This window comes from Henriciella sp. (genome assembly GCF_029936995.1).
Classification (GTDB): domain Bacteria; phylum Pseudomonadota; class Alphaproteobacteria; order Caulobacterales; family Hyphomonadaceae; genus Henriciella.
In genome coordinates this window covers 282,205-339,875 of record NZ_JAPYRE010000003.1, presented here as the reverse complement: position 1 = coordinate 339,875, position 57,671 = coordinate 282,205, and the positions used below count along the sequence as shown (strand labels likewise).

Annotated in this window: 54 protein-coding genes (2 of these 54 only partly in view); 12 read left to right on the top strand and 42 right to left on the bottom strand. The window is 57.0% G+C overall.

The window, feature by feature from the left end; translation table 11 throughout:
* The 4 genes from Q1K31_RS08835 to Q1K31_RS08820 form a co-directional block, all read left to right on the top strand.
* A protein-coding gene (locus tag Q1K31_RS08835) for an AMP-binding protein (protein ID WP_300378872.1) crosses the window boundary here: on the top strand, positions 1 to 536 show its 3' portion. 1,036 nt of this gene lie to the left of the window's left edge; 536 of the gene's 1,572 nt are visible here — the last part of the coding sequence; its start codon lies off the left edge, out of view; the stop codon is at positions 534 to 536.
* An 85-nt stretch (positions 537 to 621) separates the two neighbouring features.
* Positions 622 to 1,149: a RimK/LysX family protein gene (locus tag Q1K31_RS08830; protein ID WP_300378870.1), complete on the top strand. Its 528-nt coding sequence runs from the start codon at positions 622 to 624 to the stop codon at positions 1,147 to 1,149.
* Between the two features lie 38 nt (positions 1,150 to 1,187).
* On the top strand, positions 1,188 to 2,756 hold the full coding sequence (locus Q1K31_RS08825) for a UUP1 family membrane protein (protein WP_300378868.1): 1,569 nt from the start codon (positions 1,188 to 1,190) through the stop codon (positions 2,754 to 2,756).
* A 5-nt stretch (positions 2,757 to 2,761) separates the two neighbouring features.
* A complete protein-coding gene (locus Q1K31_RS08820; protein WP_300378866.1) occupies positions 2,762 to 3,748 on the top strand; it encodes an alpha-L-glutamate ligase-like protein in 987 nt (328 codons plus the stop codon).
* On the opposite strand, the gene Q1K31_RS08815 is transcribed toward Q1K31_RS08820, so the two are convergent.
* The 15 genes from Q1K31_RS08815 to tpiA form a co-directional block, all read right to left on the bottom strand.
* Complete coding sequence (locus tag Q1K31_RS08815; protein WP_300378864.1) at positions 3,745 to 4,647, bottom strand: SDR family oxidoreductase; 903 nt, start codon at positions 4,645 to 4,647, stop codon at positions 3,745 to 3,747. The genes Q1K31_RS08820 and Q1K31_RS08815 overlap by 4 nt on opposite strands.
* 58 nt (positions 4,648 to 4,705) lie before the next feature.
* Complete coding sequence (locus Q1K31_RS08810; protein WP_300378862.1) at positions 4,706 to 5,071, bottom strand: hypothetical protein; 366 nt, start codon at positions 5,069 to 5,071, stop codon at positions 4,706 to 4,708.
* A gap of 32 nt (positions 5,072 to 5,103) precedes the next feature.
* Positions 5,104 to 5,940 (bottom strand): mechanosensitive ion channel family protein, encoded by an 837-nt coding sequence (locus tag Q1K31_RS08805; protein ID WP_367187548.1) that lies wholly within the window; start codon positions 5,938 to 5,940, stop codon positions 5,104 to 5,106.
* Positions 5,941 to 5,988: 48 nt separating this feature from the next.
* Positions 5,989 to 6,726 (bottom strand): ligase-associated DNA damage response endonuclease PdeM, encoded by a 738-nt coding sequence (pdeM, locus tag Q1K31_RS08800; RefSeq protein WP_300378858.1) that lies wholly within the window; start codon positions 6,724 to 6,726, stop codon positions 5,989 to 5,991.
* Positions 6,727 to 6,774: 48 nt separating this feature from the next.
* Entirely contained in the window at positions 6,775 to 8,184 is a 1,410-nt protein-coding gene (lpdA, locus tag Q1K31_RS08795; protein WP_300378857.1) for a dihydrolipoyl dehydrogenase, read from the bottom strand.
* A 15-nt stretch (positions 8,185 to 8,199) separates the two neighbouring features.
* Entirely contained in the window at positions 8,200 to 9,624 is a 1,425-nt protein-coding gene (locus Q1K31_RS08790) for a pyruvate dehydrogenase complex dihydrolipoamide acetyltransferase (protein WP_300378855.1), read from the bottom strand.
* Positions 9,624 to 9,947 carry a DUF5076 domain-containing protein gene (locus Q1K31_RS08785; RefSeq protein WP_300378853.1) on the bottom strand — a complete coding sequence of 108 codons (324 nt, stop codon included), beginning with the start codon at positions 9,945 to 9,947 and terminating at the stop codon, positions 9,624 to 9,626. Before Q1K31_RS08785 ends, Q1K31_RS08790 begins: the two co-directional genes overlap by 1 nt.
* Positions 9,940 to 11,364, bottom strand: a complete 1,425-nt coding sequence (locus Q1K31_RS08780; protein WP_300378851.1) for a pyruvate dehydrogenase complex E1 component subunit beta — start codon at positions 11,362 to 11,364, stop codon at positions 9,940 to 9,942. The genes Q1K31_RS08785 and Q1K31_RS08780 overlap by 8 nt, the downstream gene beginning before the upstream one ends.
* The gene (gene pdhA / locus Q1K31_RS08775) at positions 11,364 to 12,383 is read right to left on the bottom strand and encodes a pyruvate dehydrogenase (acetyl-transferring) E1 component subunit alpha (RefSeq protein ID WP_300378849.1); all 1,020 of its coding nucleotides are present in this window, start codon (positions 12,381 to 12,383) and stop codon (positions 11,364 to 11,366) included. The genes Q1K31_RS08780 and pdhA overlap by 1 nt, the downstream gene beginning before the upstream one ends.
* A 69-nt stretch (positions 12,384 to 12,452) precedes the next feature.
* The gene (locus tag Q1K31_RS08770; RefSeq protein ID WP_300378847.1) at positions 12,453 to 12,752 is read right to left on the bottom strand and encodes a septum formation initiator family protein; all 300 of its coding nucleotides are present in this window, start codon (positions 12,750 to 12,752) and stop codon (positions 12,453 to 12,455) included.
* A 65-nt stretch (positions 12,753 to 12,817) separates the two neighbouring features.
* Positions 12,818 to 14,092 carry a phosphopyruvate hydratase gene (gene eno, locus Q1K31_RS08765; protein WP_300378845.1) on the bottom strand — a complete coding sequence of 425 codons (1,275 nt, stop codon included), beginning with the start codon at positions 14,090 to 14,092 and terminating at the stop codon, positions 12,818 to 12,820.
* A gap of 107 nt (positions 14,093 to 14,199) precedes the next feature.
* Complete coding sequence (gene rpmF, locus Q1K31_RS08760; protein WP_300378843.1) at positions 14,200 to 14,385, bottom strand: 50S ribosomal protein L32; 186 nt, start codon at positions 14,383 to 14,385, stop codon at positions 14,200 to 14,202.
* Between the two features lie 87 nt (positions 14,386 to 14,472).
* Positions 14,473 to 16,107: a CTP synthase gene (locus tag Q1K31_RS08755; protein ID WP_300378841.1), complete on the bottom strand. Its 1,635-nt coding sequence runs from the start codon at positions 16,105 to 16,107 to the stop codon at positions 14,473 to 14,475.
* A gap of 61 nt (positions 16,108 to 16,168) precedes the next feature.
* Positions 16,169 to 16,669 carry a preprotein translocase subunit SecG gene (gene secG / locus Q1K31_RS08750; RefSeq protein WP_300378839.1) on the bottom strand — a complete coding sequence of 167 codons (501 nt, stop codon included), beginning with the start codon at positions 16,667 to 16,669 and terminating at the stop codon, positions 16,169 to 16,171.
* 67 nt (positions 16,670 to 16,736) lie between these two features.
* On the bottom strand, positions 16,737 to 17,492 hold the full coding sequence (gene tpiA, locus Q1K31_RS08745; RefSeq protein WP_300378837.1) for a triose-phosphate isomerase: 756 nt from the start codon (positions 17,490 to 17,492) through the stop codon (positions 16,737 to 16,739).
* Between the two features lie 87 nt (positions 17,493 to 17,579).
* Here tpiA and Q1K31_RS08740 point away from each other — a divergent pair, with 87 nt between their 5' ends.
* From Q1K31_RS08740 to lexA, 6 genes are all read left to right on the top strand, one after another.
* A complete protein-coding gene (locus Q1K31_RS08740) occupies positions 17,580 to 19,484 on the top strand; it encodes a SurA N-terminal domain-containing protein (protein WP_300378835.1) in 1,905 nt (634 codons plus the stop codon).
* Positions 19,481 to 20,911, top strand: a complete 1,431-nt coding sequence (gene trpE / locus Q1K31_RS08735; RefSeq protein ID WP_300378833.1) for an anthranilate synthase component I — start codon at positions 19,481 to 19,483, stop codon at positions 20,909 to 20,911. Before Q1K31_RS08740 ends, trpE begins: the two co-directional genes overlap by 4 nt.
* Positions 20,908 to 21,474, top strand: coding sequence for an aminodeoxychorismate/anthranilate synthase component II (locus tag Q1K31_RS08730; RefSeq protein ID WP_300378831.1), 567 nt, complete (start codon positions 20,908 to 20,910; stop codon positions 21,472 to 21,474). The genes trpE and Q1K31_RS08730 overlap by 4 nt, the downstream gene beginning before the upstream one ends.
* A complete protein-coding gene (trpD, locus tag Q1K31_RS08725; protein WP_300378829.1) occupies positions 21,471 to 22,499 on the top strand; it encodes an anthranilate phosphoribosyltransferase in 1,029 nt (342 codons plus the stop codon). The genes Q1K31_RS08730 and trpD overlap by 4 nt, the downstream gene beginning before the upstream one ends.
* A gap of 3 nt (positions 22,500 to 22,502) precedes the next feature.
* A complete protein-coding gene (gene trpC / locus Q1K31_RS08720; protein ID WP_300378827.1) occupies positions 22,503 to 23,303 on the top strand; it encodes an indole-3-glycerol phosphate synthase TrpC in 801 nt (266 codons plus the stop codon).
* Positions 23,304 to 23,367: 64 nt separating this feature from the next.
* On the top strand, positions 23,368 to 24,051 hold the full coding sequence (gene lexA, locus Q1K31_RS08715; protein ID WP_300378825.1) for a transcriptional repressor LexA: 684 nt from the start codon (positions 23,368 to 23,370) through the stop codon (positions 24,049 to 24,051).
* Here lexA and Q1K31_RS08710 read toward each other — a convergent pair whose 3' ends face one another.
* Entirely contained in the window at positions 24,052 to 26,028 is a 1,977-nt protein-coding gene (locus Q1K31_RS08710; protein WP_300379036.1) for a ComEC/Rec2 family competence protein, read from the bottom strand.
* Between the two features lie 165 nt (positions 26,029 to 26,193).
* Between Q1K31_RS08710 and gltX the strand changes: the two genes are divergently transcribed.
* On the top strand, positions 26,194 to 27,678 hold the full coding sequence (gltX, locus tag Q1K31_RS08705) for a glutamate--tRNA ligase (protein ID WP_300378823.1): 1,485 nt from the start codon (positions 26,194 to 26,196) through the stop codon (positions 27,676 to 27,678).
* 24 nt (positions 27,679 to 27,702) lie between these two features.
* The gene (gene gltA, locus Q1K31_RS08700; protein WP_300378821.1) at positions 27,703 to 29,010 is read left to right on the top strand and encodes a citrate synthase; all 1,308 of its coding nucleotides are present in this window, start codon (positions 27,703 to 27,705) and stop codon (positions 29,008 to 29,010) included.
* On the opposite strand, the gene lpxB is transcribed toward gltA, so the two are convergent.
* The 26 genes from lpxB to nuoL form a co-directional block, all read right to left on the bottom strand.
* Complete coding sequence (gene lpxB / locus Q1K31_RS08695; protein ID WP_300378819.1) at positions 29,007 to 30,152, bottom strand: lipid-A-disaccharide synthase; 1,146 nt, start codon at positions 30,150 to 30,152, stop codon at positions 29,007 to 29,009. The two genes, gltA and lpxB, sit on opposite strands and share 4 nt — an antisense overlap.
* A gap of 5 nt (positions 30,153 to 30,157) precedes the next feature.
* Complete coding sequence (locus Q1K31_RS08690) at positions 30,158 to 30,997, bottom strand: LpxI family protein (RefSeq protein ID WP_300378817.1); 840 nt, start codon at positions 30,995 to 30,997, stop codon at positions 30,158 to 30,160.
* 8 nt (positions 30,998 to 31,005) lie between these two features.
* Positions 31,006 to 31,791, bottom strand: a complete 786-nt coding sequence (gene lpxA / locus Q1K31_RS08685) for an acyl-ACP--UDP-N-acetylglucosamine O-acyltransferase (RefSeq protein ID WP_367187560.1) — start codon at positions 31,789 to 31,791, stop codon at positions 31,006 to 31,008.
* A 2-nt stretch (positions 31,792 to 31,793) separates the two neighbouring features.
* Positions 31,794 to 32,810 carry a UDP-3-O-(3-hydroxymyristoyl)glucosamine N-acyltransferase gene (gene lpxD, locus Q1K31_RS08680; protein WP_300378813.1) on the bottom strand — a complete coding sequence of 339 codons (1,017 nt, stop codon included), beginning with the start codon at positions 32,808 to 32,810 and terminating at the stop codon, positions 31,794 to 31,796.
* A 4-nt stretch (positions 32,811 to 32,814) separates the two neighbouring features.
* Entirely contained in the window at positions 32,815 to 33,420 is a 606-nt protein-coding gene (locus Q1K31_RS08675; protein ID WP_300378812.1) for an OmpH family outer membrane protein, read from the bottom strand.
* Positions 33,421 to 33,441: 21 nt separating this feature from the next.
* Positions 33,442 to 35,994 carry an outer membrane protein assembly factor BamA gene (bamA, locus tag Q1K31_RS08670; RefSeq protein ID WP_300378810.1) on the bottom strand — a complete coding sequence of 851 codons (2,553 nt, stop codon included), beginning with the start codon at positions 35,992 to 35,994 and terminating at the stop codon, positions 33,442 to 33,444.
* Positions 35,995 to 36,055: 61 nt separating this feature from the next.
* The gene (locus Q1K31_RS08665) at positions 36,056 to 37,228 is read right to left on the bottom strand and encodes an RIP metalloprotease (protein ID WP_300378808.1); all 1,173 of its coding nucleotides are present in this window, start codon (positions 37,226 to 37,228) and stop codon (positions 36,056 to 36,058) included.
* Positions 37,228 to 38,427, bottom strand: a complete 1,200-nt coding sequence (gene dxr, locus Q1K31_RS08660; RefSeq protein ID WP_300378806.1) for a 1-deoxy-D-xylulose-5-phosphate reductoisomerase — start codon at positions 38,425 to 38,427, stop codon at positions 37,228 to 37,230. The genes Q1K31_RS08665 and dxr overlap by 1 nt, the downstream gene beginning before the upstream one ends.
* Positions 38,428 to 38,429: 2 nt before the next feature.
* Positions 38,430 to 39,260 carry a phosphatidate cytidylyltransferase gene (locus Q1K31_RS08655; protein ID WP_300378804.1) on the bottom strand — a complete coding sequence of 277 codons (831 nt, stop codon included), beginning with the start codon at positions 39,258 to 39,260 and terminating at the stop codon, positions 38,430 to 38,432.
* A gap of 1 nt (position 39,261) precedes the next feature.
* Complete coding sequence (gene uppS / locus Q1K31_RS08650) at positions 39,262 to 39,969, bottom strand: polyprenyl diphosphate synthase (RefSeq protein WP_300378802.1); 708 nt, start codon at positions 39,967 to 39,969, stop codon at positions 39,262 to 39,264.
* Between the two features lie 56 nt (positions 39,970 to 40,025).
* A complete protein-coding gene (gene frr / locus Q1K31_RS08645; protein ID WP_300378800.1) occupies positions 40,026 to 40,580 on the bottom strand; it encodes a ribosome recycling factor in 555 nt (184 codons plus the stop codon).
* A 17-nt stretch (positions 40,581 to 40,597) separates the two neighbouring features.
* Positions 40,598 to 41,335: a UMP kinase gene (gene pyrH, locus Q1K31_RS08640; protein ID WP_300378798.1), complete on the bottom strand. Its 738-nt coding sequence runs from the start codon at positions 41,333 to 41,335 to the stop codon at positions 40,598 to 40,600.
* 88 nt (positions 41,336 to 41,423) lie between these two features.
* A complete protein-coding gene (gene tsf, locus Q1K31_RS08635; RefSeq protein WP_300378796.1) occupies positions 41,424 to 42,338 on the bottom strand; it encodes a translation elongation factor Ts in 915 nt (304 codons plus the stop codon).
* A 31-nt stretch (positions 42,339 to 42,369) separates the two neighbouring features.
* Complete coding sequence (gene rpsB, locus Q1K31_RS08630) at positions 42,370 to 43,191, bottom strand: 30S ribosomal protein S2 (protein ID WP_300378794.1); 822 nt, start codon at positions 43,189 to 43,191, stop codon at positions 42,370 to 42,372.
* Between the two features lie 138 nt (positions 43,192 to 43,329).
* Positions 43,330 to 46,749 (bottom strand): DNA polymerase III subunit alpha, encoded by a 3,420-nt coding sequence (dnaE, locus tag Q1K31_RS08625; protein ID WP_300378792.1) that lies wholly within the window; start codon positions 46,747 to 46,749, stop codon positions 43,330 to 43,332.
* Between the two features lie 62 nt (positions 46,750 to 46,811).
* Positions 46,812 to 47,498 carry an ABC transporter ATP-binding protein gene (locus Q1K31_RS08620; RefSeq protein WP_300378790.1) on the bottom strand — a complete coding sequence of 229 codons (687 nt, stop codon included), beginning with the start codon at positions 47,496 to 47,498 and terminating at the stop codon, positions 46,812 to 46,814.
* On the bottom strand, positions 47,498 to 48,769 hold the full coding sequence (locus tag Q1K31_RS08615) for a lipoprotein-releasing ABC transporter permease subunit (protein WP_300378788.1): 1,272 nt from the start codon (positions 48,767 to 48,769) through the stop codon (positions 47,498 to 47,500). The genes Q1K31_RS08620 and Q1K31_RS08615 overlap by 1 nt, the downstream gene beginning before the upstream one ends.
* On the bottom strand, positions 48,769 to 50,088 hold the full coding sequence (gene proS / locus Q1K31_RS08610; RefSeq protein WP_300378786.1) for a proline--tRNA ligase: 1,320 nt from the start codon (positions 50,086 to 50,088) through the stop codon (positions 48,769 to 48,771). The genes Q1K31_RS08615 and proS overlap by 1 nt, the downstream gene beginning before the upstream one ends.
* Before the next feature lie 97 nt (positions 50,089 to 50,185).
* Positions 50,186 to 50,428, bottom strand: a complete 243-nt coding sequence (locus Q1K31_RS08605; RefSeq protein ID WP_300378784.1) for a DUF1467 family protein — start codon at positions 50,426 to 50,428, stop codon at positions 50,186 to 50,188.
* Positions 50,428 to 50,859: a methylmalonyl-CoA epimerase gene (gene mce, locus Q1K31_RS08600; RefSeq protein ID WP_300378782.1), complete on the bottom strand. Its 432-nt coding sequence runs from the start codon at positions 50,857 to 50,859 to the stop codon at positions 50,428 to 50,430. Before mce ends, Q1K31_RS08605 begins: the two co-directional genes overlap by 1 nt.
* Positions 50,860 to 50,868: 9 nt before the next feature.
* A complete protein-coding gene (locus Q1K31_RS08595; protein WP_300378780.1) occupies positions 50,869 to 52,548 on the bottom strand; it encodes a ribonuclease J in 1,680 nt (559 codons plus the stop codon).
* Position 52,549: 1 nt separating this feature from the next.
* Positions 52,550 to 53,323, bottom strand: coding sequence for a type III pantothenate kinase (locus Q1K31_RS08590; RefSeq protein ID WP_300378778.1), 774 nt, complete (start codon positions 53,321 to 53,323; stop codon positions 52,550 to 52,552).
* Position 53,324: 1 nt separating this feature from the next.
* Positions 53,325 to 54,065 (bottom strand): biotin--[acetyl-CoA-carboxylase] ligase, encoded by a 741-nt coding sequence (locus tag Q1K31_RS08585; RefSeq protein ID WP_300378776.1) that lies wholly within the window; start codon positions 54,063 to 54,065, stop codon positions 53,325 to 53,327.
* Positions 54,062 to 55,486, bottom strand: coding sequence for an NADH-quinone oxidoreductase subunit N (locus Q1K31_RS08580; RefSeq protein WP_300378774.1), 1,425 nt, complete (start codon positions 55,484 to 55,486; stop codon positions 54,062 to 54,064). The genes Q1K31_RS08585 and Q1K31_RS08580 overlap by 4 nt, the downstream gene beginning before the upstream one ends.
* 6 nt (positions 55,487 to 55,492) lie before the next feature.
* Positions 55,493 to 56,983 (bottom strand): NADH-quinone oxidoreductase subunit M, encoded by a 1,491-nt coding sequence (locus Q1K31_RS08575; protein WP_300378772.1) that lies wholly within the window; start codon positions 56,981 to 56,983, stop codon positions 55,493 to 55,495.
* A protein-coding gene (nuoL, locus tag Q1K31_RS08570) for an NADH-quinone oxidoreductase subunit L (RefSeq protein WP_300378770.1) crosses the window boundary here: on the bottom strand, positions 56,983 to 57,671 show its end. It continues 1,474 nt past the right edge of the window; the window shows 689 of its 2,163 coding nt (coding positions 1,475–2,163); its start codon lies beyond the right edge, outside the window — the gene reads right to left on this strand; it ends in the stop codon at positions 56,983 to 56,985. Before nuoL ends, Q1K31_RS08575 begins: the two co-directional genes overlap by 1 nt.

The window sequence follows — 57,671 nt, the reverse complement described above, 5'->3', positions numbered from 1 at the left end:
GCACGGTTGGACGGCTCATGGCTGATATGGAGTACGAACTCCTGCCGGTCGAAGGTATTGATGAAGGTGGCAAACTTCGAATCCGTGGCCCGAATGTGATGCTGGGCTACATGCGTGCTGATAATCCAGGCGTGATCGAGCCGACGGAAAATGGCTGGCATGATACGGGGGATATTGTCGCCATAGATGAGGATGAATGCATCTGGATCCGCGGCCGTGTGAAACGCTTTGCCAAGATTGGCGGGGAGATGGTCTCGCTCTCAGTCGTGGAAAACTGTGCAAGCGCCATATGGCCGGATGACATGCACGCCGCCGCAGCAATTCCCGATCCGCGCAAGGGCGAGCAGATTATCCTGCTGACAACAGCCCGGAAAGCAGACCGGAGCGCCATCATCGCATGGTCTCAATCACATGGTGTTTCGGAACTTTCTGTGCCGCGAAAAGTCTATCATGTCGAAGACATACCTGTTCTGGGAACAGGTAAGATTGACTATGGAGCGGTGAACAGGATGGTTCAGGAGTATTCGGAAGCCTGAAGGCTAACGCAGTATCTGCCATCGCTTTTCCACAATTACAGTGTTGAAGCAGCGCCGCGCAACTGACGCTAAAGGACATACTGATATGATGAAAACTTGTGTAGCCAGTGCAATTTTTGCCATCGCGGGCTCATTGTCCGCATCCGCAGATACTGTCGACTATGATGAACCGCTTTCACTGGGCTGGCTTGAGCATGTGCGCATTGTTGGCGCCGACATCAAACTTGACGCCAAACTCGATACGGGCGCAAAGACCGCTTCGATTGATGCTGAGATAATCTCCTCACCCGAACAGGATGATTTCGAAGATGAAGACAAGGACAGAACAATTGTCTTCAAAGTGGCTAACGAAGATGGTGATGAACGCACAATTGAGGCTGAAATCGTGCGCTGGGTTGGCATCAAGACGAAGGATGATGACGTAACCTACAGGCCCGTTATCGAAATGGAGTTCTGCCTTGGTGGACGGATTATCAAGGATGAGGTGAACTTGTCAGACCGTTCGCACTTCAATTATCCAACACTTATCGGCAGAAACATGCTTGAGCGCGGTAGAATCATTGTGGACGCTGGCGATATCTATACAAACAAGCCACGTTGTAGCGACGACTGATTGCTACCTGTTGGGGTCCGGGCGAGCGGAGAGGGTCTTTGAAACGCACGCAGTTGCTAATTATCGTTTGCGTTCTGGTCGCCTCTGCGCTCGGCGTATTCTTCTACAAGGTCACACAACTCGGCTTTCCGGTTATTCCGGACCTCGACTCCGATACCTGGACAATTGAATCAAAAGTCTCGTTTACGGGACGGGGTGAGCCGGTAACGCTCCGGCTCGCCCTGCCCGAAGCGCAAGGCCAGTATTCCATTATCGATGAGTCCTTCATTGCATCGGGGTTTGGCATTGAAACCGAAACGGATGAAACTGGTCGGCGCGCAATTTTCGAACGGCGCGGACAGGACGGCAGCGCCGTGCTTTTCTACAGGGCCAAGCTGATATCGGTTGACCAGCGAACCGAGAATGGTGAGCGCCGGGCCGAACCGGAAGCCATATCTGACTACAGACGTTCAGAACGACGCCGCGCGATCCAGGAAAACGCCACGCCGCTTCTCGTCGCTCTTGATTCCGTGTTGACAGAAGCCCTTGAGAAATCAGCCGGCGAACGCAGCTTTATCACCCAGCTTGCCCGGCTGAGTATCGATACCAATGATGATCGTATTACTACCATCATTGAGGGCGGACCTCCGGATATCGACAACGCTGCAGAGCGTCTTGTCTTCCTGCTGAACGCAGCGGGCACACCAGCCCGGCTCGTCGAAGGTATCATGCTGGATGCAGATACACGTCAGGCCCCGCTCGACAGTTGGGTCGAGTACTGGCTGGATGGCCAGTGGGTAAGCGCAGACCCTGTAAGTGCCGACCCGCTGGATAATGCCCGCGCTCTTCCGATTGTCTATGATGGAGCGCCCGTGGTTGATGGAGATGGGTTCCGCAGGCTTGGAGTGTCGTGGTCTGTAGCGCGCAATTTCGAAAGTCAGCTTCTAAGGGCCATGGAGCGTGGGGCAGAATATGCGCCCTGGGTCAATGCCACTTCATTGCTGAGCCTGCCGATCGACCTTCAGCTCGTCTTTCGTGTCCTGCTTCTGATTCCCTTGGGCGCCCTGATCATCGTGGTGCTGAAACAGGTTATCGGCATGCCGGCTTTCGGCACGTTCATGCCCATCCTGATTGCGTTGGCTTTCCGTGAGACATCGCTGCTTACGGGCATGCTTCTGTTTGTCGGTATTGTCTCTGTCGGGCTGTTATTGAGAGCCTATTTCAACCAGCTTCAATTGCTGTTGGTACCGAGGCTGGCTGCGGTCCTGATTATCGTAACCTTCCTGATGATGTTCATCGCATTGGCTGGAGAGGCAAGCGGTATCCAGACAGGTCTGTCGATCTCTCTCTTCCCGCTCGTCATTATCACCATGACGATCGAACGCATGTCTCTTACGTGGGAGGAAGATGGCGCGTCTGAGGCTCTGAAGAAGGCTGCCGGCTCACTTGCCGGCGCTGTACCTGGCTACTGGATCCTGACCAACGAGTATATTGAGCACATCGCAATCGTCTTCCCCGAACTGCTCTTGATCGTTCTCGCCATCGTGCTGATGCTTGGGCGATACACGGGCTACAAGGTCACCGAGTTCTTCCGCTTCAAGGTCCTCGCCCGGCACGGAGAGACATAAAAGCCATGAAGCTCTTCCCTTCAACAGGCCTCTCAAAGGCTGGGGTGCTGGGCATCAATAGCCGGAATCTGGATTTTATTGCCGCCTATAACCCACGTCGCTTCTACCCGCTGGTCGATGACAAGGTCATCACCAAAAAGCTTGCGATCGAAGCTGGTGTGACAGTTCCAGAACTCTTCGGCGTCATAAGGTATGGTGGCGAGGTTCACCTGATCGAGGAGATTGCCAAACGGCACAAATCCTTTGTCGTGAAGCCTTCGAGGGGTTCAGGTGGCGGCGGCATCATGGTGTTCAACGGTGTGGCGAAAGCCGGCTTGCGCCGCATGAATGGCCGGATCATGCCCTGGGGCGACGTGAAATATCATCTCAACAACATGCTGTCGGGCATGTTCTCCATGGGTGACGGCTCCGATCAGGTCATGCTTGAGGAGAGGCTTGTTCCACATTCGGCATTCTCCAAGCTCGCTTTTGGCGGTGTGCCGGATGTCCGCGTCATTGTTTTCCGGGGCATTCCTGTCATGGGCATGCTCCGCCTGCCAACGGCTGAGTCGGACGGCAAGGCCAATCTTCATCAGGGTGGGATCGGCGCCGGCATCGACATGGTGACCGGCATTACAACGCGCGGGGTTCAGCATAACGACTCGGTTGACCTGCACCCGGATTTCGAAACCCCTGTACGCGATTTTCAGGTTCCTGGCTGGCCGGACATACTGGAGTTGGTTTCACGTCTCGGCCACCATGTCGGCCTTGGCTATGTCGGCGTCGATATCGTGATCTGTGAGCACAAGGGTCCAACGCTGCTCGAACTGAATGCCCGGCCAGGAATTGCGATCCAGACAGCAAACCTCAGGGGACTGCGTCCCCTTCTGGAAGCCATTCACGCCCTGCCCGACATCCCCGAAGACGTCCATAAGCGCATCGAAATTGGCAAGGCAAACTGGACGCGCCAGTCGCTCGAGCGCTTTCACACGCTCGAGGGAGACCACGTTTAAACTGTCCGCTTCGCCTTATCCTGAGAATTGGTGGATTCAATCGCTTCGCGAGCAGCCTTCCATTCTGCGTCTCCCCAGGAGGACAGCATGGAGAAGTTGCCGCCGGATGCATTGTACATCGCTCCATCGATTGCAATGGTTTGACCGTTCACATAGTCCGCCCCCGGCGCGGTCAGCAGGACAGCCAGGTTCACCAGCTCATGCATTTCGCCGACCCGGCCCATAGGATTGGCCTGACCGGAATCCATCCGCTTTGCGCCTTCTGCATCTGGTGAAAGACGCTTGGACATACCCTCCGTTGGGAATGGCCCGGGCGCTATGGCATTGAACCTGAGGCCATAACGCGCCCACTCTACTGCCAGCGATTGCGTCATCGTGTTCACAGCCGCTTTTGACATGGCAGACGGCACAACGAATGGCCCGCCGTTCCAGACCCATGTCGTCAGGATGGAACAGACACTGCCCTTGTCACCTTTCTCGATCCACCGCTTGCCGATGTCATGGGTCATATAGAAGGTCCCACGGAAAACGATATTGGAGATCGCATCGAAGCCACGAATAGAAAGATCTTCAGTCCGTGATATGAAATTACCAGCCGCATTGTTTATAAGGCCGGTGAGCGGACCGTGTTTGGCCCAGATTTCGTCATTCATATCCGTAATCGCGTCTGCGACCCGGATATCGCATGCGTGCGGGACTACCTTGCCGCCGTGACGGTCCATCAGCTCCTTGGCGGTTTCTTCACAGACGCCCCCACGACGTCCACAGATGTGAACTTCCGCACCGAGTTTCAGGAACCCCTCTGCCATCTCCTTGCCAAGGCCCGTTCCGCCGCCCGTCACAAGGATACGTTCGCCTTCCATAAGGCCGTCCTTGAACATAAGCTTGCTGGTATCCATTCGGTGTCCTCCCTGCTTGTTTCAAAACAGGTCTAGCGCCGTCTTGGCTACACTGCACCTACTTCCGGAAGGGAAAGCTGATCAGTCTCCACAATATCCAGAGGGGCAATACGATACTCGCACCGGCCAGAAGTGGCTGCCAGAAGTTCAGAACGGCCCACAACGCAGCCTGTACGAAATTACCGAGAATTTCGCTGAGCGCAGCCAGAACATCGACGTCCTGGTTTGCCGGGTCGAACTCGAGCGCCAGCAGGAAAAAGCCGACGAGAAGGCAAGTGACAACCAGCTTCACGACGCCCCAGGCATCGATCCCGAACAATCTCTGCATCACGGGACGCTTCTGATTTTTCAGGGAATTACCGGTTTTAGCCGGTGTATTGTCGACCGTAACGACCGGCTCTTCCGGCGGGACAGTATCGTTCATGAACTAACACCTCCGGAAGAGCCCCGTTATGTTTAGCCAGCTTCTTTCTGAACAAGCGTGCGATGCGGGAATGGAATCGAAATTCCCTGCTTGTCGAACTCTTCCTTGACGGCTTTTGTCAGGTGGAATTTGAGATTATATAGATCTGCTGCATTACACCACAGCCGTGCCTGAATATCGACCGAGCTGTCGCCCAGATTGACCACCTTCACAAACGGCTCCGGATCCTTGAGCACACGCTCATCGCCTTCCGCCATGGTGCGAATAATCGATATTGCCTTGTCCATGTCGTCATCATAATCGATGCCGAAAGTAATATCGCACCGGCGTGTTTCATAACCGGAGTAATTCTTGATCACGCCATCAATAGCTTCGGTGTTGGGAATGATGATCTTCACATTATCGACTGTGGAGAGGATGGTCTGAAACAGGTTTATATCCGCAACTGTACCAAGCTGCCCGGATATCTCCACAAAGTCTCCCATCTTGTAGGGCCGGAACAGCATGATCATCACGCCTGAGGCAATGTTGCCAAGCGCCCCTTGAAGCGAGAGGCCAATGGCCAGGGTGAGAGCACCAAGAACTGCAACAAAGCTCGTCGCTTGCACACCGAACACCTGAAGGGTCGCAATGAGGACAGCCGCGGTGACAAACCAGCGTACGAGGGACGCAAAGAAACCTGCCAGTGTCTTGTCGACACCCGGACGGTCCAGTGTGCGCTTCTTGACCATGTCAGAGAGCCAGCCGGCAATCCTCAGACCAATGATCAGGACGAGGAGCGCGCCAACAACTTTCAGCGTGCCACTCAGGATTGATGGCCAGTACTCGGCCAAGATTTCCTGAAAGTTTATATTTTGCAGACTTTCCATAGTGTTACAGATCCTTCTTGTTGCACCATATGATGCTTCAATTCAGGTTTACATGCGCCAACCACCAATACCGCTGCGTTGATATCGCCGGTCCGGCAGGAGGAGCGCATTCTCGATGAGCCGGACACTAGTTCCATTCACTGCGAAGACCATGGCCCCATCAGAAAAAATTCCAGTGATTGCAGGATCAAGAACATTCAGCCCGCCCGTGAAGGCTCCCATGGATGGCAGGATCAACGCCCGCCCATCCGTCACAAAGCATTTGCGACGCAACGAACGACCACGCCCGCCAAGCCGCGCAACTGGGTGAAGGTGTCCGGCAATCTCGCCCGTCGCGCCCGTAGGCTCGTGCCGGAATATGCAAGGCCCAAGTTTAAGCACGCCTGCCGCCATGCCGCCCAGGTGAGCCGGTGGGTCGGGATCGTGATTGCCTTCCACCCAGTACCATTGCGTGCTCGACGTAAGCCGGCGAATGCGATCTCGCGACTCCATCGACAGACGGGCCTCGGCGAGGGGGTCGTGAAAGCTATCCCCAAGAGAAATCACAGTTTCCGGGCAAAACCGTCCGACCAGCTTCTCTACAGCATCTAGCGTCGCGCCCGTGTCATGAGGCGGAAGCATCTGCCCCCGGCCCGCATAACTCGATCCCTTTTCCAGGTGCAGGTCCGATACAACAAGAGTCTTACGGCGCTCCCACCAGAGCGCGCCCTGCCCGGTCGGTAAGAACAGCTCCCCACAGACACTCAGAAAAGTGTCTTCGGAGCGAACGGGCACAAGCTCAGCCATGCGCGAAAACTGGCGGGTGCAGCCTCAGACGTCAAGCAAAGCGAACCGTTATATATGCAGGACACGCCCATAAGCAGAGAGCACGGACTCATGCATCATTTCTGAAAGCGTCGGGTGCGGGAAGATGGTATTCATCAGCTCCGCTTCGGTCAGCTCTCCTTCGCGGGCGATGACATACCCCTGAATGAGCTCGGTCACTTCAGCGCCAACCATATGGGCACCAAGCAGCTCTCCGGTTTCCGCATCAAAGACTGTCTTCACAAGCCCATCACTCGCACCTAGAGCGATGGCCTTACCGTTGCCGATGAACGGAAACTTGCCGACTTTTACCTTGTGCCCGGCTTCCTTTGCTTGCGCTTCTGTCAAGCCGACGCTGGCGATCTGTGGATGAGAATAGGTACAGCCCGGTACATTCGAAGCATCAAAGGGATGAGAGGTGTTCTCTCCCGCTATGCCTTCCACACATATCACGCCCTCATGGCTGGCCTTGTGGGCAAGCCAGGGCGGGCCAGTCAGGTCACCAATAGCGTAAAGCCCCTGTACGCCTGTACGGCCAAATCCATCGACTTTGACATGGGTCTTCTCAACCTTCACGCCGAGATCTTCCAGACCGAGATTCTCGACATTACCGACAATCCCGATGGCGAGGATCACACGGTCCGCCTTGATCGTCTCGGACTTCCCACCAACGGAAACTTCCGCGGTTACATCGTTCTTGCCCTTCTTCAGGGACTTGACCTGCGCACCTGTATGGAACTTGAGCCCCTGCTTCTCAAACTGCTTGCGGGCCAGTCCAGAAATTTCCTCATCCTCAACGGGCAGGATCCGATCCATAGCCTCCACGACCGTTACATCACTTCCAAGCTCGTTATAAAAACTTGCGAACTCAATGCCGATCGCGCCTGAGCCGATGACAAGCAATTTCTTCGGAGTGGATTTCGGCACCATTGCTTCGCGATAGGTCCAGATAAGCTCACCGTCCGGCTCCAGACCGGCTTGCGGTATAGACCGCGCGCGAGCGCCAGTTGCCAACAGCACATGCTTGGCCTGGTAGTCCTTGGCCTTGCCATCCTTGTCTTTCACAGACACGCCCGGCGCCTCCTTGCCCTTTTTCAGGGTTGCTTCGCCCATAATGACGTCGATCTTGTTCTTTTTCATCAGGTGACTGACGCCGGAGGAAAGCTGTTTTGCGATATCGCGAGAGCGTTTCACAACGCCTTCAAGATCGAAATCGGCCTTGTCGATCTTCAAGCCGAACTGTTTGGCATTATTGGCGTAATGCAACACCTCGGCCGACCGCAGCAGCGCTTTGGTCGGGATGCAGCCCCAGTTGAGGCAGATACCGCCCAGATTCTCGCGTTCGACGATGGCGGTTTTCATTCCAAGCTGTGAGGCACGGATGGCGGCCACGTAGCCGCCCGGGCCTGAGCCAACAACGATCAGGTCATAATCAGCCATTTTGGCCTCCAGACATTAGAGCAGCATGCTTTCCGGGCGTTCGACGTAACGCTTGAAGGCGGCCAGCCAGCGCGCACCTTCGGCCCCACCAATCACGCGGTGATCACATGACAGCGTCACGGTCATTACTGTTGCCGGAACGATCTCGTCATTCTCGTTGACCACCGGGCGCTTCTCGCCGGTGCCAACAGACAGGATCATTCCTTCAGGCTGATTGATAATTGAACCGAAGGACGTGATCCCGAACATGCCAAGATTCGAGATGGAGAATGTACCACCGGAATATTCCTGGGGCTTCAGCTTCCGCTCACGTGCACGAGTCGCGAGATCCTTCATCTCTGCGGCAATCGTCGCAAGCCCCTTGGTCTGGGCATTGAAGATCACCGGCGTGATCAGTCCGCCATCAATTGCCACAGCGACCGAGACATGTGCCGACTTGTGGTAGGCAATACCTTTGTCAGTGAAGCTCGCATTGCAGTCCGGCTCGGCCATGAGCGCCAAGGCTGACGCCTTGATCAGCATGTCATTGACGGAGACTTTCACACCTTCCGGTGCGGCTTCGTTGATGTCCTTACGCACTGCAAGAAGCCGGTCGAGCTTCATGTCCACGTTGAGCGGGAAATGCGGGACCTGCATGAAACTCTGCGTCAGGCGCTTGGCGACCGTCTTGCGCACACCATCAAGTGGCTTCAGCTCGTAGCTTTCAGGATCATAGACCCGGTCATCGAGGACCTGAGGCATGATAAGCCCATCTGGCGAGGCAGGCTGGCCTGGCGCTTTCGCCTGGTCAGCATCCGGTTTGGCAGCCGCCTTACCCGGCTCTGCCGCCTCGATATCCTTCTTCACGATCCGACCATGCGGGCCAGAGCCTTCCAGAGCAGATAGGTCAATCCCGCGCAACTTCGCAAGCCGGCGGGCCAACGGGCTCGCCTTTATACGGTCTTTGCCCTCGCCGACATCGGCCAGCTTCATCTCGCTTGAGCCAAGCTCCTTGGAGACATCTTTACGCTGGGCTTCCTTGGGCTCGTTCTCCTGCTTCTCCTCTGAAGATGATTTCGCTTCGGTCTTCTTTTCCTTGGGCGCTTCAGCTTGTTTCTCAGCCGGCTTTTCAGCAGGGGCTTCGTCGCCGCCCTTGGTCTCTTCTTTATCGGGAGCTGGCTCACCTTGCTCAGGCGCATCAACCTCGTCTGGATTCTCACCTTCTTCGGCGAGCACGGCGATAACGGAATTGACCTTCACGCCTTCGGTACCCTCATCAATAACGATCTTGGCAAGCGTACCCTCATCGACCGCCTCGACTTCCATTGTCGCCTTGTCGGTCTCGATCTCGGCAATCACGTCGCCAGACGAAATCGTGTCACCAGGTTTCACCAGCCATTTGGCCAGCGTGCCCTCTTCCATGGTGGGCGAGAGGGCCGGCATAGTAATATTGACAGCCATCAGTCCTCCACCTTCATGGTCTTGCCTGAGAGTTGTGGCGCATGCTTCAGCCGCTCCGTCATGCCGCCCATGATCTGGGACATGATTTCCTGTGCTTCCAGGCCGTCAGGGTCCTGTTCGCGAAGCACTTTCGTCACCTGCTTGGCAATATCCGCCAGGATGAAGCCCCACATCGCCGGTTCTTTTTTCGGATCCCCCGCACTGCCCACCATCAGGCTGACATGATCGGTATTATTGGCGATCCAGAAGCGGACAAATTCCTGCGCCCTGGCGTCATCAGGAATACTCGCCGGTTTGGAAAGTGATTTTTGTTGATCAGACATAGCAAACCTTCTTTGCCGCCTCGATGATGTCAGCCGTGCCCGGCAGGGACAGCGCCTCGAGATTGGCCGCATAAGGCAGCGGCACATCTTTCTGGTGAACCCGCGTCGGCGGGGCATCAAGGTAATCGAACGCCTCGTTCATGACGGTGGCGCAGATTTCTGCCCCTACGCCCATAAAGCGCCAGCCTTCCTCGCACGTCACGATCCGGTTGGTCTTCTTCACGCTCTCGACCACAGTGTCGGTGTCGAGGGGGCGCAGTGAGCGCAGATCGACCACCTCGGCCTCAATGCCATCTTCAGCCAGCTTCTCTGCCGCCTGCAAGGCATAGCCAACCATGCGCGAATGCGCGACCAGCGTGACATCCTTACCGGGACGGCGCACACGCGCCTTGCCGATCGGCAGGACATAATCCTCGACATCCGGCACCGGAAAACTCTCGCCATAGAGTAGTTCGTGCTCAAGGAAGATAACAGGGTTCGGGTCACGGATTGCCGCCTTGAGCAAACCTTTCGCATCCGCGGCATCATAAGGTGCAACCACTTTCAGCCCGGGCACATGCGCATACCAGGATGAATAGTCCTGACTGTGCTGGGCCCCGACGCGCGATGCAGCACCATTGGGTCCGCGAAAGACGATGGGACAACCCATCTGGCCGCCTGACATGTAGAGCGTCTTGGCGGCGGAGTTGATAATCTGGTCAATCGCCTGCATGGCGAAATTGAACGTCATGAACTCGACGACCGGGCGCAGTCCACCAAAAGCGGCACCCACACCAAGCCCAGCAAACCCATGCTCGGTAATCGGTGTATCGACCACACGCTTAGGTCCGAACTCCTGGAGCAGCTCACGGGTCACCTTATAGGCCCCCTGATACTCAGCCACCTCTTCGCCCATGACGAAAACGGATTCATCCCGACGCATTTCCTCGGCCATGGCGTCGCGAATGGCATCGCGTAGCGCTGTATCCACGAAGCTAGTGCCTTCCGGAACCTGTGGGTCCTTGAGTGTAGCAGCAGCCGGCTCAGGTGGAGCGGTCTCTTCGTCTGCGTCTTCATCATCAGGTGAGGCGTCTGAAGCATCGGAAGCCTCGGCCTCATCATCGCTGGAATCGGCCTTGTCCTGACTTTCTTCGGCTTCTGACGGCGCACTGTCATCAACATCGCCCACATCTTCACCTTCTTCGGCGAGCCGGGCGATAACAGCGTTGACCTTTACCCCTTCCGTCCCCTCAGGAACGAGTATCTTGGCAAGCGTGCCCTCATCGACAGCTTCGACCTCCATGGTCGCCTTGTCGGTCTCGATCTCGGCAATCACGTCGCCAGACGAAACAGTGTCGCCTTCCTGTTTGAGCCACCGAGACAGCGTGCCCTCTTCCATTGTCGGAGACAGGGCCGGCATAAGAACATCAATGGACATCAGGCGGACTCCACTTCACGCAATACATCGGTCCACAGTTCGGATGGATCAGGTTCAGGACTATCGAGTGAGAAGTCGGCAGCTTCCTTTACGAGTTCCTTGATTTCCTTGTCGATCTTCTTCAGCTCGTCCTCATCGGCAATCTCGGCCTCCATGATCTTGGCCTTGAGGGTGTCGATCGGATCGTGATGCGTGCGAATATCATCAACCTCTTCACGCTTACGATACTTGGCCGGATCGGACATGGAGTGACCGCGGTAGCGGTAGGTCTTCATCTCCAGAATGTACGGTCCCTTGCCCGACCGGGCATATTTGATTGCCTTCTCCGCAGCCTTTTTCACGGCATAGACATCCATACCATCGACTTCTTCACCCTCGATCTCGAATGAAATGCCGCGCTTGAAAAGCTCGGTCTCGGCGGACGCACGTGCAACGCTTGTGCCCATAGCGTACTGGTTATTCTCAATGATATAGACAACCGGCAGGTCCCACAGCGAGGCCATATTGAAGGACTCATAGACCTGCCCCTGATTGGCTGCACCATCGCCGAAATATGTCACGCACACATTGTCGTTCTCTCGGTACTTGTTCGAGAAGGCCATACCTGTGCCAATAGGCACCTGGGCACCAACAATGCCGTGCCCGCCATAAAAGTTCTTCTCTTTCGAGAACATGTGCATGGAACCGCCCTTGCCCTTGGAATATCCATCGGCGCGGCCGGTCAGTTCAGCCATGACCCCCTTCGGATCCATATCACATGCGAGCATATGACCATGATCCCGGTAGCCGGTCACGATCTGGTCGCCTTCCTTGAGGCAGGCCTGCACACCGGTCACGACCGCTTCCTGCCCGATATACAAGTGGCAGAAGCCAGCGATCTTGCCCATACCATAAAGTTGGCCAGCCCGTTCCTCGAACCGGCGGATGAGCAGCATGTCACGATAGTGCTTCAGCGCGTCTTCGCGCTTCATGCTGGAACTGGATTTTGAGCCAGTATTCTTGCTCGGCGCTTTCGCCATGGAGCCTCCCTGTCTGAAGTCCCGGTTATGGACCTTTATGGGCAGGTTCGTCCAGTTTTAGCACCTATGTTAAAATGCAGCGCCGGGATCACCTACCAAGAGGACAATTTCATCCTCGTAGACGAAACCCAGATCCTCCCGTGCAAGTTCCTCGACCAGATCAGGATCTACTGTGCCCGGCGTCAGGCGGCCAATATCTGTACGCAACTGATCATTGGCGGCCTTGATCTCAGCAAGCTCGGCACGTTTGGCCTGAAGCGTGTCCTGCATGTCGCTCCAATGGCCTAGCCCCTGATCGCCCGCAAGCGCATGATAGGCGAAATAGACTGTCAGGGCGCACATCAGCGCTGCTGCATATTTCGAAGCCATGGCCGACCCCTTTGCCGAAAACGAATCAGCAAAAGAATCGACCGTGGTTAATATTGCATTACCGCTTATGCATTGATGAGGGAGCGGCCCGCATACAAGGCTGCGGTACCAAGCTCCTCCTCAATACGAATCAGCTGGTTATACTTGGCAAGGCGATCCGAACGGGAAAGCGATCCTGTCTTGATCTGTCCGCAATTCAGCGCGACGGCCAGGTCAGCAATCGTGGCGTCCTCGGTTTCACCTGAGCGATGGGACATGACTGCTGTATAGGCATGACGCTGGGCTAGCTCCACGGCATCAAGCGTCTCGGACAGAGTGCCAATCTGGTTGACCTTCACGAGAATGGAGTTGGCCGCGCCGCGCTCCAGCCCTGTGGCCAGGCGTTCCGGATTGGTGACGAATAGGTCGTCACCAACAAGCTGGCACTTGTCGCCAATGGCATCTGTCAGCGTTTTCCAGCCTTCCCAGTCATCTTCCGCCATACCGTCTTCGATGGAGACGATGGGATAACGATTGACCAGGTCTTCCAAATATTTCGACATGCCCTCGGCATCGAGCGACTTGTTTTCCCCAGCAAGTTCATACTTGCCATTCTTGTAGAATTCCGTGGACGCGGAATCGAGCGCCAGGACGACATCCTCTTCAGGCTTGTACCCAGCCTTCTCAATTGCCTTCATAATGAAGCCGATTGCCTCGTCAGTAGAAGAAAGGCCCGGCGCGAAACCGCCCTCATCACCAACCGACGTGCTCTGCCCGGCTTCGCTCAGCAGCTTCTTGAGTGCGTGGAAGACTTCTGCACCAACCTGCACACCTTCGACGATGCTCTCTGCCGAAACCGGCATGATCATGAATTCCTGGATATCGATCGGATTATCGGCATGTGCGCCGCCATTGATGATATTCATCATCGGCGTGGGCAAAATCCGCGCATTCGTGCCGCCGACATATCGATAGAGCGGAAGACCGCTACTTTCCGCGGCAGCCTTGGCGATTGCCATCGAGACGCCAAGAATGGCATTGGCACCAAGGCGCTTCTTGTTGTCTGTCCCGTCGAGCTCGATCATCAGCCCGTCGATAAGGCGCTGCTCGGTCGCGTCGATGCCGGAAAGCTCGTCATTGATCTCGCCATTGACCGCGTCGACAGCTTTCGCAACGCCCTTGCCTCCATAGGCATCGTCTCCATCGCGCAACTCGTGCGCTTCGTAAGCTCCCGTTGAAGCGCCGGAGGGCACCGCTGCGCGTCCAGTCGCCCCATTCTCGAGGGTCACGTCGACTTCAACGGTCGGATTGCCCCGGCTATCGAGTATCTGGCGGGCGTAAATATCGACGATCTCGCTCATGACGTATTCCTGTATTGGCAGCTGGATATGAAAGCGCCCCCGGAGATATCCGAGGGCGCAGAAATCGGTAAATGGTGTTCCCCGCAGGCGCAAGGCCTGCCGGTAGCCTAGAAGTCTTCCTTCGGCTCCAGAATCTGGCGTCCGCGGTACGTACCCGTCTTGAGGTCGATATGATGCGGGCGGCGCAGCTCACCGGACTCTGAATCTTCAATGTAGGTCGCGCCTTTGAGGCGATCGTGCGCGCGGCGCATATTACGCTTCGACGGCGTCGTTTTTCTCTTCGGGACAGCCATGGTCTTGTTCCAGTATCTGGCGGACACGAAGTCCGCGCGTGAATTCAAACCGCGCGTATACTTATGCACGTCACTTATTGCAACCCGTCAGACGAGGCGTGACTGCACTTTCGCGGCCTTGATGAAGCTTGCAAACAGAGGATGCGGCTCGAATGGTCGTGACTTCAGCTCCGGATGGAACTGAACGCCGATGAACCAGGGATGATCCTTCAGCTCGATTATCTCTGGCAGCAGGCCATCTGGCGACATTCCAGCGAAACTCACGCCGGCCGCCTCCATCTCTTCGATGTAACCGCTATTCACTTCATAGCGATGGCGATGACGCTCCGAAATTTCTGTCGTGCCATAAATCTCGGCAACCTTGCTGCCTTCTTCAAGTATCGCCGGATAAGCACCCAGACGCATCGTGCCGCCCTTGTCGGTGTTCTCATCGCGGGTGATTCGTTCATTGCCCTTTGTCCATTCCTCGATCAGCCCGACAACAGGCTCATCGGTCGGACCGAACTCGGTTGTCGACGCCGCCTTGAAACCTGCAAGCGTTCTCGCAGCCTCAACGACGGAAAGCTGCATGCCATAGCAGATACCAAAACAGGGCAACGCCCGTTCACGCGCAAACCTCGCGACACGCATCTTGCCGTGCGCACCGCGCTCTCCGAAGCCGCCAGGCAGAAGCACGCCGTGCACACCGTCAAGGATATCAAGCGGATGATGCTCGTCGTCGAACTGCTCTGAATCGATCATGCGGACCTTCACCCGCACCTTGTTGGCCAGCCCACCATGAACCAGGGCTTCGGACACTGACTTATAGGCGTCCGGCACGTCCGTGTACTTGCCCACCAGACCGATACAGACCTCGCCATCCGGATTATGGATCGTGTCTGCAATCTCGTTCCAGCGGGTCAGGTCCGGCAGTGGCGCATCATCTATCCGGAAATGCCACAGCACTTCGGTATCAAGCCCTTCGGCATGATAAGCTGCCGGCACATCATAGATATGCCCGACATCGCGTGCCTCGATGACGCTTGACGGACGCACATTACAGAAGCTTGCGATCTTGCCTTTCTCCGTCTCGGGGATCGGCCGATCACACCGGCACAGGAGAATTTGCGGCTGGATGCCGATAGAGCGCAGCTCCTTGACGGAGTGCTGCGTTGGCTTGGTCTTCATCTCACCCGCGGCTGGAATGTAGGGCAGCAGCGTCAGATGAATGAAGCAGGCACGCTCCGGGCCAAGCTCCTGGCCCAACTGACGGATCGCCTCAAAGAAGGGTAGCCCTTCAATATCGCCGACTGTGCCGCCGATCTCGCAAAGGACAAAATCCACATTCTCTCCCGGATCGGAAAGAACGAAGTCCTTGATGGCGTCCGTCACATGCGGAATGACCTGTATGGTCGCGCCCAGGAAGTCGCCACGGCGCTCCTTTTCGATAATGGACTGATAGATACGCCCCGTCGTAATATTATCTGACTGACGCGCCGAGACCCCCGTAAACCGCTCATAGTGCCCAAGGTCGAGGTCGGTTTCGGCGCCGTCATCTGTCACATAGACCTCGCCATGCTGGCGCGGCGACATCGTTCCGGGATCAACATTCAGATAAGGATCGAGCTTGCGCAGCCGCACCTTGTAGCCACGCGCCTGCAGGAGCGCGCCCATGGCCGCTGACGCAATGCCTTTTCCTAGCGAGGAAACCACGCCGCCGGTAATAAAAATATAGCGGGTCATGGAAAGTCAGTTTGCCCGATTCTCTGAGGGCGCACCAATCGCGATGCACCCGAATAAACACTTATTGCTGGGGTTCATCCACAGCTTGTTCACCCTCATCGTCCTGCGGAACGACATCAGCGGCCAGCGGGTCTGAAGACTCTGTCCCAGTCCCGGCAGGGGCTTGCGTTTCAGCTTCAGGCGTCTGGGGCTGTGACGGAGCTGACATCTCGGCCGAGCCCGTATCCTCGTCATTAAAAAGTGGCGAAGTCGGATCATTCACGACGTCGAGTGGATCGGCACCGCCACCCGATTCCTCATCAAGCTGACGCTCGATCTCCGTAAGACCGTCGGATCCACGGCTGGTGATCGTTGTCAGAACCAGGCTTGTGACAAAGAACATCGCCCCGAAGATGATCGTCGTGCGTACTAGCGCACCGGCTGCACCACGCCCGGACATGAGGCCACCGCCTCCACCGCCGCCGCCACCGACGCCAAGCGCACCGCCTTCTGAACGCTGCATGAGAACGACGCCGACGAGCACAACGCTCACAAGGATATGGATGACGAGTATGACGGTCATGAAAATCTCTTTGGGGTCAGTCCGGGGCCGGATAGGACGTTAGGACGGCCGCGCCAAGCCCTGTTGCTCACAAATTGCTGATACCAGCGTCGTAAATGGCCAGAAAGTCTGCAGCTTTCAAGCTGGCACCACCTATAAGGCCGCCATTGACGTCCGTAAGTGACAGGAGCGCGCCCGCATTCTCCGGCTTCATTGACCCTCCATAAAGAATGCGCATCCCCGCCCCTTTTGCACCGAAACGCTCTTCAAGCTGTTTGCGAATAGCTGTGTGGACTTCATCAACCTGCTCGGTTGTCGCAACCTTTCCTGTGCCGATTGCCCACACTGGCTCATAGGCAACAACCGCGCCCGCATCCCCGTCATTGTCTGGCAGCGATGCGGCTAGTTGCTGAGCGATAATGTTGAGCGCTTGACCGGCCTCACGCTCTTCAAGGGTTTCACCAATACAGATGATCGGCGTTAGCCCGGCTCTGAACGCAGCTTCAGCTTTCGCTCGAACATCATCGCTGGTTTCACCATGATCAGCCCGGCGTTCGGAATGGCCGACAATGACATACTGCCCGCCGGCATCAGCGATCATTTCGGCAGCAATGTCACCTGTATGCGCACCATTGAGTTCGGCATGGCAATCCTGTCCGCCTGACTTCAGTGGTGTCCCTGTTGCAGCATCCGAGAGCGCGTAAAGCAGGGTTGCTGGTGGACAGATAAGACAATCGGCCTCGTCGCCGCGGCTTTTCAGGCCATTTACAATCTCTTCCACGACAGACAGCATCACTGTCGTACCGTTCATTTTCCAGTTTCCAGCAATCAGTGACCTGATCATGCCGTTTTCCCCATCTTGCAAGTCCAAGCGCGCTCGCCTAGCAAGCAGTTCGCTCGGTTACAAGGCAAACTGCGAGGCAAAGCTCAAATGCTGACACTCATCCGCAATATGCTCCGCACCAAACTTGCGGGCCTGCTCTTCGTGCTCCTCATCGTCGCGATGGGCGCTTGGGGGGCGACGGATGTTTTCTCAGGCAACCTGGGAAACAACATGGCTGCCGCAGGTAATGTAAAATTTTCTGAAGCCCAGCTTGATCAGGAAGTCGAACGCGAACTCCGCGCCATTACTGATCAGGGCGGACGGGCCATAAGCAAGGCCCAGGCTGTTGAGCAGGGCCTTGTCGACCAAGTCTATCAGCGTGAGCTCTTCAGGACAGCTCTTGTTGCTTACGCAGGCCAGCTTGGGGCACGCGCGACAGACGAAGCCGTGAAAGACGTCATCCGGGAAAATGATGCGTTCCTGGATGAGGGCGGCGGTTTCAATACCGACCTTTACCGCGCACGGCTGCGTAATATCGGTTTTAGCCCGGCTATGTTCCAGAGCTTCATCGAGCGTGACCTGACAATTTCGAGACTTACGCGTTCCGCCCAATCCGCACTGCAACCCGCCCCTTCGATCACGAAGCTTCAGACACTGTACTCCGCAGAGCAGCGCACCGCTTCCTGGTTCATGCTACAGGAATCAAGCCTGCCGGATATCGAGCCCGTCACAGACGAGGATATCGATGCTTTCTATCAGGAGCAGAAAGAACAGCTGACCAATCCGCCGCGGCGCGCCATCAGCATCATAGATCTTAAAGTGGACGACTTCCTCAGCCAGTCCGAGTTTTCCGAGGAAGAGCTTCGTGCCTATTATGATGCGGTAAAAATGCAGCAGTACACCGGCCCTGATACCCGTACATGGACAGAATTTGCCTTCAGGTCCGAAGCGCAAGCCCAGGCTGCGCTTGGCCCCATTGCTGGCGGCAATGATGGCGAAGGGCTCGACGGGCTGGTAAGTGCCTCTGAACGTTCCGGAAAACGCGAGAGCATGTCAAATAGCGAACTGGCTGAAGACGTGTTTGCACCGGATGCTGCCCGAGGCTCGATCTTTGGCCCGGTCCAGACTGGTGATTTCCACACAATAATCCGCCTGGATTCAATTACGCCTGGTGAAACTGAGCCGTTTGAAAATGTGCGCGATGAAATCGTGGATACGCTATCGCGTGAACAGGCTGTAGGCCTGTACTACGACTCGATCAGTCAACTCGACAGCCTGATCGGTACGGGCGCAAGTCTCGAGGAAATTGGCCGGCAGATGGAAACGCCTGTCCTGAGCTTCGCACCCGTGAACCGTAATGGCGTTATGCAGAATGGACGAGCATCCTCTGCCCTGCGGAAAAACCCGGATGTCCTCAGCCGTGCCTTCGAGCTTGCTGAAGGACAGCGGACACCGCGTATAGGACAGGATGAAGATGCGTATATCATCCGCGTGGACCGCACGATCGAAGCCTTCACACCTCCGCTTGAGGAGTTGCGTGAAGACCTGCGTGTACGCTTGACGCAGCAGAGACAATCCGAGGCACTCATGAATGCGGCACAGTCCATTAAACAGGATATAGAATCCGGTGAACTGACGCTGAGTGCAGCAGCGGAGCAGTATGGCGCCACGGTCGAATCGGCCGGACAGCCCTTCCCCCGTCAGGCTCGACAGAATTCTCCTCTGCCGCAGGCCTTTGTCTCTGGCGTCTTCTCTCTGAAGAATGAAGGTGACATCCAGATCGCCCCGACCCAGAATCAGGACCAGGTTGCGCTGATCCAGCTGACATCCATTGAGCAGCCCTCTGAAGAGGAGCTTGATGCGATGACCTCAGTGAGCACACGCCAGGTTCGGTCACAACTGGCCAGCGATCTTCTCGATGCTTTCGCGAGTGATATCCAGCAGGCCGTGAAGCTCGAGGCCAATCCTTCGGCACTCGAATCCTACAAGGCCCGTGTAAACCCGGATACATGACCCAGGACCAGCTAATCGTCCGGCGACGGATCGGTGACATTGAAACGCCGGTCTCGGCCATGCTGAAACTCGGCGCCGACGCGCCTGGCGCATTCCTGTTCGAGTCGATACAGGGCGGTGAACGCCTCGGACGCTATTCCTTCGTCGGCGTTGAGCCGCTGATCTGGTTCCGTATCACGGATGGCAAGGCCGAAACGGCTCCCACTCATACCTTTGAGGATGCGAGCCCGGTTGACGGCGGCCCGGTCACGGCGCTGCGCAATTTCGTTCAACGAGCGCAAGCGGTCACGGAAGAGACAGGCCTGCCTCCAATGGCATCTGGTGCCTTCGGATACATTGGTTATGACATGATCCGCTATGTCGAACCGGTGGAGATAAAGGCCAGAGACGACCTCCACGTCCCAGACGCCCTCCTGCTTATCCCCGGTGTCGTGATCATCTTTGACCACCTCTACCAGGAGCTCGTGCTGGTCAGCCGTGCAATGCAGGGTAACATAGCTGCCGCCGAAGCGCGTTTAGACAGTGTCGAAGACGCTCTTCGAAAGCTCACACCTGAAACACCGCGCGACCAGAAACCAGATACCCTGCCCTTCGAGTCGAATACGAGCCAGGAACGCTACTTCGAAATGGTCGAGGCCGCTGTCGAGTATGCGCGTGCTGGTGACACTTTCCAGATCGTGCCGAGCCAGCGCTTTTCTTCGCCATTCAAGCGCCAGTCCATCAGTCTCTACAGGGCGCTCCGCCGTCTTAACCCGTCCGCTTTCATGTTCCACATGAATATGGGCGATGTACGTCTTGTCGGCTCGAGCCCGGAAATTCTTGTGCGCCTTCGCGAGGGACGTGTCGCCATCCGGCCCATAGCCGGCACGCGCCCCCGTTCGGGCGATGCGACCGAAGACGCGCGCCGCGCCGCAGACCTGCTTGCCGATGAGAAAGAATGCGCAGAGCACCTCATGCTGCTCGACTTGGGCCGCAATGATGTCGGTCGTGTCGCGGCTTATGGCAGCGTCGAGGTCAGCGAGCAATTCGTCGTCGAGCGCTACAGTCATGTCATGCATATCGTCAGCCACGTCGAAGGCAATCTCCGTGACGGGCTGGATGCCGTCGACGCCCTGCTCGCAGGCCTCCCGGCTGGCACCGTCTCAGGCGCTCCGAAAATCCGCGCCATGCAGATCATCGACGAACTGGAAACGTCCCGGCGTGGAATCTATGGCGGCGCGGTCGGCTATTTCGGCTGGAACGGCGACATGGATACCTGCATCGCGCTGCGCACCGCCGTCCTCAAGGATGGACATATCCATGTCCAGGCGGGCGGCGGTGTCGTCCTCGATAGCCAGCCGCAATATGAGTATGACGAGACCGTCCACAAGGCTGGTGCCCTGAAGCGCGCTGCAGAAATGGCGGCCATCTACGAGTTCGACCAATGATCCTCGTCGTCGATAATTATGACAGCTTCACCTGGAACCTCGTCCACTATCTGGAGCAGGCTGGCGCGCGCACGAAAGTCATACGCAATGACGAACATACCACCGCGGAGGCGCTAGCACTGAGGCCGGCAGGCATTGTCCTTTCGCCCGGCCCCTGCACGCCGCGCGAAGCAGGCATCTGTGTGGATCTCGTCAGAACCGCCCCCGAAGACCTGCCGATCCTTGGCGTATGCCTCGGACACCAGTCCATCGGGGATGCCATGGGCGAGCCTGTCATCCATGCCCGCGCCATACTGCACGGCAAGGTTTCGCGGATCACAAATAACCAGGCCGGCCTCTTCACCGGCCTGCCAGAGCATTATGACGTGGTCCGGTATCACTCCCTCGCCATTCCGGCAGACCGCCTGCCCGATACGCTCCTCGCTGACGCGTGGACAGAAGACGGAGAGATCATGGCGGTCCACCACAAGACCCGGCCACTTTATGGCGTGCAATTTCACCCTGAATCCATCAGGACGGAATATGGCCACGAGCTGATAGAAAACTTCCTGAAGCTGACATGACCCTACCGACCGCCCTCCAATACTCCCTCAAGGCCCTCGCGCGCGGAGAAGAACTGCCGCAGAGCGAGCTTGTCTCGGCTTTCGACATGCTGCTGTCAGGAGAAGCCACGCCCGAACATGTCGGTGCCTTCCTTATGGGACTGGCCGTGCGCGGGGAAACCTCCAATGAACTCTACGCAGGCGCAAGGGTCATGCGCGAACATGCCCGGACCGTCACGGTTGACGGTCCGTTGCTCGATACGTGCGGTACAGGCGGACTGCCATGGACATCTCTCAATACATCAACCGCCAGCGCCATCGTGATTGCAGCGGCAGGCGGACGGGTGGCCAAGCACGGGAACCGCTCCGTTCCGCCAAAGACCGGCTCTGCGGACGTGCTGGAAGCACTCGGCGTCGAGATCGACATTACCACCGACACTTTCCTGCGTTCCATTGAGGAAGCCCGTGTCGGTTTCCTGTTTGCACGCAGCCATCACTCCGCGATGCGGCATGTCGCGCCTGTGAGGGCGAGCCTCGGCATCCGCACGATTTTCAACCTGCTGGGTCCGCTCTCCAACCCGGCAAATGCGAGCCATCAGATTCTCGGCGTGTATGACCAGCGCTGGCTGGAGCCAATGGCCGAAGCGCTGCTGAAGCTCGGCATTGAAAAAGCCTGGCTGGTACACGGGCTGGATGGAATCGATGAACTCTCCATCTCTGGGCCGTCCCGCATTATTGAGGTTTCCGACGGTGCGCTCACGGAGATGACATTGTCTCCCGGCGATGCAGGTCTCGACACGAGTCCGCTATCCGCACTTGAAGGCGGTAATGTCGATCAGAATTCAGCCGCAATACGTGAACTGCTCGAAGGGCGTCCGGGACCGTTCCGGGATGTCGTTCTGCTTAATGCCGCAGCTGGTCTGCACATACTCGGCCTGGCCGACACGCTTGTCGACGGCGCCGGGCTGGCTGGCGAGGCCATTGATAGCGGAAAGGCCCTGCAAACCCTCTCGACCCTTGCCGAAATAAGCCACGGAAAACGCTGAACCATGCCGACAGCACTCGACCGCATCATCGACTACAAACGCGATGAAGTTGCCGCGCTGAAGTTACGGCACAGCATGGCATCATTGCGAGCCGACGCAGAAGCAGCAGCCCCGCCCAGAGGGTTTGCGCAACGTCTTGGCGATGTTGCCAACTCCGGCAGGAATGCCCTGATCTGTGAGCTGAAACGCAAATCGCCTTCTGCCGGAGATATCCTGCCCGGTGCAGATCCGGTCGAGATCGCAAGGGAATACGAAGCAGGCGGCGCGGCATGTCTCTCCATACTCACTGACTACAAGAGTTTTGGCGGATCGCTTGGGGACATGGCGGCCATCCGGACGGCGGTAAACCTGCCTGTGCTCCGCAAGGACTTCATGATCGACGAAATACAGGTCGCTGAAGCCCGCGCGAGTGGCGCCGATGCTATCCTCGTCATCCTTTCCGCCCTTGATGACGGACTTGCGCGTGCCCTGTGCGAAATGGCGGACGACTTTGGGATGGACGCTATTATCGAGGTTCATGATGCTGATGAACTTGAGCGTGCAAACGCCCTGCCCTCCCCCCTTGTCGGCATAAATAACCGGGACCTGAAGCGCATGGTCACAGACCTTGCGACGACAGAGCGGCTCGCCTCGGCACTTGCTCCAGAAAAAACCCTTATATCCGAAAGCGGTATCTCTGAAGTCGAGCATATTGCACGTCTCAGGCGCACCGGAGCTCGCCGTTTCCTTATTGGCGAAAGCCTGATGAAGAGCCAGAACCGGACAGCTCAGTGTGAAAGTTTATGCAACGCGTCTGAGGATTGACCCGAAACGGGAACGCATGTAGAACAGGTGTGAACGAATTTGGTTAATTCTGGAGGGCACCAGCGTGCTGACGACGAAACAGAGAGAACTTCTTCTCTTCATCCATGAGAGAATCAAGAAAGATGGGGTTTCTCCCTCCTTTGATGAAATGAAAGAGGCTTTGAACCTGGCCTCCAAATCCGGCATCCATCGTCTGATAACGGCGCTGGAAGAACGTGGCTTCCTGAAGCGTCTGGCCAATCGTGCCCGGGCTCTTGAAGTTCTCAAATTGCCGGATTCAGTGACGCCCTCTGCCCCTCCGCGTGGCCGTCAGGTCTTTCGTCCCAGCCTTGTCGGCAGTGAAGCGACCCCACCTCCCATGGCCGGGCACACTATTCCGGTTCTCGGGCGCATTGCAGCCGGTGTGCCAATCGAGGCGATCCAGAATGAGGTTGATCGCATCCACCCTCCCGGCCACTTGCCGGAAGATGAGGATCATTTTGCCCTTGAGGTCAAAGGCGATTCCATGATCGATGCCGGCATTCTCGATGGGGATCTGGTTATCCTCAAGCGTACAGATGACGCGAACACAGGCGACATTGTCGTTGCGCTCATTGATGAAGAAGAGGCCACGTTGAAGCGGCTGCGCAAGAAAGGCGCTTCCATTGCGCTTGAAGCTGCCAACCCGGCCTTCGAAACACGGATTTTCGGTCCTGACCGTGTCCGTGTACAAGGCCGTCTTGTGGCCCTCGTACGCCGGTACGACTGATCAGTCCCAATCACGCTGAAGACAGGGCGTCCAGGGACGGCGCCCACAGGTCGGTGTGTAGCGATCGAGATCACCCGTCATCTTGCGAATGAGCGTGATACCTCCAGCGATCTGTACATCTCTCCAGGCGATCTGCACCCCGTCTGGATAACAGCCCTTCTGAACGGGCTTGTCTGTGAGAATAGCCAGGACTGTGTCGTCGCAACGTTCTGACAGCCAGGTATCCGGCCCGATCAGGATGGCCCCTGAGACTGTCTCAAACCGGCAACCTTGCTCCCGACAATTTCCGTCCGTTCCGATATCTGCAAATTGCAAGGGGCCGAGGCCATCGCCATCCGCAAAGCTCAGTCGCTTAACATTTTCTCCTTTATTGAGATAGACATCGCCCGAGGCCGACCAGTGCACCAGCATGTCAGGTGACGCCGTCCACAGCAGCACGGATGCAGCCATCCCTCCGGTCGCCGCGCCCAGTCTCTGACGCACTCCCAGCCCCAGACAGACGGCAACAAGACCGACACATAGAACGACAAGAACGCCAGTGGGCATCTGCTCGCCCATTCGCAACCCGGATTGTCCGGCATCGGCGGCCCAGTGCGCGACATCCAGGACCCGCGCCAGAGACCAGCCGAAGATTCGCAGGAACATGTCAGACAGGCCGAACGGCCAGCTGACAAGCGCGAGCCCGGCAATGGGCGCGCTGATAAAGGTTATGATCGGCATTGCCAGAAGATTGGCAATCAGGCCCAGCGGGGCCACGCGGTCGAAATGATAAAGCGCGAAAGGCGCTGTAGCGGCCGCACCAACAATGGATGTCACAACCAGCGACTTCATCACGAACCCTATCCCCCGCCGTCCCGCTTCGCCTTCCTCCGCTTTTTTGCGATTCCAGGCCTCATACGTCACGATCAGGGCGCCGGTCGCTGCAAATGACATCTGGAAACCCGGTGTCATCACACTCGCTGGCTGGAGGAGGATGACCGCAATCATTGCAATTGCAAATGAGCGGAGGCTCAACGGCGATCGGTCCAGGAGAATTGCCGTGAACACGACTGCTGCCATTATGAAAGCTCGTTGCGTCGAAATACTCGCTCCTGAAAGAAGCATGTAAGTCCCCGTAGCAAGAAGCGCCGCGGCCGCCGCTGGCTTCTGTGTTGGAACCCGTAGTGCCAGCCATTCCCAGGCCGACAGTCCACGCTTGAAGGCAAAGAAGACCAGCGTACCCACGATACCGAGATGAAGACCCGATATTGCAAGCAGGTGCGCCAGCCCGGAATGACGCAGGGCTTCCATGTCAGCCTGGCGCATATAGCTGCGATCGCCGGATGTTAGCGCTGCTGCGAAACCGCCAGCCCTTTTTCCAGCAATGTCGTTCACATGCCGCGCCAGGTCACGACGAACCTCGCCAAGACCGGTTTTCAATCTCGAAATGTACCGTTGCTGCACCCCTGCCGCACCACCACGACACCGCCCCTGGACGTATCCAACCGCATCCAGTCCCTCGAAATATGCCTGACGGTTGAAGGGATAATCACCGGGAAGCGCCGGCTGCGGCGGCGGCCTCAGAACGGCCCAGCACCGCACGAAACGGCCTGGACTTACCTGTAGCTCGCTCATATGTGTCAGGCGAATATGGCGCGGCAGGTTCTGTGTCCTTTCCCCCGCAACAGCGTGGACATCTATCCGCAGCCGTAAGCCGTTCTGGCCCGGCTCAACATCGTTCACCCACCCCTCCACCATGGTTGGCCCAATCGTGCGCGTGACCATCGGTGCAGGACGTAAATCCGTATGAATTTTCGAGACAATCAGCGCACAGCCCATGGCGCTGATGAAGGCCAAAGCCATCCGCGCCGTGTGCGGCAGATCCAGACGAAACAGTGCCAGTCCTGCTAAAGCCGCTACAACACCCCCAGTAACCAGAACTTGTGCAAGTGTGGGTTCGAACTGCAGAGAGAAGTAAATGCATGCTCCCGCACACATACCGAGCGCGAAATAAAGCGGCCCAGGCAGGTTTACGCCGCGATCACCATTGCGGTGCCCTGACGCGTACGCCACATCAGTAAAGCTCTTGCCTGAAGCCGCATGAGCGTGTTGATGGCGGCCAGACACACCAGAGCCCGTAACAATGGATGAGCTGTCAGACTTATGACGACGATAACGCGTTTTGCTCCCTCCCCCACAGGAATGCTGCACATTGGCGGCGCACGAACAGCCCTTTTCAACTACCTGTATGCCCAGCGCAACCAGGGGAAGTTTCTCCTACGGATCGAGGACACCGACAAGGCCCGTTCAACGCAGGAAGCCGTAGACGCAATTCTCGACGGCATGTCCTGGCTCGGACTGGAAGCAGACGATGCCCCCGTCTATCAGGGCGAACGGGCTGCGCGTCATGCCGAATGTGCTGAGGCTCTGGTCGCTTCAGGGGCCGCTTTCAGATGCTACGTGACGCCTGAAGAATTGCAGGCGCGGCGGGAAGAAGGCGAAGCGATACGCGCTGCGGCCAAAGCTGACGGCATATCCGAAGATGAGCGTCAGGCTCTGCGCGCGAAAGCCGAGCCTCTGCTCGCACCGTTCCGCTCTCCATACCGCGACGGCGGCAACCCTCCGCCCGGAAATCCGGCTTACAGCATTCGCCTGAAGGCGCCTGAAGGCACAAGTATCACCGTTCATGATGAGGTGCAGGGCGAGATCAGCATCGCCTCTTCGGAAATTGATGACCTCATCCTTCTACGACGCGACGGCACGCCGACCTATATGCTCGCCGTTGTTGTAGATGATCATGACATGGGGGTGACCCATGTCATTCGGGGGGACGATCACCTCCGCAACACGTTCCGTCAGATTCCGATTTACAAGGCCATGGGCTGGGGGCTTCCTGCCTTCGCGCATGTGCCAATGATCCACGGCGATGATGGTGCCAAGCTGTCCAAGCGCCATGGAGCGCTGAGCACGACGGCCTATCGCGAGATGGGCTATCTGCCTGAAGCCATGAATGCCTATCTCCTCCGTCTCGGCTGGAGCCACGGCGACCAAGAAATCTTCACGCTGGAGGAGGCTGCAAACGTCTTCTCGCTGGAAGCCATCAACAAGGCACCAGCTCGTCTTGATATTGCAAAACTGAATGATGTGAATGCCCATTTCATCCGGCAATGCAATGAAGACCGCCTTATGGAGCTCCTTATCCCTTGGCTGACCGAAGCTGCAGAAGACGAACTCGACAACGACACCATCAGGCGCATTCGTATAGCCCTACCCACAATGAAGGATCGTGGCTCCACGCTGCCTGAACTTGCCGAATCATTTCGCTTTTTCTGGACGTCGAATGCAGACAATCTGAACAAGAAGGCGCGCAAGGCGCTTTCGGGCGACAGTCTTGATCGTCTCGCCCTCTTGCGACAAACCATTGCCAACACTGCGGAATGGCGCGATACCGCATTGCAGCATGAACTGGAGTCATTCTGTTCAGTGCATGATCTGTCTTTCGGACAGGTTGGACCACCCATCCGCGCCGCGCTTACAGGCGGATTGCCTGCGCCGGATCTTGCCCCCGTCATGGAGTGGCTCGGTCGCGACGAGACACTGGCGCGCATTGATTTTCACCTCGCACGGGCGGAAAACCCGAGCGACTAGAAGGAAACGTTTGAGAGGGCTGAAATGATCAACAAGACGAAACCCGCCGGTGAGGCAAAACTGGAGATTGATGGCAAGACCGTTGAACTCCCAATACTTAGCGGCACGCATGGACCAAACGTCGTTGATGTGAAGCGCCTCTATGGCGAAGCTGGCGTTTTCACCCTTGATCCTGGCTTCACCTCCACAGGTAGCTGTGAATCGCAGATCACCTTTATCAATGGCGAAGAAGGCGTTCTCCTTCACCGCGGTTATCCGATTGATCAACTCGCCAACCAGTCCGGATATCTCGAGACATGCTACCTTCTCCTGAATGGTGAGCTACCGACACAGGATGAATTCAAGAGCTTCGCCAAGGAAATTACCCAGCACACCATGCTGCACACGCAGATGGACAGGTTCTTCGATGGTTTCCGGCGTGACAGCCATCCAATGGCGATGCTGACCGGTACGGTCGGGGCAATGTCCGCTTTCTATCCAAGTTCGATGGATAGTGCCGATCCGGAAGAGCGCAGGCTCGCTTCTATCCGCCTGATCGCCAAGATGCCGACACTTGCTGCTCGCGTTTACAAGTACTCTATCGGCCAGCCCTTCGTGAACCCGCGCAATGAGCTCTCCTATGCAGAGAACTTCCTGCGGATGTGCTTCTCGGTTCCGGCCGAGGATTACAAGATCAGCCCGACTCTCGCCAAGGCAATGGACCGGTTTTTCATACTGCATGCCGATCACGAACAGAACGCCTCGACCTCAACAGTACGTCTTGCCGGTTCATCCGGGGCACACCCGTATGCGGCCGTCGCAGCGGGTGTCGCCTGCCTCTGGGGACCGAGCCATGGCGGCGCAAACGAAGCATGCCTTAATATGCTTCACCAAATCGGTACTGTTGAGAACATTCCGGAATATATCGCTCGTGCGAAAGACAAGGACGACCCGTTCCGCCTCATGGGCTTCGGTCACCGCGTTTACAAGAACTACGACCCGCGCGCGAAGGTCATGCAGCAGACAGCACACGAAGTGCTTGATGAGCTTGGCGTCCGTGACAATCCGATCCTGAAAGTCGCGATGGAGCTTGAAAAGATCGCGCTGGAAGACGAGTACTTCGTCGAGAAGAAACTCTATCCAAATGTCGATTTCTACTCCGGCATCATCCTGGATGCGATGGGCTTCCCGCAGGAAATGTTCACCGTGCTCTTTGCGCTCGCGCGCACAGTTGGCTGGGTCTCGCAACTCAATGAGATGATCGAGGATCCGACCCAGCGTATTGGCCGTCCACGCCAGATTTACACAGGCGCGGCCAAGCGGGACTTTGTCCCTGTGGACCAGCGTGGCTAAGCCATCTCCAACAGGACACCCGCGGCAATGACTGCGGAATCCAGTTTGCTCTCTCCCATACGGGAGAGAGCTTTTTTCTGTGCCTCGATCTGAGACTGCCGGGCCTCAGGGTCCGTCAGCATCGCTTGCGCAGTGGCAGCTATCGGACCGGCCTTGAGTTTGGTCTGCACGAACTCCGGAACAACTTCCGTATCGTCTGCTGCGATGTTCAAAAGCGTAATATGGGTCGGCTTGAAAAGCAGGAAACGGGCAATCGCCCACGTCACCCAACCTGTGTGATAGCCAACAAGGAACGGCGTTGACTGCAGAGCGAGTTCGCTCGTGACGGTCCCGGAACATGCCAGGGCATAGTCGGCACATGCCATGATATCGTAGCGGTCTGCTTCTACAGGGCTGACCTGCGCCCAGTGCTCAAGATTGGGGAACGCATCAGCCATGTAAGACCGCATGGTCGGTGACGGATGGAAAACAACCCGGATATCAGGCAGGGCGTCTTTCACCCGCCGGGAGGCTTCCTCGAGCACAGGAGCAACCTGGTCGATCTCGCTACGACGGCTGCCAGGCAGGACCAGCAGAACCTTGTCATCGCCAGATAGCCCAAGAGCCGCGCGTCCGGCATCCCGATCGCCAACATGCCCACGTGATAGCGCTGGATTTCCCATCACAGTGACGGGCAGGTTGAGAGGTTCATAAAATGGCGTTTCGAAGGCATGAATACAGACAAGGTGGTCGACTGCCCTGGCCAGTGATTTCGCCCGGCCCGGTCGCATGGCCCACACTTGGGGACCAACAATCTTGACCAGGCGGATATGGGGCGCGCGCTTGCGTAACCTCTCGGCCACCCGGATCATGAATCCCCATGAATCAACAAGCCCAACCACATCAGGGTTCTTTGAAATTATGTCATTAACCGCTTGGTCAGCGAGTTCGAGAACCCGCTTGTATATCTTGACCCCTTCCAGGATTCCCAAAACGGATAGTTCCGACACATCAAAAGGTGACTGCACACCAGCAGCGGCCATTTCTTCGCCGCCAATACCGTGAATTCGTGTCTCAGGGGATTTGCTGCGAATTGCTTCGATAACTTCCGAGGCCAGCAGGTCACCCGAAGGCTCAGCTGCCACGAGATAGACATGCGTCATGCCGTTCAGCTCCAGTCTGCGGGAAACCCGTACACGAAAACCCCGTGAGTTTCGCAGAGTTCGTCTATGGCATCCCGCCCCAGTAGCAGTGCGCCATCCTCTTCCAGGCCGATCCCGGCAAGCCCAGCCTCGGATACACGCCTGATCGTCCCCGGGCCTATTACTGGCAAATCAATGCGGCGCTCCTGAATGGGTTTGGGCCGCTTTACCAGCACGCCCTTGCGCATCTGCCTGTTACCTCTCAGCGAAGCCTCGAGTTCGCAGACGCGGTCCAGCATGGCATCCGTGCCTTCCTGTGCTTCGACTGCCAGGACCAGGCCATCAACAACGACACAGCCCTGCCCGATGTCCAGGCGGCCAATCTCAGCGGCGATGCTTGCGGCCTTCTTCATATCCTGGATTATGGCGTCCCCGGGAGCGTTTCCGAAAAGGAGTCCGCCGCCAGCCAGAAGATCTTTGGCAGCATCCTCTGCGGCGACGACACGGAAGCCTTCCTTTTCCAGATGTGTGACGACCACGCGGAGTAGCGCGTCATCTCCCTGTCTGGCTGCTTTGAGAACACGCGGTAGAAGGCGAGCTCCTCTCAGGTCAAGCTTGATGTCTGTGAAGTTCGGTCGTTTGACGATACCGGCAAAAACGACTTCGTCGCACTTTTCCTGCTTGAGCCTGCGAACAAGCCGCCCAACCTGCCCCATGCCAATCGTTTCACCGGGAAACTCGACCAGGGCCTTCTCTTCAAAACCCGAAAGCCGGAATATGTGAAAGGGTCGTCCGCTCTCCTTCGCAGCCTGCGCGATACTGACGGGCAAGTCACCCAGCCCTGCAATGATAGCCAGCTTCGACATGACGGACCTTACTCCGGCAGGCAGAGTGCGCGGCTCTTGCTGCTGCGTATGAATTCTATGATCTCTATGAGTTCAGCGCAGTCAGAATAGTGCTTTTCGGCGTCCGCCACCCGCTCGCTGAAGGTGCCCTCTTTCGCAAAGAGCATACGGTATGCTGCGCGAAGGTCCTGGATCGACTTGCGAGTAAACCCACGCCGCTTCATACCGACGATATTCAATCCGGCAAGGTGTGCATGATTGCCGATTACCGAGCCATACGGAATAACATCGGCAACTACGATGGCGCCGCCACCAACGAAGGCGTGCCGACCAATACGGCAGAACTGGTGGACAGCGGCAAGACCGCCCATCCATACCTGCTCGCCAATCACGATATGCCCTCCGAGAGCGACATTATTGGCGAACACACACTTGTCGCCAACATGGCAATCATGGGCAATGTGTGCGCCAACCATAATCAGACAGTTCTTGCCAACGGATGTTAGCCCCCCATGCGCTGGAGAGCCTGTATGTATTGTTACATGTTCGCGAATGACTGTCTCGTCGCCAATCGTGAGACGTGAAGTGCCATCGTCATTGAAATTCAGGATCTGAGGTGGGGTGCCAATAACGGCACCCGAATAGATTTCAACCTGTCGGCCGAGTTCTGTCTGTCCCGTGACGGTTGCATGCTGGTGGATACGGCATCCGCGCCCGAGGCTTACATCTCGACCAATGAAGGCAAAGGCACCAATGCTGACATCTTCGCCAAGCTCGGCACCATCTTCCACGATTGCCGTAGGATGAATGTCGATGCTCATTTGCCTTTCCTGTCTCCCATGACCTGCTTCTGGAGCCAGGCGATTTCGCGCATCCACTGGCGAATTGGGCGCGCGGGCGTGCCGCCCCATGTCTGCCCGGGCGCAACTTCACGGAATACGCCTGAGGAAGCTGCGATCTGGGCTCCGTCGCCAATCTTGACGTGATCGGCAATGCCAACACGCCCACCCAGCATAACGCCATCGCCAAGTGTGACGGATCCTGACACGCCGGCAAATGAAGCCATCAAGACGTTGCGTCCGGCTACAACATTATGCGCAATCTGGCAGAGATTATCGATCTTGGTGCGCTCTCCGATGATAGTGTCATCGAAAGCGCCTCTATCAATACAACTATTGGCACCGACCGTGACGTGATCCTGGAGGATAACGCGTCCATACTGTGGCGCATCTTCTGCCCCTTCAGGCCCCATCATGACCCCGAATCCGCTCTCGCCAATACGTGCGCCAGCATAAATGTTTACATTGTTGCCAATCAGTGCGCACCGTATCGAGACATTGGCGCCGATCTCGCAGTCCCTGCCAATCTGCACGCCGGGGCCGATTACAGCATTCGGACCGATAATTGTCCTGTCGCCAATTGCAGCTCCGGCTCCTATCACCGCAGACGGCGCAACATATGCTGTCTCGTGGACATTGGTTTTTGCAGCCACTCCTTGCGCGTCCCGCCAGGTTCGCTGACGCAGTATCGCGCGTGCCGCTACACTATGCGCATGCCGTGGCAGGGCGGTGACAAGCGCAACCACACCTGCGGGCAAGGCATCCGCATACTCGTGTTTAAGAAAACAGGCGGCCGCAGTTTCACTTATATCTCCGGCTGCAGGGGCATGAACTCCATCATAATAACAGAGTTCACCCGCACTCGCATGTCCTGCGGCACCAAGCCCGTTGACTGCTACTGTCCCGTCACCAAGGAGTTCAGCCCCGGTGAGTTCTGCAAGCTCGGCGACGGCTACCGGGCCGAGCAGTTCATAGAACCGCTGATCGACCGCCATGGCACTACTGCTGCTGCGCTTGCTGCAGTTGTTGCGGGTCGATCTGCTGACGAACCACTTCGACGGTCGGCATCTTTGCGTTCATTTTCGAAATCACGCGGTCAGTAGCATCCAGGTCCGCAGAAGCATAAACGGCGTCGGAGCGATCAAACATGATGTCCGCACCAGTCTCGGTCACAACCTCTTCGAGAACAGGTTGCATGGCCGTGAAGAAGGTGCTCCACGCCTGACGCTCGGTTGCCTGCAGCTCAGCCGCTGCAATCTGACGCTGACGATTGAACTGCTGTGATTTGCGCGCAAAGTCCTGAAACTCGCTGCGAAGCTGCTCATCCGCAGTAATAGCATCCATCGACATGTTCTCCGACCGTGCCCTCAGTGAGTCACGTTCTGTCTGGAGTGCGTCAGCAGTGGGCTGGAGCTCGGACATCATTGTATTCTCGATTGCATTGACCTTGGATGTGATATCCTGACCACCTGCGCTGTCACGCATGATCTTGGCCTGATCGATCACGACCACTGTCGAACCCTGCGCCGTTGCGGCGGGAGCGAATGCCGTTGCGCCAGCAAACGCAATGGAAATTGATGCCAGTGCAGCTTTAAGAATTTGCATCTGTTCCTCCTAAGAACGGTATCAGAAGCGTGTGGAAGTGCTGAACCGGAACGTCTCCGTCCGGTCATACTCTTCCTTGCGTAGAATTTGAGAGAAATCGAACCGGATCGGCCCGAACGGTGAATCCCAGCCAACCGACAGGCCGGCAGAGGCCCGCAGTGACATAGCGGACTTGGTCAGTACAACTGACGCGCCATTTGCGCCCGCGGTTTCAATGAACGAATACTCATCGATCTCATCGAGCATGCCGACAGAACCAGCCTCCGCGAAAAGCGCAGTATCAATTCCGTACTCTTCGGGCAGGAAGTTTGGCACCGTGAGTTCCAGAGTACCCTGATAGTAGGCTTTGCCGCCAAGCGCATTGAGCCTCTGGATGCCGACCTCGTTTCCATCGGCATCAAAATTCCGCCGGATAACACGAGGGCCAAGGCCAGCGACATCAAAACCCCGGAAACTCGAACCACCGCGGAAGAAGCGGTTGTTGATCCGGATACCTTCATTATCGCCGATAGGCTCAATCAGGCCGCCTTGCAAACGGGCGCTTGCGCGAACGCCAGGGAAGATACCCTGATAGACAGCGCCGGAAACTTCAGTCCGCAGGAACTGGACGTCCCCCCCGACACCTGCAAAGTCCTGGCTCAGGGAAAGATCAAACCCGCCTGTCGGCTCAATAGGATCATTCCGACGGTCCCAGTTGAACGAATAGCCAATAATTGAAGAGATTTCGGCCCGCTCATTACGGCAGTTGCGCTGACGGTTGAAGTAGGCCGGATCCTGGAAAGCCGGGCTACAGATATCAACAACAGATGTTCCGTCCGGCAGTGGATCGGTATTCGGGGGAATCCGCTGTGTGAACGTCACATCGTCGGACGGGTCATCCGGCGTACCACCATCATCGGTTATGGTTTGGGTTGCGACCGTGCCGTCACTGTCATTGATGACATAAAGCTCGTCGGCAAAATCCAGCTCATCCGACTGAAGACGGTAACGAAGCCCGAGATTCGTATTTTCACTCAGCGGAAAGGCGAAGTTTACGCCTGCACCAATGGTGTTTGTTTCGAAACCACCAAAGGCAATATCCGAGAAATCAGACCGCGTCTGGAACAGGTCGATGCCCGCTGCCAGGTTCCGGTCAAGGAAGCGTGGCTCCCGGAACCGGATATCAACATACTGCTGACGCTGAGACGCCGAAATGCGCGCAATCGCAGTCTGCCCGCGTCCACGCAAATTACGTTGCGATACGCTGACATCGAACAGGAAGGAATCAACTGAGGAGTAGCCTGCCGCAAAGGAGAGCTCACCAGTAGGCTGTTCTTCCACATTCACTTCGACAACCGTGCGATCCGGTTTCGACCCTGGTGTTTCCGTTATCTCGACTTCCTTGAAATAACCCAGAGCACGCACACGATTACGGGACCTGTCGAGAAGCACACGGTTAAAGGCGTCACCTTCAGCAACACGCAGTTCGCGGCGGATAACACGGTCCAGCGTCGCTGTGTTGCCAGTGATATCGATGCGCTCGACATAAACCCGTGGTCCTTCATCAATCGCGAAGGTCACGCTGACTGTGTCCGCTTCGGGATCAGCATCAAGCTGCGGCGTAATATCCACGAAGGCGTAACCAGCCACACCTGCTGCATAGGTAAGTGTATCAATGGCCTTTTCGATCTGGTCGCCACGGAACTGGTCGCCCTCCTTGATGGAAAGGGCGCCGCGCAGGGCAGACGCATTCAGCTTGTCCAGCTCCGTTTCGACCTGAACATCGCCATAGGTGTACTGATCACCCTCTTCGACCGTGTAGGTAATGTAGAAGTCTTCCTGGTCGGGCGTCAGATCCGCAACAGCAGAGACAACCCGGAAATCATAATATCCGTTATTCTGATAGAACTGACGAAGAAGCTCGCGGTCATATTCCAGGCGGCCAGGGTCATAATTGTCATTCGAGCTGAAGAAACGCCACCAACGGGACTGGCGCGTCACGATCTCGCTACGCAGGCGGCGATCCGAATATGATTCGTTACCGATGAAGTTGATTGAACGTACGCCTGTTACTGGCCCCTCATTAATAACAAAGACAAGATCGACGCGGTTCTGTTCGAGCGGTTTGTATTCCGGCTCAACGCTGGCAGCAAAACGGCCCGACTGTCTGTAGAGTTCGAGAATGCGCTGTACATCATCCTGCACGCGCGCGGCCGTAAAAATGCCCCGCGGTGCAACTTCGATTTCTTCGCGCATCTTTTCATCATCAATGGCGCTGTTGCCTTCAAAGATAACACGGTTGATGATCGGGTTCTCGACCACGCGGACGATCAGGTCCTGTCCTGACTTCTCAAAGGACGCATCCGCGAAAAGTCCAGTCGCAAAAAGTGTTTTCAGGGATAGGTCGATCCGCTCGCGGTCAAAAGGGTCACCCGGCTCCACGAGGAGGTAGGATTGCACGGTGCGATCCTCGATCCGCTGATTTCCCTCGACGACAATGGACCGGATCGTACCGGTCGGATTCGCCGTCTGGGCATTGGCCCCCGAAGCTATACCGGGAACGCTGGCAAGATTGAAACTTGCCGCGATACTCAAGATTAAAGCCGCGAACGCAGACCGCATGTTTTTACTCTCAATTTACCGTGCAAATCGGCTATCAGCCCCGGACGCCATTGAACAGTCCTGTTTCCAGTACATCACCCCATGTGATGAACACAAACATACCCAGCAGCAAGACCATCCCTGCCATCAAGGCACCTTCCTGAATTCGTGCCGGCATTGGTTTGCCAGCTATGGCTTCATAGCAATTGAAAACGATGTGACCACCGTCGAGCACAGGAAATGGAAGTAAATTAAAGAAACCAATTCCTACAGAAACCGCCGCGCAGATGTTCAACATGTTCAGAAGCAGGGACTGAATCTTTTCCCAGAGGGACACCTCTTCAACAGCCATCGTCTGATTGACGATACGACGGCTGATATCACCAATCGCCACCGGCCCACTCAGGGAGCTGAGATGCTCCTTACCTGTCACCATGCGCCCGATAACATCAGTCGTCATGACAATCGTTGACCAGGTCTGCTCACCACCTTTGACCAAGGCTTCAGCCGGGTTGTAGCGCACATGCTGTTCCGAATCGGGAACTACCCCCAGAGTGATACCAACAGTGCCCATTCTCTGAACCTGCCCAACCGCATTTTCGCGCATCTGGGGTCTTGGGACCAGGGTCAGGGGGACGGTCTCCGAATCGCGTTCGACGATGGTGTGGACCTCACTGTTGCTCGACATGGCCACGATCGTCTGGATCTGGCCGGGGTTCGTGATCTCCTTGCCGTCCATTGAAAGGATGACATCGCCTGCCTGCATCCCTGCTTCGTATGCCGCTCCATCCTCAACGACACCCGTTACCGAAAGTCGTGTTTCATAGCTGCCATTGATGAAGAAGATCAGCGCAAAGATCAGGATCGCCAGCACGAAGTTTGCCGCAGGTCCTGCCGCAGCAACGATTGTGCGGGCACCAACACCCACCTCATTATAAGGCTTGCCAACTGGACCTTTTTCAATTTTTCCAACATCGCCGGGAAGCTGGCCTTCACCGACAAACTTCACAAAGCCGCCAAGGGGTATCCAGTTAATCCGCCAGCGTGTGCCCCTGCTGTCCATGCGCTGATAGATCGGTCTGCCAAAGCCGACCGAGAAAGACTCCACGGCTGCGCCAAAAAACCGTCCAGCAAAATAATGTCCCAGCTCGTGTATAACCACGACAATCCCGAGCAGAATTACCAGGCTCAGGATAAAGACAGGAATTTGGCCAAAAAAATCAATCATCAGGCATGGCTCCTGGTACGCTCGCCAGGTTGGGCAATCAAAGCTTCCGACAAGCGCCGCGCTTCCTGGTCCAGAGCGGCAATAGCATCAATATCCGGTTCGCCGCGTGCAGAGAAGCTGGCATGTATATCTGCCTCCAGCGCTCTGGAAACGGTTCTGCTGATCTCGGTGAAGCGGCATCTGCCCTCAAGAAATGCCGAGACAGCCATTTCGTTGGCAGCGTTCAGAACAATCGTAGCACCCGTGCCTTGCCTCAATGTGTGCCGGGCCAGATCAATAGATGGAAACCTCTGTGCATCGACCTCGGCAAACTCAAGCCGCCCAAGGTCAGCGAGGCTCAACCGGTCGACATCGGTCGGCAATCGGCGGTGTGGCCAGGAAAGGGCATGGGCAATCGGTGTCTTCATGTCGGGTGAACCGAGCTGTGCAAGGACTGAGCCATCCCTGTAAGCGACTAACGAATGGATGATGGACTGGGGATGAACAAGAACATCAATGCACGCCTCAGGCATGTCGAAAAGATAAGCCGCTTCAATCAATTCCAGGGCCTTGTTCATGAAGGTGGCACTATCGACAGAAATCTTACGTCCCATGGACCAGCGGGGATGCTCACACGCCTGATCCGGTGTCACACCATGCAGTTCATTCAATGGGGTGTTCAGGAATGGGCCGCCTGATGCTGTCAGAACGAGACGCTCTACATCCTGAGAGCGTTCCATGACCTGGAACATGGCATTGTGCTCGGAATCGGTCGGCACGATGGACACATCTTTCTCACGCGCAACGCGTTTAAGAAGCGGGCCTGCGCAAACCATGCTTTCCTTGTTGGCCAGCGCAACACTGTTACCGGCATTGAGCGCTGCATATGTGGACTGGAGCCCGGCAATGCCGACGATTGCCGCCAGTACCCGATCAACAGGCCGTGCGGCTGCTTCCGCGACGGCATCAGCTCCTGCGGCAACCTCGATATCGGTGCCAGCAAGCTGTTCCTTGAGGCGCGCATAAAGCGAAGCATCAGCGATCACTGCGAGCTTCGCTCCATGGGTCACAGCCTGCCTTGCCAGTGTATCGACATCGCGATTGGCAGTCAGTGCTTCGATCGTGAATGTGCTGTCATCCGGCGAAGCATTCGCGTGCTCGATAACCGAGATAGCCGAACGGCCGACCGAGCCGGTCGATCCCATGATCGAGAGATGCATCTCTATCTCCTTGCCTCGAGCCCAAGCATCTCCGGCAGGGTGCCAAACACCAGAAAGACTGCAACCGCCAACACACATGCCATACCAAGCCCGTCGACGCGATCCATGACACCGCCGTGCCCAGGCAGGAACCCGCTCGTATCCTTGATCCCGAAGCGCCGTTTCAGCGAGGATTCAAAAAGGTCTCCCCATTGAGCGACGACTGAAATTCCAATGCCAGCCAGCAGCCATGACCACCGTGACGCATCGAGCAGTCCCGCCGCAATAAGGCCGCAAAGCGCACTACACACGACAGCGCCAATCGCACCGCTCCATGTTTTCGACGGGGAGTCTTTCGGAGACAGCGGAGGCCCGCCAAAACCGCGTCCAGCAAAGTAGGCTCCGGAATCGGATGCCCAGACAGTGCCCATGATGATCAGCGCGGCCGCCTGTCCGTTCCAGTCTCCGTCCCGCAGCAGAAACATGTAAAGCGGCAGGCCTGCCGCATAAATGACACCCAACCCGCCAGCCACACGGTCTGGAAGACGCGCTGGGTGAAGCATCAGCGTGAGCGCTGCACAGCTGCCCAGGACAATAACAGCAACCTGTTCGGGCCAGAACAGCATTGAAAGCGATGGGAGCGCGCAGAAAAACGACATGAGTGGCGTAACCGGCGAAGCGGTCATCCTTGCCCACTCATAGCCCATGACCCCACCGAATATGGCACATGCCAGTGCCAGAACAGCACCACCGGTAGAGACGACGAAAAGAGCAAACGGGATCAGGATCAGGGCCGAGACGACCCTCAAAGCGAGCTCCCGTGTCTTGTAACTCGACGGCACAGAAGCAACCATGTCAGGCGGCCCCGGACTTCAGTCCGCCGAACCGTCGTTCGCGAGAAGCAAATGTTTCCAGGGCCGAATGCAGGCTATCCTCCCCGAACTCGGGCCAGAGCACATCCATGAATACAAGCTCGGAATAGGCACCTTGCCAGACCAGGAAATTACTCAATCGCCGCTCCTCACCTGTGCGGATGATTAGGTCGGGATCCGGAAAACCAGACGTATCGAGTTTACTGGCCAGAAGTTGCTCGTCGATCTCTTCTTCACCAATCCGGCCAGCCTTCAGCTCCAGCGCGACAGCGCGGGCAGCCCGGCTGATTTCTTCGCGGCCACCGTAATTAAAGGCTATGCCCAGATTGAATTTCGTATTGTCTGCCGTTTCTCGTACTGCCCGGTCCAACAATGCGCTTACATCGTCCGGCAAACCTTCCTTTGTCCCGAACACGCGAATCCTGACGCCTTCATTTTTCAGGCGATCAAGGTCCCGGTTGACGAATGTCTTGAGCAGTGAAAACAGCGCCGTGACCTCAGAAACTGGCCGGCGCCAGTTCTCTGTCGAGAAAGAATAGACTGTCAGATAACGCAGATCGAGTTTTTGCGCGGCCTTCACCGTCCGCCGAAGCGCCTCCACACCGCGCTCATGACCGACGGATCTCGGCAAACCGTGCCTTGAAGCCCAACGACCATTCCCATCCATGATTATGCCTACATGAGCAGGCATAACACGGCTGTCGCCGTCGTTGAATCCGGCAGAATTGGACGAGGCACGCTCTACCGTCAAACCTGCATGATCTCCGCTTCTTTACCCTTCACGATTTCATCGATGCGCTTGATATGCTCATCGGTAAGTTTCTGGACGTTTTCGGAAAGATTCCGCGACTCGTCCTCGCTGATATCGCCATCTTTCTCGGCTTTTTTCAGCTGGTCCATTCCGTCACGGCGGACGTTACGCACAGCGACGCGGGCTTGCTCAGCATACTTGCCGGCAATCTTGGAAAGTTCAGCACGGCGCTCTTCATTCAGAACCGGGATGGGCACGCGAAGATTGGTTCCATCGACAACCGGGTTGAGCCCCAATCCCGCCTCGCGAATTGCCTTGTCAGCAGCTCCAACGACAGATTTATCCCAGATGTTGACTGACAGCGTGCGCGCATCAAGCACGGACACAGAGCCAACCTGGTTCAGAGGCATAGAGGACCCATAGGCCGGAACCATAACGGAATCGAGCAGGTTCGGTGATGCCCGGCCCGTGCGCAGTCCAGCCAGATCCGAGTGAAGGGAATTGATCGCGCCGTCCATACGACGCTCAATGTCTTTTTTGTCGATACTCATATCAAAGCTCTCTCAATCTAGGAGATGATCGTTGACGGGCCACGCCCAAGCAGGACGTCTTCCAAAGCGCCTTTATTATGCAGGGAAAATACCACAATCGGTATACTCGTGTCCCGCATCAGGCTTACGGCTGAGGCATCCATGACGCGCAAGTCCCGCGCCAATACTTCCTGATAGCCCAGATTCTCATAGCGCTCAGCTGTGGCATCCTTTTTGGGATCAGCCGAGTATACACCGTCGACCTGCGTGCCCTTGAACATGGCGTCACAGTTCATTTCCGCAGCCCTGAGTGCGGCTCCCGTGTCTGTGGTGAAATAGGGATTACCCGTACCAGCCGCAAAGATGACGACCCTGCCCTTTTCCATATGGCGTATCGCACGACGGCGGATATAGGGTTCGCACACCGTATCCATCGGAATGGCAGACTGTACACGCGTCGGCACATCAATCTGCTCAAGAGCGCTTTGCATAGCCAGGGCATTCATGACCGTGGCAAGCATACCCATGGAGTCGGCCTGGGCGCGTTCCATGCCAGTTGTGGCCCCCTGCAGACCACGGAAGATATTACCACCCCCGATAACAAGGCAAAGCTCGACGCCGGTTGTCTTGATCGCGGAAGCAATCTCTTCTGCAAAAACGAGACAGGTCGGCATATGTATGCCGAATTCGGAAGGCCCCATCAGGGCCTCGCCTGAAAGCTTCAGAAGGACGCGATCATAGACAGGCTTGTCCGGGCTTTCAGTATCATCAGGCATGTTGAACTCCGAGGAACAGATTTGCTGGTAAAGGATTCCCGGCTGCCTGTCATGGGCAACCGGGATCTTTCAGTGCAAAATCTGCGGCCTAGGAGCCTGATGTCATGGAGGCAACTTCAGAAGCGAAGTCGTCTTCAGCCTTCTCGATGCCTTCACCAAGCGTGAACCGGATAAAGCCGATCAGCTTTGCACCTTCACTCTCGATGTACTGACCAACCGTCTGGTCAGGGTCCATCACGAAAGGCTGCTCGACAAGAACAACTTCCTTGTAGAACTTCTTGAGGCGGCCCTCGATCATCTTTTCGATGACATTGTCCGGTTTGCCACTTTCGCGTGCCTGCTCCGTCAGGACCTGACGCTCACGCTCGACCAGCTCCGGGTCAAGGTCGGCAGTTGTCGCTGAAGCAGGGCTTGTGGCTGCAACGTGCATCGCAACCTTGCGGCCTGCATCAGCCACCTTGTCAGCATCGCCACCCTCTAGAGCGACCAGCACACCGATCTTGCCCATGTCAGGTGCTTCAGCACTATGGACGTAGGACGCAACCTGACCGTTCGGCGCTTCCAGCTTTGCGACACGACGAAGCGTCATGTTTTCGCCGATCGTGGCAACCAGGCCGGTGATCATATCAGTCACCGTACCATCGCCCTGCGGTGCCTTGGCATTCTGGAGAGATTCCAGTGTGCCATCCGTCTCCAGAGCCGTGTTGGCAATCTGGGTCAGGGCTGTCTGGAACTTCTCGTTCCGCGCAACGAAGTCGGTTTCGGCATTCAGCTCGACGAGCGCGCCCGTCTTGCCGTCACTCGAAAGCACGGCGGCCACGAGGCCGTCCGCAGCAGTGCGTCCGGACTTCTTGGCTGCTTTCGACAGGCCTTTGGTACGCAGCCAGTCGATTGCTGCTTCCATATCGCCGTCATTCTCGACGAGCGCCTTCTTGGCGTCCATCATCCCCGCGCCCGTGCGGTCGCGCAGGTCCTTGACCAGAGCGGCTGTAATCTGTGCCATCTCAAAGATCCCTTTTAGAGTGTGATTGGGTTCAGCCTTCGGCCTTGACTTCCTTGTCCTCGCCGGAGCTTTCGCCGCCAGCTTCTTCAGCGGCAGCAACATCGGCCTCGGTCAGCTCGGTAATGTCTTCCGACTCACCAAGATCAATGCCCAGGCCGGCCGAAGACTCAGCCAGGCCATCCAGGACAGCATCAGCAACAAGGTTACAATAAAGCGCGATCGAACGGGCCGCGTCATCATTGCCCGGGAACGGGCTGTCCACATCGTCCGGGTCGCAATTCGTGTCGACCACGGCAACGACAGGAATACCCAGCTTCTTGGCTTCCTTGATCGCGATCTGCTCCTTGTTCGTGTCGATCACGAACATGAGGCTCGGGAGACCACCCATATTGGCAATCCCGCCAAGCGCACGGTCCAGTGTATCGCGCTCACGCTCGACAACGAGCAGTTCTTTCTTGGTGAGGCCCGAGCCTTCGCGGTCGGATAGGATTTCGTCGAGGTCGCGCAGGCGCTTGATCGACTTCGAAACTGTCGCCCAGTTTGTCAGCGTGCCGCCGAGCCAGCGATGGTTCATATAGTATTGCGCACAACGCTGCGCTGCTTCAGCGATCGGCTGCGCGGCCTGGCGTTTCGTGCCGACGAACAGCACACGGCCACCCTGCGCCACGGTATCACGAACCTGGACCAGAGCCTGGTGCAACATCGGGACCGTCTTGGACAGGTCCATAATGTGGATACCCGCACGGTCGCCATAGATGAATTGCTTCATCTTCGGGTTCCAGCGGTGCGTTTGGTGACCAAAGTGGACGCCGGCCTCAAGCAGCTGGCGCATGGAGAATTCAGGCAGTGCCATATCTAATTTCCTCTTCCGGTTGACCGGCACGGGCGCTATCGATCTCAAACCACTGAGATCAACACCGGATTGCCCGCGCATCGGGGGTTGATGCGGCTGGCTTATACAAATTTTGCGCTGTCGCGCAACCGTTCTTGTTCAGGCGGCGCGTGTATCGACCCGGGCAACACCGGATGCCATCTTCAGCGCACGTAGAGCTTCCAGACCGGTTGCGTAGACGTGAGGAAGCTTGATCGTAACGGTTCGGCCGTCTGCCAGCGGCAGATCAAGATAAATAGCCCCTCGGTCTGCGCCTGGTGCGCTGAGAAGCCTGTCGGCGACCGCCGATATCTCCTCATAGTTCGCCCCCCTCGACAGGCGTACGATCAGCGCTTTTGCCTTTTTGCCAATCCGGGCTTTTTCGATCGGCGTAACCTGTTTGGCACTGAGGCGTATCTCCTCGTCCTGGCGGCGCACATTTACCGTCACACAGACACTCTCCCCTGCCTCCAGCATTGGCCGGTACATTTCCAGCACTTCCGGCATGACCATCAGCTCGACCTCGCCCGTCGGATCGGAGAGTGTCAGGAACGCGAATTTACCACCCGAACGGGAGATCTTCTCAACGCGCCTGCGTACAACGCCAATAAGCTCCAGCGGCCGTCCATCAACAGCAACGTCACCAATCTCGGCGGCCATGGTGATCCGGCCATCCTCGAGACTGTCGAGTACATCATCGAGAGGGTGCCCACTCAGGAAGAAGCCTGTCGCCGCAAACTCCTGATCGAGCTTGTCCTGCCCATTCCAGGCCGCCGCCTGTGGAAGTGTAGTCCTCACCGAAGGTTCCGCTTCCCCGAACAGACCGCCCTGCCCGCCTGCGCGGTCCTCCGCAGCAGAAACGGCAGCGGCCGACAGAAGTGGCGCTGCCGCCAGTGCACTCGCCCGGTTCGGCTCGAGCCCGTCGAACGCCCCGGCCTTGGCCAGTTGTTCGATACACTTCTTGTTGACCGATTTCGGATCAACCCGCTCGGCGAAATCGTGAAGCGACTCAAAAGCGCCATTGGCTTCACGTTCAGCCTCGACGTGGCGCATGGCTTCCAGTCCCACACCTTTGAGTGCACCAAGCGCATACACAAGCGCGCCATCCTGCACATCGAAGTCGGCGGTAGAACGATTTATATCAGGCTGGACAAGTTCGATCTTCAGGCGTTTCACCTCCTGAACGAAGGCAGCGAGCTTGTCAGTGTTATGAATATCCAGGCTCATCGAGGCCGCCAGGAATTCGACAGGGAAATGGCGTTTCAGATAGCCGGTCTGATAACCAATAAGGGCATAAGCCGCAGCGTGTGACTTGTTGAAGCCATAGCCGGCAAACTTCTCCATCGTATCGAAGATTTCGTTGGCGAGCGGCGCCTCTATACCCTTCAGCTCCTTTGCCCCCTTGAGGAAGCGTTCACGCTGGGCGACCATCTCCTCGACTTTCTTCTTGCCCATGGCCCGGCGCAACAGATCGGCCTCGCCAAGCGAATAACCCGCAATCTCCTGCGCCATCCGCATGACCTGTTCCTGATAGACGGGAACGCCATAGGTCGCCTCCAGGATCGGCTCGAGGTCCGGATGCTGGTAACTTACGTTTGCGGGGTCTTCCTTGCCTGCAACATAGGTTGGAATATTGTCCATCGGCCCGGGTCTGTAGAGCGAGATGATGGCAATGACGTCCTCGATATTGTTCGGACGTACCTTGCGCAGTGTATCGCGCATTCCCTGGCCTTCCAGCTGGAACACACCAAGCGTATTACCGCTCGCCATCAGGTCATAGGTCTCAGGATCGTTCATGGCCGCCCACTCCGGCCCGACATCGCGCCCATCCCGCCGAATGAACTTCAGCGCCCGGTCAATGACCGTCAGGGTCTTCAGGCCTAGAAAGTCGAATTTCACCAGTCCGGCGGACTCTGCCCATTTCATGTTGAACTGGGTTGCCGGAAGGTCGGACCGCGGATCGTTATAGAGTGGCACGAGTTCTGTCAGGTGACGGTCACCAATCACGACACCGGCAGCATGCGTCCCGGCATTGCGGTAAAGCCCCTCGAGGGACAGGGCAATTTCCAGCAATTCGTCGACACGGGGGTCCTGCGCGATCTCGTCCTGGAATTTCGGCTCCTCATCGATCGCATCCTGCAATCTGGGCGGATTGGCCGGGTTGAACGGGATCAGCTTAGCCAGCCGGTCAACCTGCCCATAAGGCATCTGCATGACACGACCGACATCACGTACGACAGCCTTGGCCTGCAATGTGCCGAAAGTAATGATCGCTGCGACACTCTCCGCGCCATACTTGTCGCGCACATAGCGGATAACCTCCCCGCGCCGCTCCTGACAGAAGTCGACGTCAAAGTCCGGCATGGACACACGCTCAGGGTTCAGGAAACGTTCGAAAAGAAGGTCGAAGCGCAGCGGGTCGAGGTCGGTGATTGTCAGCGCCCACGCGACCACTGAACCGGCACCAGACCCGCGCCCCGGCCCGACGGGAATACCCTGCTCTTTCGCCCATTTTATGAAGTCAGCGACGATCAGGAAGTAACCCGGAAATCCCATCTTCTCGATGATGCCAAGCTCGTAGGCGAGACGTTCTTCATACGCACTGCGCTCAGCATAGAGCTTTGGAACCTCAGCCAGCCTATTCGCCAGCCCGTCTTCGGCCTGAACCCGCAACTCTTCGAACTCTGACCGGGATCCGTCCCCAAACCGCGGCAGGATCGGATCGTGCTTGCGCGCCCTTACAGCGCAGCGTTTCGCGATTTCGACCGTAGAGGCCAGTGCTTCCGGAATATCCTCAAACAGGACCGCCATCTCGTCAGCCGTTTTAAGGTACTGCTCAGGTGAAACGCGCTGCCGGTCATCCTGGCCGAGATACTCCCCGTTCGCGATACACATCATCGCATCGTGCGCGCGTGTATCATCGGGCTTCATGAAACGGGAATCATGTGTCGCTACGAGCGGAAGATCCAGCTTGTAGGCAGCCTCTACCAGGCCCGGCTCACTCTGCACTTCATCAGCGGTACCGTGCCGGGTCAGCTGGACATAGCATCGTCCAGGGTAAGCGGCGGAAAACTCCGACAGGACGGCTTCAGCTTCAGCCGGCTTGCCCTTCAGGATATACTGAGCGGCCTCCCCTTTTACGCCGCCTGTTAGAAGTATCAGCCCCTCGGTCTTTTCAAAAAGGTGCTCCCGCTTCAGGCGTGCAACACCATCCTCGGCTTCGAGATAGGCATATGAGGAAAGCTCCATGAGCCGCCTGTAGCCGGTCTCGTTCTGGGCATAGGCAGTAACCTGCGTCAGCCATTCATTATGCCCGCCATCCGTGACATCAAAACAGCAGGCCATGATCGGCTGTACACCAGCTCCGGCAAGGTCTTCGGAAATCTCCAGCGCCCCGAACAGATTATTCCGGTCCGTCACGGCGACAGCAGGCGCACGGTTATTTACAGCCCAGCCCTTTAGGTCCTTGGACGTAATCATGCTCTCGAGCAGGGAATAGCTCGTACGCACTGCCAGATGGATGAAGACCGGATCAGACAAGGGGCCTGCCTCCTTTGCGGGAAGAGATCGAGTATGCCCCTTTGTTAGCCCGAGTCGACGGGTCAGCCTTCAAAGGTTGTGAGTTTTCCCTCTTCAAGGGTGAGCACACGATCCATGTGGCGTGTAAGGGCCATGTTGTGTGTAGCGACCAAAACCGCGGCCCCTTCGCTTCGTGCGATCCTTATCAAACTTTTGAAAACCCGGTCAGTCGTCGCCGGGTCCAGGTTCCCGGTCGGTTCGTCCGCAATGACAAGCTTGGGGTCGTTCACCAGAGCGCGGGCGATCGCGACACGTTGCTGCTCCCCGCCAGACAATGCGCCCGGCTGGTGATGAGAGCGATCAGACAGCCCCATCTCTTCCAGCAGCGCCTCGGCTTTCTCCTTGGCGGCCTTACGCTTAACCCCGTTCACCATGAGGGGCATGGCAACATTATCGCAAGCATCGAACTCGGGAAGCAGGTGGTGGAACTGGTAGACAAAACCGAGCTTCTCCCGGCGAAGCCGTGTGCGCACACCATCCGACAGCTCAAGCACGGACTCACCATCGAGCAGCACTTCTCCATCCTCTGCCCGTTCCAGCAAGCCTGCGGTATGCAGCAGCGTGGATTTCCCAGAGCCCGAAGGCCCGACTAGGCCGACAAGTTCGCCGGGATTGAGCACGAGGTCCGCCTTGTCGAGCACCTTGAGCGTATTCGGTCCGGTCCGGTATTCCCGTACGATCCCACGAAGTTCCAGTACAGCCGCACTCATTACTCGAACCTCAGCGCGTCGACCGGATCAAGCTTGGCCGCATTCCAGGCCGGCCAGATCGTTACAAGTATGGACATGCTCATCGCCCAGAGCGTTGTGAACAGTGCTTCGCCCCAGTCCAGTTCAGCTGGCAGGCCATCAAGCCCATAAACGTCGGCAGCAAAGATTTCCCGGCCCATCACAAGGCTCAGGAACGCCTCCACAGCATCGATATTGATGACAATCAACACACCGAGACCAAGACCAATCAGGGCACCGGTCAGGCCCAGAATCGCACCGATCATGATGAAGGTCCGCATGATCGCCCCGCGTGTGGCGCCGATTGTGCGCAATATGGCGATGTCACGCGTCTTGTTCTTCACCAGCATCACAACGCCTGTAATGATATTTAGCGCGGTAATTGTGATCAGGATCAGCATGATGACCCGCATCATGCCGCGTTCAACGTTCAGCGCGTTGAAATAAGAGGCACGCTGCTGCTTCCAGTCCTGAAGATAATACTGCCCGCCTGTCGCCTCATTGATCATGCGCATGGCCTGTTCTGACTTCATGGGATCTTTGATCCGCACATCGATCAGCTGGTATTCCCCCTTACTGTTAAAGAAGAGCTGTGCCTGCGGCATCGGCATCAAGACATAAAGCTTGTCGAGTTCGACGCTGCCTGTCGTGAATGTATCGCCTACTGTGTAGGTCTTGCTGCGCGGAGAAACACCGAACGGCGTAGAAGCTCCCTCCGGCGCCACCAGAGTAATTTCATCACCCGGCCGAACGCCGAGGTCAGAAGCGAGAAACGCCCCGATCATGACGACATCACCACCATTGCGGCCATCGCCGAACCCAGCCGCTTTTGCCTGCGATGCCCCGCCATCGAGATATGGCAGCTTGTCGAGATCGGCCATGCGCACCCCACGAACGACAGCTCCTGTGCGCGCTGCATCCGATGTGGCGAGCACCTGTTGCTCAATGATAGGCGAAGCTGTGTTGATGCCCGGCAGTTCAATGATCCGATTTGTCAGGTCATCGACATCGCCAGCAGGATAGTCCTGTACCTGCACAAAGACATGTCCCTGGCCTCCCAGCAGCGCGTTCAAGAGTGTCGAACGGAAACCGGCCATCACGGACATGATGACGATCAGCGCCATGACGGCCAGCATAATGCCAAAGAAGGAAATGATGGAGATGAGCGATACACCGCCATGCTGGCGCCGTGCTCGCAGATAGCGCCAGGCAAGCGCCCGCTCGACCTGACCGAAAGGCGCGGACTTGCTCATCAGCCAGCTTTCACCATTTCTACGGCCTTCTCCAGCGCCACTTCGCTCTTTTCCCCGCTCTTGCGGTTCTTGAGCTCGACCACACCGTTTTCGATGCCACGTGGTCCGATAATGATCTGCCAAGGCAGGCCAATAAGGTCCATCCGGTTGAACTTGGAGCCAGGCCGCTCGTCGGTCTCGTCATAAAGCACATCAAACCCGGCAGCCTTCAGCGTCTCATACGCCTCATCTGCCACCTTGGAGACGGTTTCATCCTTCGGTCGCATGGAGATCAGGCCAACCTCAAATGGCGCAATGGATTGCGGCCAGACGATGCCATTCTCATCATGACAGGCCTCGATGATGCCGCCCACAAGACGCGAAACCCCGATGCCATAACTGCCCATCTGGACGGGCACACTGCCCCCTTCTGCGGTCTGGACCGTGGCATTCATCGGTTCGGAATACTTTGTGCCGAAGAAGAAGATATGACCAACCTCGATGCCGCGCGCAGAGACCTGCCGTTCCTGGGGTATCTTCGCGAACTCGGTTTCATCATGCATCTCGTCTGTTGCTGCATAATAAGTCGTACGCTTGGCAACTTCACCTGAGAGATCACTGTCGAAGTCGAGATCGAGCCCCGGCGCAGGCAAGTCCAGCATGTCCTTGTCGCAGAACACCGCGCTCTCACCAGTTTCGGCCAGAATGATGAACTCGTGGCTGAGATCGCCCCCTATCGGGCCTGTATCCGCCTGCATAGGGATGGCAGTCAGGCCCAGCCGGTCGAAGGTGTTGAGATAGGCGCAGAACATCCGGTTATAGCTGGCCCGGCCATCCTCTTCCGTAAGGTCGAAGGAATAGGCATCCTTCATCAGGAACTCGCGCCCGCGCATGACACCGAAACGCGGCCTAATCTCGTCGCGAAACTTCCACTGTGTATGATAAAGATTCAGCGGCAACGCCTTGTAACTTTTCACATAAGTCCGGAAGACATCCGTGATCAGCTCTTCATTGGTCGGGCCAAACAGCATGTCCCGGTCGTGGCGGTCGGTGATGCGCAGCATCTCCTTGCCGTAATCCTCATACCGCCCGCTCTCTTGCCAGAGCTCGGCCTGCTGGATGGTGGGCATGAGCATTTCGATGGCTCCGGCCCTGTCCATTTCCTCGCGCACGACCTGTTCGATTTTCTGGAGCACCCGATGCCCAAGTGGTAGCCAAGTATAGATCCCCGCCCCGTTCTGGCGCACCATACCGGTGCGCAGCATCAGCTGGTGTGAGACGATGGCCGCATCAGCGGGCACATCCTTGGAAACAGGCAGGAAATAGCGCGAAAGTCGCATGATTTTGAAAACTCTGGAGCGGTTCTGGTTTGATCCTGTGTTATTTGGAGTTGCCGCCGTTGGCTAGTGCGTGCGTGCAATGCCGGCCAGGCAATCACTATGCTCCATAATACTGCAACAGCGGGATTACGATCAGCCCTGCAATAACGGTGCACCCTATGGCCCCGATCGTCGCCCAGACCATTTTCTTCGGCAGCATGTGACTGACCGGCGCGCCCTCTTCTGTGCCGTCCTCGATCTCGTTCTCCTCGAATTGTCCACGCACGCCGATCGGCAGCACAACGAACAGGCAAATCCACCAGGAAATGAGGAATATGACGACGCCGCCGACCAGGTTCATCAGTGATCGCCTTTCGGGGTCTCCATGAGTTCGACAAGCACCCCGTTCGTGTTCTTGGGGTGAACGAAGACGATCGGCGTCCCATGGGCACCAATGCGCGGTTCGCCAAGTACCGTTGCGCCACGCGTTTTCATCACGTCCACGGCTTCATGAATATCATCAACCTCGAAGCAGACATGATGCTGGCCGCCTTTCGGATTTTTCTCGATGAAATTATGGATCGGGCTTTCTTCGTTCAGGGGCTCGATAAGCTCGATCTGACTGTTCGGCAGGTTGACGAAGCAGACCTTTACGCCCTGGGCCGGCATATCGAAGGGCTCTGTAATATCTGTTGCGCCATAGAGAGTCCTATACGTCTCAATCGCATCCGGCAGGGATGGCACCGCGACGCCCACATGATTTAGCGGCCCCAGCTTGAATTCCTTCGACATCTCGTTTCCTCACACTCTCATGATGGCAACGTCGACGAGCGGCTTTCGCCCGAAAACGCTTTCGCACTTGCGCTTGATAGCCTTTACCAGAACCTTTTCGACTGTCTCGTCGTCAAGCCTCTTGCGCCGTGACAAACCGTCCAGCGCTTCGTCGCAGGCCTCTTCCAGGTCATCAAGGGACTCGTCAGCTAGACTCCCATCCTCTTCCGAAAGGCCACGTGCCGCGAGATAAGGCCCGTCTGCAATGCTGCCAGCTTCGTCAAAAGTGACGCTTGCCGTTACATAACCGTACTTGGAAATCGCGATACGTTCCTTCAGGCCCTCAGAACCGGCCGGAACCAGACGCTTTCCATCGAGATGAAGCCGGCCATTCGGAACGACATCAATCCGCTCTGCCTTGCCCGGCGATAGCCGGATCATGTCCCCGTTTCGCGGCGTAACCGTTTCGGCAACCTGCATGGTTCGCGCGAATGCTGCGTGCTCCATGATATGCCGGCGCTCGCCATGTACTGGAACTGCAATGCGCGGACGCACCCACTGGTACATGCGCTCAAGCTCGTCGCGTGCGGGATGACCGGATACGTGGATCGGCTCGGTGGTCATCCTGTCGGTAATGATCCGCACGCCATTTTCAGCGAGCGTGTTCTGCATTTCGAAAATGCCCTTCTCATTGCCGGGAATGACGCGGGATGAGAAAATCACCGTATCGCCCTCGCCCAGTGAGAGATGTCTGTGCGTGCCATTGGCGATCCGCCCAAGCGCAGCACGTTCTTCTCCCTGACTGCCCGTACAGAGATAAAGGATCTTGTCAGATGGGAACGATCCGGCATCCGCCTCATCAACCAGGTCCGGCAAATCCTTGAGGACACCTGTTGTAACCGCGGCATCGACAATCTTGTGCATGCTGCGCCCGGCAAGGCAGACACTGCGTCCGGCTTTCTTCGCGGCTTCAATCACCGTTGCAACACGAGCTACGTTCGAAGCGAATGTCGCCACGGCGACACGCCCCTCCAGGCTACCTACGAGCTCGATCAGGTTACGTCTAACCGTTGCTTCCGATCCACTTTCGCCTTCGACAAATACATTCGTACTGTCGCAGACCATCGCAAGCACGCCCTCGTCACCGAGACGCTTCAGACCCTCAACATCCACGCCCTCCCCAAGAAGCGGGTCAGGATCGATTTTCCAGTCACCTGTGTGAAGGATCGTCCCGGACGGCGTTGTAATCGCAAGCGCATTCGGCTCCGGAATGGAGTGGGTGAGTGTGACATATCTCACCGTAAATGGCCCGGCCTCGACCTCACCTTCCAGCGGAACAACATTCACATCCACATGAGCCAGTCCACGCTCTGCGAGCTTTCCGGCCACGAGGTGCGCCGTAAATGGCGTCGCATAAAGCGGTGCCTGGAGGCGTGGCCATAGCAGACCAACCGCACCGATATGATCTTCATGCGCATGTGTCAGGAAGATCGCATCAATATTATCTGCATGTTCGGCGATGAATTCCGGATCGGCACAGATAAGATCGATACCTGGTGTGGTGTCGTCCCCAAAGGTCACACCCAGGTCAACCAGAATCCAGCGCCGGTCATCGGGCGGTCCATATCCGTAGGCATTCAGATTCATACCGATCTCGCCGCATCCGCCGAGAGGCAGGAAAACGAGTTCGGGCGTGTCCAGATTTGGCATGTCAGCCTTTGCTGTTGCGTCTGTAGATTTCCAGAAGCCCTGATTCCATAAGGGTCTGGTCATAATGATCTATGGTGGCACTTGCCCCTTCAAAGAGGGAAGCGACACCTCCTGTGGCGATCACTGTCATCGGATCGCCGTACTCGTCCTTCACACGCCGCACAAGACCATCGATGAGATCGATATACCCCCAGAAAACCCCCGTCTGCATCGCGGCAACGGTTGAATCCCCGATGATCTTCTCCGGTCGCTGAATGGCGATACGTGGCAGCTGCGCAGCCGCATCGTGCAATGCACGCATGGAAAGATTGATACCGGGGCTGATGATCCCCCCTTCGAAACCACCATCGGCGCCGACAATATCAAGCGTTGTTGCCGTGCCGCTATCGATCACAATCAGAGGCCCCGGATACGCGATATGTGCCCCAATGGCGGCAACAAGCCTGTCCGCACCAACCTGCTCGGGACGCGGAATGCGGATTGGTACGCCGAGGTTGACCCCCGGCTCGCCGACGACCAGCGGCTCGATACCGAAATACCGGCGCGACAGGTTACGGAAATTGAACAGGGCCTGCGGGACAACGCAGGAAATCACGCAGGCATTGATGTCATAGACCGATACCTTGCGCATATCCATGAGCGGTCCGAGCCAGACCAGATAATCGTCCGCCGTACGCGTTGGATCTGTCGCGCTCCGCCACATGGCGACCCAGTCTTCACCATCATGCAGGGCGAAAACCGTATTGGTATTGCCAACATCAATCGCAAGCAGCACGTCAGACCTCCTTTACCAGCTCCACGTCACCCGCCCTTATGGTGTGCGCCGAGCCGTCAGGCAATTCAAGCTGCAACCCACCATCCGGGGAGAGCCCCTTGAAAATGCCGCGTACAGCCTTTTCGCCCTTGCCTGATGTTACTGTCTGGCCGAGCCCTTCAGCGACCTGCTCCCAGTCTTTCAGCAAACCCGGAAAGTCTTCCCTTGCCTGGCTGGTGCGGCGCGCGAACAGCGGGCGCAGGGCTTCAAGCACGAATTCGGCATTGACCGCAGAACTCGCCCCGAGCCTTGCAAGTGATGTAGTCTCCTGCCCGGCCCCCTCCGGTGCCGTGACAACATTCAGCCCCATACCCGCAGCGACCCATCCCCCCTGTCCGGCTAACTGGCCAGCCTCGACAAGGATGCCGCAGAGCTTGGCACCATCGACCCGTACATCATTCGGCCATTTCAGCCGGACAGCTGCTTCAGGCACAAGCTGGGAACAGAGGTCTGCAATGGCGAGACCAGCTGCAAAAGGATAGCGCGTCGCAGTCTGGACACCGCCCGGCTCAAAGAAGAAAGCCGTGCAATACAGATTGCCAACCGGGGAGGTCCACTGGCGGCCGAGCCGGCCTCGTCCGGCTGTCTGCTCGCGCGAAGCAATCCACAGCGGCCCATACATATCAGCCTGGGCAAGGCGCCTGGCTTCCTCATTCGTACTGTCTATGGTCGCATGCCATTGAACCTGGGCGTCAGGCTTCACTGATAGAACCCTGCTGTCGCGCTGGTTGCCCAGTCGGTGAATGGTCCGATGAAAATAAACAGCAGCAGGCAGGCAATCGCTGCACCGTAGATCGCAATAGATACCGCACGGTCCACAGGTTGGAAACGCTCCGCTGGCTCACGCACCCACATCACAAGAATGATGCGCAGGTAATAACCAAAAGCCAGCACCGAGCTAAGTACAAGCACGATCAGTAGCGGCAGTAGCCCGGCATTCCAGCCAGCCTCGAAAACAACCAGCTTGCCAAGGAAGCCGACAGCGAGCGGAAAGCCCGCAACAGATATTACCAGAATGGTCAACGCGATGGCCATGCCAGTGCGCCGACGCACAAGGCCGGCCAGCTCATCGATATTCTCGACCATGCCACCCTCGCGGCGCATCGCCAGGACCCCGCCGAACAAGCCGATTGAAGCGATGACGTAGGAAGTCATGAACACAAGCAATGCGGCAGCGCCGTACTCAGCACCTGCGGCAACCGCAATCAGCGCATAGCCCATATTGGCAATCGAGGAATAACCAAGAAGGCGTTTAAGATTGGACTGCACAAGCGCACCGAAAGCACCAATGATCATGGACAGGGTCGCAATGATCGCAATGATCATCTGCCAGTCCTCGAACACACCCGGGAATGCCTGGAACATCAGGTTGGCGAAGACCACCATGCTGGCCATTTTCGGAGCCGTCGCGAAGAAGGCCACCACAGGGCTCGGAGCTCCCTCGTAGACGTCAGGTGTCCATACGTGCATCGGGGCAGCCGACACCTTGAAGGCCATGCCGGAGATCATCAGCACCATACCGAACAGCAGGCCGATGCCACCTTCGGCTTCCGCGATGGCCGTATAGTCCGTCGAACCGGTAAAACCGTAGACCAGCGAAATCCCGTACAGCAGGATCCCTGAAGCCAAGGCGCCAAGGACAAAATACTTGAGACCCGCTTCAGCAGAGCGCATGGAATCCCGGTGGAATGACGCCAGTACATAGGATGACAGGCTGAGTGTCTCGATGCCCATATACAACGTCATCAGGTTCGATGCCGAAAGGATCACGCCCATGCCGAGAGACGCAAAGATGATCAGCAGCGCATACTCATAACGGATCGTCTCATGCCGGCGCAGGAAGTTTTCGCCCATGAGCAGAGTGATGGCGCCTGCACCATAGCTGACCACCTTGGCAAAATTCACAAATGGTGTCGTCGTAACCAGCCCGCCAAACGCTTCACCTCCCGGCCAGTTGAGGAAGACCACCAGCACAGCTGCAATCAATGAAGCTGCCGCAAACTTGAAGGACAGGCTGTTGAACTGATCCTTGAAGATGGCGCCCAGCAGGACGCCCACCAACCCGGCCAGAGCCAGCAGGAGTTCGGGGCCAACAGCCGCTATCATCGCCTGGAAATCCAGCATTGGCGATTATCCTCCGGTGATCATCTGAAGCGCGCGCAGGCTCGACTCGCGCGTGATGTTGAAAACGATATTCGGCGCGATCCCCAGCAGGATCGTACCGATGATAAGCGGGGCAAGCGTGATGATCTCCTTCAGATCAACATCCTTTATGCCCTCCAGGTCCGGATTGGTGATCTGGCCGAAAACTGTGCGTCGATAGAGCGTCAGCATGTAGACGGCAGAGAAAATGACACCCAGCGCAGCACCGGCTGCTGCCCAGGTCGAGGCCTGGAAAGCGCCTGTCATGGTCAGGATTTCACCGACAAACCCACTCGTCCCCGGCAGGCCGACATTGGCCATGGAGAACAGCATGAACATCGCGGCATAAACCGGCATTCTGTGAACCAGGCCGCCATAAGCTGCGATTTCACGCGTGTGCATCCGGTCATAGACAACCCCGACGATCAGGAACAGCGCACCAGAGATCAGCCCGTGAGAGATCATCTGGAAAATCGCGCCCTGCACGCCAACTTCTGTAAAGGAGAAGATGCCGAGTGTGACAAAGCCCATGTGCGCAACCGAAGAATAGGCGATCAGCTTCTTCATGTCTGTCTGGCGGAACGCCACAAGCGACGCATATACGATGGCCACGACAGACAGCACGAACATGAATGGCTGGAACAGTTCACTCGCATCCGGGAACATCGGCAGCGAGAAACGCAGGAAGCCATAGCCCCCCATCTTCAGCAGGATACCCGCCAGGATGACGGAGCCCGCGGTGGGCGCCTGCACGTGAGCGTCCGGAAGCCAAGTGTGGACGGGCCACATCGGCAACTTCACGGCAAACGACGCAAAGAAGGCAAGCCACAGCCATGTCTGTACTTCAGGCGCGAATGCAAACGTCTCAAGTTGAGCGATGTCGGATGTACCGGCCTGCAGGTACATGAAGACGACAGCGGCCAGCATGAAGAGAGAGCCTAGCAGCGTATACAGGAAGAATTTGTACGACGCGTAGATACGGTCAGCCCCGCCCCAGACGCCGATGATAATAAACATCGGGATAAGGCCCGCTTCAAAGAAAACATAGAAGAGTACCATATCCAGCGCGCAGAAGACCCCGATCATGAAGGTTTCGAGCACGAGGAATGCGATCGTGTATTCTGTCAGCCGCTCTTTGACTGAGCCGAAGGACGCAATGAGACTGAGCGGGGTCAGCAATGTCGTCAGCAGGATTAGCAGCAATGACAGACCGTCAACGCCCAGCTTGTACTGAACATTGGCAAACCAGCTGACCTCTTCGACAAGCTGGTAGCCAGGCGCACCGATATCGAAACTGGCCAGCATGACCAGCGACGCCAGGAAAGTCGCCACGGAAAAGATCAGGCCAGCCGTCAGCGCCTTGTTGCCACTGGCAACATCGCTCTCCTGACTGCCCGTCATGGCCCGCACGAGCATGATCAGTACAGCACCAGCAAGCGGCAGGAATGTAACCGCCGTGAGAATCGGGAAATTGCCCATCAGCCCGCGCCTCCGACGCGCCAGAAGATCACCGCGCCGAACACGAGTGCCGCGCCGATGATCACGAATGCGTAGTGATAGAGATAACCGGTATGCATCGCAGACAGCCGCTTGGAGCTTCTCTGGACCAGAGACGTGATCCCGTCAGGACCCAGCCCGTCGATGATACGCTTGTCGCCTGTCTTCCAGAGAAAGCCGCCCAGCCAGTGGGTGCCACGCACGAAAGTGGCGTTGTAGATCTCATCGAAATACCACTTGTTGGCGAACAGGCTGTGCAGCGGCCCGCCTGACTCTGCGATCCTGCGGCCGAAACCGCGATTAAAGAGGTAGGTGAACGTCGCGATCAGGAAGCCGGTGATCGTGACCATGAGCGGCGCCCAGAACACCCACTCCGGTACATTGTACTTCTCTTCCAGCAGGTGGTTGTCGCCTGTCGTGTAGATCGCACCGGCCCAGAAGTCAGCCTGATGGTGTCCGACAAACGAACCATAGAAGATCAGACCAGCGAAGATCGCGCCCAGTGAAAGCAGCCCGAGCGGCACAAGCATGACAAGCGGCGACTCGTGAGGATCCTCATGATGATCGTGCTGATGACCGTGTTCGTCCTGCGCGAGATGGTCGTCGGCATGACTGTCCACCTCATGGACTTCCGGCGGAATAGAATCCTCACGCGGACCGTGGAAGGTCA

Coding starts and splice junctions, on each gene's coding strand:
- Q1K31_RS08830 (WP_300378870.1), top strand. CDS start 622: ATGATGAAAACTTGTGTAGCCAGTGCAATTTTTGCCATCGCGGGCTCA.
- Q1K31_RS08820 (WP_300378866.1), top strand. CDS start 2,762: ATGAAGCTCTTCCCTTCAACAGGCCTCTCAAAGGCTGGGGTGCTGGGC.
- Q1K31_RS08815 (WP_300378864.1), bottom strand. CDS start 4,647: ATGGATACCAGCAAGCTTATGTTCAAGGACGGCCTTATGGAAGGCGAA.
- Q1K31_RS08810 (WP_300378862.1), bottom strand. CDS start 5,071: ATGAACGATACTGTCCCGCCGGAAGAGCCGGTCGTTACGGTCGACAAT.
- Q1K31_RS08805 (WP_367187548.1), bottom strand. CDS start 5,940: ATGGAAAGTCTGCAAAATATAAACTTTCAGGAAATCTTGGCCGAGTAC.
- pdeM (WP_300378858.1), bottom strand. CDS start 6,726: ATGGCTGAGCTTGTGCCCGTTCGCTCCGAAGACACTTTTCTGAGTGTC.
- lpdA (WP_300378857.1), bottom strand. CDS start 8,184: ATGGCTGATTATGACCTGATCGTTGTTGGCTCAGGCCCGGGCGGCTAC.
- Q1K31_RS08790 (WP_300378855.1), bottom strand. CDS start 9,624: ATGGCTGTCAATATTACTATGCCGGCCCTCTCGCCCACCATGGAAGAG.
- Q1K31_RS08785 (WP_300378853.1), bottom strand. CDS start 9,947: ATGTCTGATCAACAAAAATCACTTTCCAAACCGGCGAGTATTCCTGAT.
- Q1K31_RS08780 (WP_300378851.1), bottom strand. CDS start 11,364: ATGTCCATTGATGTTCTTATGCCGGCCCTGTCTCCGACAATGGAAGAG.
- pdhA (WP_300378849.1), bottom strand. CDS start 12,383: ATGGCGAAAGCGCCGAGCAAGAATACTGGCTCAAAATCCAGTTCCAGC.
- Q1K31_RS08770 (WP_300378847.1), bottom strand. CDS start 12,752: ATGGCTTCGAAATATGCAGCAGCGCTGATGTGCGCCCTGACAGTCTAT.
- eno (WP_300378845.1), bottom strand. CDS start 14,092: ATGAGCGAGATCGTCGATATTTACGCCCGCCAGATACTCGATAGCCGG.
- rpmF (WP_300378843.1), bottom strand. CDS start 14,385: ATGGCTGTCCCGAAGAGAAAAACGACGCCGTCGAAGCGTAATATGCGC.
- Q1K31_RS08755 (WP_300378841.1), bottom strand. CDS start 16,107: ATGACCCGCTATATTTTTATTACCGGCGGCGTGGTTTCCTCGCTAGGA.
- secG (WP_300378839.1), bottom strand. CDS start 16,669: ATGACCGTCATACTCGTCATCCATATCCTTGTGAGCGTTGTGCTCGTC.
- tpiA (WP_300378837.1), bottom strand. CDS start 17,492: ATGATCAGGTCACTGATTGCTGGAAACTGGAAAATGAACGGTACGACA.
- Q1K31_RS08740 (WP_300378835.1), top strand. CDS start 17,580: ATGCTGACACTCATCCGCAATATGCTCCGCACCAAACTTGCGGGCCTG.
- trpE (WP_300378833.1), top strand. CDS start 19,481: ATGACCCAGGACCAGCTAATCGTCCGGCGACGGATCGGTGACATTGAA.
- Q1K31_RS08730 (WP_300378831.1), top strand. CDS start 20,908: ATGATCCTCGTCGTCGATAATTATGACAGCTTCACCTGGAACCTCGTC.
- trpD (WP_300378829.1), top strand. CDS start 21,471: ATGACCCTACCGACCGCCCTCCAATACTCCCTCAAGGCCCTCGCGCGC.
- trpC (WP_300378827.1), top strand. CDS start 22,503: ATGCCGACAGCACTCGACCGCATCATCGACTACAAACGCGATGAAGTT.
- Q1K31_RS08710 (WP_300379036.1), bottom strand. CDS start 26,028: ATGTGTGCGGGAGCATGCATTTACTTCTCTCTGCAGTTCGAACCCACA.
- gltX (WP_300378823.1), top strand. CDS start 26,194: ATGACGACGATAACGCGTTTTGCTCCCTCCCCCACAGGAATGCTGCAC.
- gltA (WP_300378821.1), top strand. CDS start 27,703: ATGATCAACAAGACGAAACCCGCCGGTGAGGCAAAACTGGAGATTGAT.
- lpxB (WP_300378819.1), bottom strand. CDS start 30,152: ATGACGCATGTCTATCTCGTGGCAGCTGAGCCTTCGGGTGACCTGCTG.
- Q1K31_RS08690 (WP_300378817.1), bottom strand. CDS start 30,997: ATGTCGAAGCTGGCTATCATTGCAGGGCTGGGTGACTTGCCCGTCAGT.
- lpxD (WP_300378813.1), bottom strand. CDS start 32,810: ATGGCGGTCGATCAGCGGTTCTATGAACTGCTCGGCCCGGTAGCCGTC.
- Q1K31_RS08675 (WP_300378812.1), bottom strand. CDS start 33,420: ATGCAAATTCTTAAAGCTGCACTGGCATCAATTTCCATTGCGTTTGCT.
- Q1K31_RS08665 (WP_300378808.1), bottom strand. CDS start 37,228: ATGATTGATTTTTTTGGCCAAATTCCTGTCTTTATCCTGAGCCTGGTA.
- dxr (WP_300378806.1), bottom strand. CDS start 38,427: ATGCATCTCTCGATCATGGGATCGACCGGCTCGGTCGGCCGTTCGGCT.
- Q1K31_RS08655 (WP_300378804.1), bottom strand. CDS start 39,260: ATGGTTGCTTCTGTGCCGTCGAGTTACAAGACACGGGAGCTCGCTTTG.
- uppS (WP_300378802.1), bottom strand. CDS start 39,969: ATGCCTGCTCATGTAGGCATAATCATGGATGGGAATGGTCGTTGGGCT.
- frr (WP_300378800.1), bottom strand. CDS start 40,580: ATGAGTATCGACAAAAAAGACATTGAGCGTCGTATGGACGGCGCGATC.
- pyrH (WP_300378798.1), bottom strand. CDS start 41,335: ATGCCTGATGATACTGAAAGCCCGGACAAGCCTGTCTATGATCGCGTC.
- tsf (WP_300378796.1), bottom strand. CDS start 42,338: ATGGCACAGATTACAGCCGCTCTGGTCAAGGACCTGCGCGACCGCACG.
- rpsB (WP_300378794.1), bottom strand. CDS start 43,191: ATGGCACTGCCTGAATTCTCCATGCGCCAGCTGCTTGAGGCCGGCGTC.
- Q1K31_RS08620 (WP_300378790.1), bottom strand. CDS start 47,498: ATGAGTGCGGCTGTACTGGAACTTCGTGGGATCGTACGGGAATACCGG.
- Q1K31_RS08615 (WP_300378788.1), bottom strand. CDS start 48,769: ATGAGCAAGTCCGCGCCTTTCGGTCAGGTCGAGCGGGCGCTTGCCTGG.
- proS (WP_300378786.1), bottom strand. CDS start 50,088: ATGCGACTTTCGCGCTATTTCCTGCCTGTTTCCAAGGATGTGCCCGCT.
- Q1K31_RS08605 (WP_300378784.1), bottom strand. CDS start 50,428: ATGAACCTGGTCGGCGGCGTCGTCATATTCCTCATTTCCTGGTGGATT.
- mce (WP_300378782.1), bottom strand. CDS start 50,859: ATGTCGAAGGAATTCAAGCTGGGGCCGCTAAATCATGTGGGCGTCGCG.
- Q1K31_RS08595 (WP_300378780.1), bottom strand. CDS start 52,548: ATGCCAAATCTGGACACGCCCGAACTCGTTTTCCTGCCTCTCGGCGGA.
- Q1K31_RS08580 (WP_300378774.1), bottom strand. CDS start 55,486: ATGCTGGATTTCCAGGCGATGATAGCGGCTGTTGGCCCCGAACTCCTG.
- Q1K31_RS08575 (WP_300378772.1), bottom strand. CDS start 56,983: ATGGGCAATTTCCCGATTCTCACGGCGGTTACATTCCTGCCGCTTGCT.